The organism is Bradyrhizobium jicamae (assembly GCF_018130695.1).
Lineage (GTDB): Bacteria > Pseudomonadota > Alphaproteobacteria > Rhizobiales > Xanthobacteraceae > Bradyrhizobium > Bradyrhizobium jicamae_B.
The window spans coordinates 167980-224544 of the sequence record NZ_JAFCJX010000012.1 but is presented as its reverse complement, the minus strand read 5'-3'; the positions used below and the strand labels follow the sequence as shown (position 1 = coordinate 224544).

Here is a 56565-nt window from a genome sequence, read left to right as displayed (position 1 = left end):
CTTGTCGATCGGCCATCTATCCGAGGAGGGGCGACGACCTTGGGGCCTAATGAATTCGCGTTTCCATCGAACCATAATTCTAGCGACTGGCAACACTGCTTTGATTGATGCGACTGATCGGGTAACCAGGATACCCTTGGCATCGGCTCAGGTAGTGCACTGGTTTGATCGGAACGACACTGCGGGTTACGAGCGGTTGAAGTTGGTGCATCAGCAGCATCATGAAATTCTCGAAGCAATCCGCTCCGGCCACGCCTATCGTGCTGAAGCCAAGATGCGCGATCATATCTACGGGACTGGTGCCTTCATTCAGGAAAATTATAAGCGCAAGTGGATTGAACTCGATGCCCGCAAGCCCAAGACGAAAAAGAGTATAGAATAGAGCTGCGAAGACGAGTCAGCACCTGCTTGGGATGTTTCCTCGCCAGATCGGCTAACTGCCCTCTTCAGCATCGTAAGCATCCGGTGAAGACCGCACGCAGTCATTTTTGCTCTCCGTTCGGAAAGACTTGAGTGAAGCCACGCGGCTCGGTCGCGGTGCCGTGCGGGTTCGTAGGCGATGGCGCCGTGCGCGTTGCGGTCGCCTACGCCCATGTATCGGTTGCGGAGCAAGAGATCGATGCGCCAGTTGAGCGTCGTCATTGTCGGCAAGGGGCTTGAAGTCTCCGCACGCAGCTCGTTACTTCGATCGAATCACGTCTCCGAAGACGTTCCAGCGGCCGTTCTTGAATTCGGCCATGAAGCCATCGCGCAACGGCCGGTAGTCCGTCGGGCTGGTGTTGAGCGAAATGCCTGGAAGCAGGAGCGGAAGTTTCACGTCATGCATGCTCGCGGCAACACGCATGATGTTCTCTCGAGTGAGATCGTCTCCGGCCCGCTTGAGAAGGTCGATCGTGGCCTGCCCGAGGGAGTAGGCATAGACATTGAAGGTGTCATACGGATTGGCGCCCGGGACATATTTGCTCATGAATGTCTCGTATTCGCTGACCGCAGCATCGTCCGCTTCGCCGGCGACGGGGAACTTGAACGCCATGATGGTCATGATGCCATCCGCGGCATCGAGCCCTGCGGGCTTGAGAACTGCGTCCGGATTGGCACAGCTCGATGCAATGAAGCGGATCGGCTGCCAACTGATTTCGTGCAGCTTTCGCAGAGCCTGCGAACAGGCCTTGGGGGTTACCCCGTAGATCATGAGTGCGTCTGCGCCGGTTGCGCGCAATGTCAGGATCTGGGAGTCAACCGTGGGATCCAACACCTCGAATGACACTGCGCCCGCGATGACTTTGTCTGCGGCAGCACCGAGCGTTTCTTTTGTTGCCTTCAGATATTCTTTTCCGGCGTCATCGTTCTGGTAGAGGATGGCGATGCGTGCGTCGGGCTTTTTCGATCTCAGATAATCGAGGTAGATCTTGGCTTCGTCTCCGTATGGCGGTTGCCAGGGCAAGGCCATCGTCCATGGGAAATGCTCCGGGTCGTTCCATTTCGACGCCGAGCTGACGACGAAAAGGGTCGGGACTTTCTTGATCGTCAGGTATTTCTGCGTCGCGGAAATATTTGCCGTGGCGGTATTGGCGAGCATGAAAGACACTTCATCGCTTTCGACGAGCCTGCGTGTCTGCTCGACCGCCTTCGCCGGCGAATAGGCATCATCGAGGCTGATGAACTGGATCTTCCGACCGTTCACGCCGCCCCCTTCGTTGACCATCGCGAAATAGCCATCGAGGGCCTTCCCAATTGCACCTACGGCTGATGCGGGGCCGCTATATGGCACGGTGTTGCCGATCCGAATTTCAGTAGCCGATGTCCCGGGCCCGTATTTGGTCTGGCCCCATGCGGTTGAAAACAGCGCCAAACTGGCCAGGACGCCAGCAATCAAGCCGATCTTCTTCAAATTGCGCTCCCCTCACCTGCAGTGTCTTGCGACCAATCGAAACGGCGGGATCTATCAGTGGCTCGATTGGCATTCCGGAGATGGTCAAAGCAGGTTGGAGCTGGCAAACGAGTTTTTTTGTGGGCCCCTTGAGTGATACTCAAGCTCTATCTATTCCCCGAACAACAATTCTATGCAGTGGCTTGAGGCCGGCGAACACGCGCGTTGACTGCGCCAATTCAATAATCCCAATATCAACGCTCTCGCCTAATGCGACGGCGCTACTCGAAAGGATGTTTCGAAATGACCATAGTCGTGTCGGTCAAATATGTTCTCAAGCGCGGAAAGCGGGATGAGCTCCTGTCCTTTGTGATGGACAACGTCGAAAACACGAGGAGAGAGAAGGGAAATCTGGCCTACTCCCACTATCCCTCGTTGGAGAACGCAGATGAGATGTTCGTCTTCGAGACGTGGGAGACCTTGAAGGATCTGGAGAACCACATCAACATGCCGCACTATGTGGCATTCGACGACAGGAGAAGACCTCTGCTGGATTCCTATGAAGCCCAAGTCTATGAGGCGACCCTGTGCCGCTCAACGAATAGAACTCCAAGGGCCCGTTGACCCCCTTTGCGAGCGTGAGATCTTCCGACGCACCTCAGAACGATGGTCCGCAGCGCAATTTTTTGCCCGGATACCCATCATCTCGGGGCTTACTTGGCTACGGTAGCGTCCGGCAAATTGTCCGCCGGCGGCGAGAGGCCAACGATCAGCGCGGCCGCTCCTCCTCGCCATGCTGCCGAAGGAGATCGAGCAGGCGCCTCCGCATCATCATGCCGGGACGGTCCGACGGCATATGCATCTCGATCTTACGGCCCATATCGACGATAGCGTCCGGATCAGTCGATTCGAGCATGTCGCGATCTTCGGCAATGATCGCGGCGTCCCAATCGATCAGCTCCTGCGTCGAGCAGTCCGCCTCGCTGTCATTGCGGAACAACAGCTGAACGACCTGGATCTGACCGTCCGAGATCGGCGTCGCGCAGTTGAAGATGATGTGCCGGACGCCGGACGGATATTCCATGTCCAGACGACGGCAGAACGGCATGAACCATTTGTTGCGTTGATGCCGCCTGGTCATCGGCTCTTTGGTCCCGGTGATCCTGTAGGCATTGGGTGGATTGCGAACCGTGATGATGGTCTCGGCGTCGAAGCCGGTTTCGTTCTCGATGATTTCATACTTTTCCGGCTTCGGCTGATTGATGTCACCGAAGGTCCCCTTGTGCACGAACGCAAAGTGGGCGTTGTCGAAGGAATTTTCCATCAGCCGGAGCGCGGCTGTATTCCACTTGTCGTAGAACTGGTTGATGCGGCGATAGCCTGACATGCCATCCTCCGGGATGTCCGGGATGTCGCTCAGGGGCTCGTCGAGCGCAACCCAGACATAGCCGTAGCGGACCTTTGCGCGGAACGAGCGCGCCTTGGCATCGGGGACCGGCTGCTCGAACGGAAACTGCGGGATCATGACCAGCTTGCCGTCGCGATCGTACTCCCACCCGTGATAACCGCAGACGATGTTGCCGTTGTTGCACCAGCCCTTCGACAGCTTCGCCGTGCGATGGCAGCATCGATCCTCCAGGGCGGCGGGCTCGCCCCTGGCATCGAGGAACAGGACGATCGGCTCGCCGAGCAGCGTGAACGGCTTCGGTCCATCCTTGAGGTGATCGAGCGGCATCAGTGCGTACCAGAACCGGCGCAGCACGGGCTGCTTCGTGCTCAACATGATGATCCTCCACGATCAGGCGGCCAGGCGCGTAACCACACGCGCGGCATCCGATTTGAGCTTTTGCAGGTCGAGGCCTGGAATGGCGCCGTCTGCGACGACGATCCGGCCGCCAATCAAGAGATAGCGAAGCTTAGCCGATCCGCCGCAGGTGACCGGCGCGATCAGGGGATCGTGCATTCCGAAATGCCTGATGTCATCGAGCTTGAAGATCGCAATGTCGGCCTGTTGCCCCGGCGCCAGCGTGCCGACGTGAGGCATGCCGAGCACGCGCGCGCCGCCCGCGGTCGCCCAGTGCACGACGTCCTCGGCCGTCACGGCACCTGCCCCCTTTACGGCGCGATGCGTGTGCCAGGCGCTGTGCATTTCGCAGAGCATGTCGGCAGCCTCGTTGGAGGCTGCCCCGTCTACGCCGAGCGAGACCGCACCGCCGAGGCGCGCCATCGCATCGGCCGGCGCGACGCCGGAGCCGAGGCGGCAGTTGGATTGCGGGCAATGGGCCATGCCGGTGCCAGTGCTCGCGAGAATCCGCACCTCGTCGTCGTCAAGATGCACGAGGTGCGCGAACCAGACGTCCTCGCCGAGCCAGCCATGATCGGCCAGCCAATGCACCGGCCGCTTGCCGTGCACCGACAGGCAGAAATCGACGTAGTCGGCGGTTTCAGACAAATGGCTGTGGAGACGTACGCCCATGCGGCGCGCCGCGACAATGACCTCGCGCAGCTCGCCGGGATCGAGCGACCAGGTCGGCGTGGTTGGCGCCAGCGCGACGCGCGACAGACCGTTCGGGGACGCATCGTGGAAGCGCTGTGCGCAGGCCTCGACCGACTGCAGCATGCGGTCGAGCGTTTCGACCGGCATCGCTGCAAACCTGTCGGTATCGACGTGGCGCGCCGTGGTGCCGCCACCGCGGCAAAACACCAGGCGGATGCCAAGGCTGCGTGCCACTTCGAAGATCACCTGCGCAGGATCGAAGCCGAACGTGTCGCTGAAGAGGTAGTGATGGTCGGCGACCGTCGTCGTTCCCGATAGCAGCAGCTCCGCGAGCCCGATCCGGGCTGCAACGGCGAGTGCCTCCTCGTCGAATTTCGACCAGAACCTGTAGGGCACGGCGCGCAGCCAACCGGCCAACGGCAGGTCGATGCCGGAGCGTACGCCCTTCAACACACTCTGAAACAGGTGATGATGGGTCGAGACCAGGCCGGGATAAATCACCCCGCCTTCGGCATCGAGGCGTTGCTCGCCCGGCTCCGGCTCCAGTGAGCCGATCTCGACAATGACGCCGTCGCGAATGCGGATCTGGCCGGCGGCGCGCATGGCGGCCCCCGGCAGGCCGGTGAAGATGCCGGCGGCGTTGTCGATCAGCATGGCGGTCATGCCTCGGCCCTGGTCTCGCTGTCGTGCCAGTCCGACAAAACCCATTGCGACAAAGCGACCATGGCCGCGAACAACAGAACTCCGGTCAGCGTGATCAGGAACAGCGCTGCGAACATCCGGGGAATATCCAGCGTAAACCCCGCATCGAGAATTTCATAGGCAAGCCCCGACGAGCGGCCGCCGGTGCCCGCCACGAACTCCGCAACCACCGCGCCGATCAGGGCGAGGCCGCTCGAGATCCGCAAGCCGCCGAAGAAATATGGCAGCGCTCCCGGAACGCGCAGCTTCACCAGCGTCTTGAAGCGGCTGGCACGATTCATCCGAAAGAAGTTTGCAAGTCCCGGGTCGACGCTGCGCAGGCCAAGGGTCGTGTTCGAGATGATCGGAAACAGCGCCACCAGGGTTGCGCAGATGGTCAGCGACAGCTGCGTATTCTTCACCAGAATGATGATAAGAGGCGCAATTGCGACAACCGGCGTCACCTGGAGGAGCACCGCATAGGGAAACAGGCTGACCTCGATCGCCCGGCTCTGCACGAACATGAAGGCGATCAGCGTGCCCAGAATGACGGCTGCCACGAAGGCCTGCAAGGTGACGCGCAAGGTCACGAGGAGTGCGCGCAGGAGCGACGGCCCATTATGCAGGAGGCTTGCGAAGATGTCCGTCGGCTTTGGAAACAGGTAGACGGGAACGGAGGCCAGCCGAAAGCCGACCTCCCACATCGCGAACAGGACGATACCGACCGCCACCGGGGCGGCAATCCGCACGAAGGCTTCGGATTCGAACAACGGCTTCATGATACGCCTCCGCCGGCCGATTGCAGCGATGCCTCGGCAAGCCAGGTCGACAATTCGCGGCAATAGACTGCAAATTTCGGGCTGTCGCGGAAGCCCTGGTCGCGCGGCTGCGGTTGGTCGATGGTCATGGTGCGAAAGATGCGGCCGGGATTCGCGGCCATGACGATGATCCGGGTCGAGAGGAACACGGCCTCGTAGATCGAATGGGTCACGAAGACCGTCGTCAGCTTGCGTTCCCACGACAGGTTGACGAGGTCGTCGTCCAGCTTGTTGCGCGTGAACTCGTCGAGGGCGCCGAACGGCTCGTCCATCAGCAGAAGATTGGGATCGGTGACCAGGGCCCGCGCGATGGAGACGCGCATCTTCATGCCGCCGGATAGCTGCCGCGGGAAGTGCCGGTTGAATTTGGAGAGGCCGACGCGCGCGATGGCCTCGGCGACCTTCGGATCCGCCGTGGCCCGCGGCATGTTGCCGAACTCCAGGGGCAGGCGGACGTTGGCCTCGACCCGGGCCCAGGGCATCAAGGTGGGCTCCTGGAACACGAAGGCGAGGCGCCGCCCTTCTTGTCCCACTTGCGCGAAATCACCGCGCCACCACAGCAACCGGCCGTCGGATGGCTCGATGAGGTTGGCGATCAGCTTGAGCAGTGTGCTCTTGCCGCAGCCGGACGGACCGATCAGGGTCAGGAACTCGCCGTCGGCGATGGACAGATCAATCGGCGCCAATCCGCGCGCGCCGTTGGCAAACACCTTCTCGGCGGAGAGAACCTCCACGGCCGGCGCGCCGTCGGCCGTGGTTTGCCTCGTCGTCTGGTCGAGCGGTTCAAGGGGCAACAACACCCTCATGGCTCCTCAGTTGACGCCGATTTTCAGATTCTTGACGAAGCGGTCGTCGAAGGTCTTGTGCCAATCGACCTTTGGGCTGAGCAGGTCGTTCTTGACCAAGAAATCGTAGGTCTTCTGGTAGCGATCGGCCGTGATGATCCCGACGCCGAGCGTTGCCGCATCGCCACTGTCGATGGCCTTCATCGCTCTCAGCCTCTCGATCGCGAATGCGAGCTGCCCGTCCGTCATCTTTGCGTTGTCGGCCTTGATTAGGGCATTTCCCGGCGCGGGGTTCTTCACATAGTCGCGCCACCCCTCGAGCGACGCCTTGACGAAGCGCGATACGAGGTCGGGTTTGTCCGCGATCATCTTCTCGGTCGTGACGATGGTCGAGCCGTAGGGCGGATAGCCGCCGTCGGCGAGCGGGAAGAACTTCACCTTCACGTTCTGCTGCTCGGCCTGATACGGTTCCGACGACGGATAGGCCTGCTGCGCCACGGTGCTGTCGGCGAAGAAGGGTTGCAGGTTGAAGGTGTAGGGACGGATCTGATCGTCGGTAAAGCCGTATTTGGTGCGCAGCCACGGCCAGAATGTTGTGCGCGACGATCCCGCGATCAGGATCGGCCGGCCCTTGAGCGCCGCGAGGTCTGCCACATCGTCATGGGTCATGATGCCTTGGAGATCGAACTGAAACGACGAAGCGACCGTCACCAGCGGCAGTCCCTGTTCGCGACCTTTGAGGACCTGGATGTCATAGCCCATCATGAAGTCGGCATCGCCGGCCAGCAGAAGCTGCGAGCCATTCACCTGCGGGCCGCCCATCTTGATGGTGACGTCGAGGCTGGCCTTGTCATAGAGGCCGGTGGCTTTGGCCTGATAGAAGCCGCCGTGCTCGGCCTGCGCAAACCAGTTGGTCAGTAATGTCACCTTGTCGGCAGCCCGCGCCGCGGTGAGGGAGACGGCCAGTGCTGCGCTCGCCAACAGGCCGCCTGCGATCACTCGGCTCAGATTCTTCATAGCCATGCTGGGTGCCCTTCTTGCGGCTCGCCGGGGTCAGCCGGCGAGCGCTGCGCTGCGAGACTTCCGAGCGTGAGGATGCATGGGGAGGCTGTCACCTCAAAGCATTTAGATTCGAGCAATCCGTTGCCTTTCCGGCAACGCCGCTTTGCTGTGCAAGCGGGAGCCCGCCAGGGCGAGCCGATCATGGACTTGGCAACAAAGAAGCGACGGCTCCACGCTCTATCGCCCTTCGCAGCAATGCTGGTTTCGTGGGCAATCCGGCACGAAAAATGGGGCACGGCATCATTACGAAAAGGACGAGTTCGGGGTACCGGTGACCGAGTGGGCATGCGGCCGATCTTTCTTGGTGGTCGTCCGAAGAAGCAACAGCGCACGTGACGTCGCGCCGCGTCGCCAAGCGCGGCTAGAAGCGGCCCATATCCCGCCGCAGCTTTGCAAGAAAGCGCTTGCGCTTGATCGCAGTAGCGACATTCATGTGATAGAGCGCGTGATAGCTCACGCGTGCCTTTCCGCCGGTGAACCATGGCAAGTAGCGCTTGATGATCTTGCGCGGCGGATCGGCCATGCCGATCGCCTGCCAGCGCGGCCGACCGTAGGTCGCAATGCCCGCGATGCGTTCGATGTGTTGCAACATCGGCCTCGCATGGGCGGGATCGGACAGGTCGAGCGCGATGCCCGGACCGAGCATGCGGTCAAACCAGCCCTTGAGCATCGCGGGTGGCCCGAATGACCAGGTGGGAAACTGTACGATGAGCGCGTTCGCCGCCATCAGCCGCTCGGCGTAGGCCTCGTTGTTGCGCCGGTTCAGCACGGGATCGTGGTAGTCGCGGCGAAGTCCGGCGCTCAGGACGGGATCAAACCCCTCTGCGTAGAGATCGAGCAGATCGACCGTGTGGCCGGCCTCGGCCAGACCGGCCAGCGCTTCGCCGCGAAGGGCCGCGTGAAAGCTGTCGGCGAGCGGATGGCAATACACGTAGAGCACGTGCATCGCTCATCGCCTTGTGCTGACAAAGCTTCGCATCTTGCCGGGATTGAGCAGGCCATGCGGATCGGCTTCATGCTTGAAGCCGAGCTGGTCGGCGTCGGCGCGCTTGTACCGGCTGCCGTCCTCGACCGTGAAGACATGCGGGTTGGCAATGAAGACGCCGCGCTCTTCATGCAGCCGCATAATCTCGTTCAACCGGACTGCATCGGTGTAGCGGATCACCGGCAGGCTGCTGCAGGTGACGCGGCCGCCGAAGCGGATGAACTCGAGGTGCTGCAGCACTTCGTCCGGAAACAGCTCGCGCATCTCGGCGACCTTCTCCAGGACCCGATCATGCGGATAGAGACATTGCAGGTAGGTGACGGATCGATCGCTCTTCAGCACCTGGAGCGTCGTGTGATTCCAGCAATATTCGTAGAGCGGGACTCGGCCGGGACTTTCGTCCGTCGGCGTCTCGAGCGTGATCGTGCCGCGGCCGCCGAGCAGCGATTTGAAGCTATCGAGAGAGGGCTCGGCGATCATCGCCATCAGCACGCTCTTTCCGTCGGGACAGGAGGACTTCAGCGCCCCGAAATACGACGGCAACGGCCAGGTGACCGGCGATAGCACCTTCTTCACAATCCCGTCGGCCAGGGCCGCCTCATAGCCGAATGCTGCCGCCTCGATGAAATCGTCGAACGCCACCACGACGTCGATCCATTTCCATGCGGGCGCGAGCGGCATTTCGAGCGCGGTGATGATGCCGGTCGTGCCATAGGCGCGATTGACCTTCTGAGCCGCATCGCCGCGCAATTCGATGATCCGCGGCTCCTCCTCGACCGTGACGACGCGCGCGGCCAGGATGTTCCCGGGCTCTCGCAGGCCGCCAAAGGTGATGGAGCCGACACCACCGGACCCGCCCGCGACGAAGCCGCCGATCGTCGCCATTCGCTTCGTCGATGGATGCATCCGCAGCTCCCATCCCTGCGCCTGCGCGGCCGCATCGATCGTGTGCATCTTGGCGCCGGCGCCGACCCGCATCGCGCCCGGCCTGATCCATTCGATGCTCTCGAGCCCGGAGATATCCAGCAGCACCCCGCCATCGAGCGGCACGGCCTGTCCGTAATTTCCTGTCCCTCCGCCGCGCACGGTCACCGGCACGCGACGGCGCGCGCAGACGGATGCGATCCGGATCACATCCTGCTCGTCACGAGGCAACACGATCAGATCGGCCGACTTGCCGTCGAGCTGGGCATTGAGGATCGGACTGTACCAGAAGAAGTCGCGCGAGCGGCGGCGCACGACCTTCTGCTCGGTCACCACCGGAATGTCGCCGAGATCGGCGACCAGCCGGTCCAGCGCACCAGATGCGAGATCAGTCACGATTGGCCACCCTTCGATGCACGATGCACGAGCTCCGCCGCGATCGCTTCGGACCCGACGGCGAAGCCGAAGCACTGGTTGACGTTATAGATGGTCGCCGCCATGCAATAGTCGGGTGAGGTCGTGGCCGTGCAATCCTCCAGGAGCAGGCAGTCATAGCCGCGAAAGTTCGCGTCTTGGAGCGTGCAGAGCACGCATTGATCGGCGTTGACCCCCGCGAACATCAGAGTGTTCACGCCGAGATTGCGAAGAATGCTGTCGAGCTCGGTATCCTGAAAGCCCGACATCCGGTACTTGGCGACGTGGATATCCGTCAGCTCTGTCGGAAGCTCGTCGACAATGGCCGCCGACCAGCTGCCCCGCTCCAGCACTTTCGCACCCGAGCCCGGCAGTGCGTCACCGAGGCCGATGCCGGCACCAGTCGGATTGTACACATGCAGCAGCGCCGGACTGAGATTGAGGCGGTCGGGCCGGTTGCCCCAATTAAGCCAGATGATCGGCACGTCGCAGCCTCGCAGCAGCGGCAGCAACCGCCGCAACGGCGCGATCGGGCGCCGCGCCGGCGCGACGTCCACGCCGATATGTGCCAGCCAGCCCTGAGGGTGGCAAAAGTCGTTCTGCATGTCGACGATAACGAGCGCAGTGCGCGCCAGGTCGAAAGTGACCAGCTTGCCCTGGGCCTGGACAGTCGCCGGCCTCGGCAGGACCGACGGGCGCACCAGACTGGCGCGGCTCTCGGTGACCATCCAGCAATTCGCTCGGCTCGAGCCCAGCGGCAGCAGGCCTTCGTTCACGGCAGGATCGGATGATGCGACGCCCATCGCCTAGAGCCCTTGCAGGACGCGCATGTCCTCGGCGTCGAGCGCGACCGGCTCACCGCTGCGGATCAGCTCGGAAAAACCTTCGTTGGGCGTCATCACGGTGAGGGTGTAGAGCTTGCCTGGCCCCGTGTTCTCGACGACATGCTCCGACCCCGGGTGCAGCAGAAGCGAGTCGCCCTTCTTGATCGGCAGGGTCTTGCCGTCGCAGCGTGCAACACCGACGCCGTGCAGCACGTGAAAGAATTCATGTGCTGCGGCGTGCTCGTTGGGTGGGGTCGCCCCGCCAGGCTGGAAGATTTCGATGACGAAGATGTTGCCGATCCGATCCGTCACCTGATCGAACAGGACGGCGAAATAGTTGGTGTCCTTCGGCGCGATGCGGAAGACTTTCGCATGGGCAAGATCGGCGACGCTGAACGACATGGGATGATCTTCCTCGAACGGTGCGCACTCTCGTCTTGACGGATGTCGCATGCAAAGGCATCGCCTCAAAGCGCTTTAATTCGACAGACCCGTTGCCTTTTCGGCAACGAGCCAGCATCCTGCAGAAATTGATCGGGGTCAGGATTATGCTTCATAGCCGGCTGTTGAACTACATTGACGAGGTTGCCCGCACCGGCTCGATCCGCAAGGCCGCAGACCGTCTCAATGTCGCCGCATCGGCAATCAGCCGCCAGATTCTCGCGCTGGAAACGCAGTTGGGAACGCCGATCTTCCAGCGCCTTCCCAAGAAGCTGATCCTGACCGCCGCCGGGGAAGTCCTGATCGGGCATGTCCGCCAGACGCTCAAGGAGCTGAGCCGCACCCAGGTCAAGATCGAGGAGTTGAAGGGCCTGCGACGCGGCGAAATCACGTTGGCGATGATGAGCGGCCTCGCCTCCAACCTCGTTCCGAACAAGGTGAAAGAGTTTCGAACAGCCAATCCGCGCGTCAAGCTCAACCTGACGCTCTTCAACACGGGAGCGGAAATTCAGGTTGCGGTCGCCAGCGGCGAGGCCGATCTCGGTATAGGGTTCGATTTCGGCAAGGACAGCAATCTGAAGGTCCTCGCGCGCGCCGTCGGCCGGCTCGGCGCAGTCATGACCCCAAACCATCCGTTGGCCAAGCGAAGCAACGTCCGTCTCAGCGATTGCATCGACTACCCGCTCGTCATCGCCGACAGCACGAGCGCGATCCGGCCTTATCTGGAGGCTGCATTCGCACGGGTCGCGATCGACCTGCAGCCGGCGATCGAGACCAATTCGATCGAGATCATGCGGCACGCAGTCATCCTGAACGATGGCATCACCTTCCTCACTCCCTTCGACGTGGAATCCGAGCGGCGAGCCGGACGGCTCACCTATGTTCCCGCGCGCGAGCTTGCGCAGGATGCGCAGGCTCTGATGCTGATCGGCCATGTTCGGGGCACCAGCGCGATCGCGAGTGTGCTTGCGGAGATGCTGAAAGCGATGATCCGCGAGGTTGCCAGCTGAACCGCAGAGCGTGTTGCCAAAAGGGCAACACAACGGACGAAACTAAGCGCTTTTCATACTTCTGCGGATGTCCAACAATGATCGGCAGGCCGCGGAGCGACGAAGGCTCGGCGGCTCGTCTGCTAGTTCAAGCCAAGGCAACCGAGATGAAACTGAAGTCGCATTGGTGGTGGGACCTATCGGCCGAGGATTTCCGTCAACTCGATATGAGCAAAATCGTTGCTGTGCTGCCGGTCGGCGCCGTCGAGCAGCACGGGCCGCATCTGCCGGTTCGCGTCGATGCCGCCATCCTCGATGGCATCATCCAGCACGCAGTTGCGCAGATGCCCGACGATTTTCCGGTCCTGTTCCTCCCGACCATGCCTATCGGCAAGTCGAACGAGCATTCAGCGTTCCCCGGCACGCTGACGCTCTCGGCGGAAACCTTGGGCCGCGTCTGGTACGAGGTCTGCGAGAGCGTTCACCGGGCCGGCGTCCGCAAGGTCGTCTTCGTCAACTCGCATGGCGGTCAGCCGCAGGTCATGGAGATCGTCTGCCGCGAATTGCGTGTCAAGCTGGGCATGCTGGCGGTCTCCTCACAATGGTCGCGCTTCACGGATCTGTCGGACCTTTTCAGTGCGGCCGAGCGCAAGCATGGAATCCACGCCGGAGAGATCGAAACCAGCGTGATGCGCCATCTGCATCCCGGGCTCGTCGACATGGCGTTGGCAGAGGATTTCAGGGCGCTGTCCCAGACCTTGGAGACGGAATGCGAGATCCTCATGCCGGAAGGCCCGGTTGGATTCGGCTGGCAAATGCAGGACATCAACCCGAAGGGGGCCTGCGGCAACGCCGCGCTCGCAGATGCCGAGCGCGGCCGTATGGCTGTCGAACGCGCGGCCGGCCGCTTGATCAAGCTGATCACGGAGGTCGAGCAGTATCCGATGTCACGGATTAGATCGGCAACGAATGAGCCGACCCGGTAGTCGGGATTTTCGACACGCCGCGCCTTTAAGCGCACGAATTCACGATGAAGCTTCCGTAGATGTCAGCAAAATCACCCCGACTGCCCGTCCTGCCCCCGCAAATCGAGACCATGACGCTGAAGGACGGCACGCGGCTCGACGCCGACGTGTACCGACCGGCGGCGCCGGGCCCCCATCCGGTTCTGCTTCAGCGCCAGGCCTACAGCAGGCGGATCGCGTGCAGCATCTGCTACGCGCATCCGTCCTGGTACGCCTCACATGGCTATATCGTCGTGGTGCAGGACGTCAGAGGACGCGGCACATCGGAAGGGACATTCCGCCCCGGTGAAAACGAGATCGAGGACGGCGCGGAGGCGGTCGAATGGGCGGCGCGTCTCGACGGCTCCAATGGCGACGTCGGGATGTACGGCTTTTCCTATCAAGCCTACAACCAGTTGCTGGCAGCGGCGGGAGATTGCCCGTCGCTGAAGGCCCTGGCACCGACGATGGGGCCGTGGAATCCGGCGCATTGGGCCTACGAGAACGGGGCCCTGCAGATGAAGCACATGATCGGCTGGGGCATTCAGATCACGGCGGAGGCGGCGCGACGCGCGGGCGACGACGAGGCCTTCAGCGCCTTGCAAGCCGCCGGGACCAACCTGCCGTTCAGCGGCCCGATCGCGGCCATGCCACAATTGCTGCAGAAGTACCGACATTATTCGCACGTCATGGACTGGCTCGAAACGCCCCCCGATTCACCGTATTGGGACCGCATTTCGCCTGTGACGCATCTGGACGCCATTCGCGCCCGCCGATTGCCGATGTTGTTCGTCGGCGGCTGGTTCGACCCCTTCCTGCCGGCCACGATCGAATCCTTCCGGGCTGTCACAAGCAGCTGCGATGACACCAAGCTCATCGTCGGACCCTGGATCCATTTTCCGTGGACACGGAAGGTTGGTTCGGTCGACTTCGGGCCAGATGCGGAGCGCAATGTCGACATCGATCACATCCGGTTCTTTGACCATGTCCTCAAGGGGTCATCGAGCCGGGCCGAAGAGCAACGGGTAGAGTTGTTCGACATGGGTCTGAAAGCATGGCGGCAATATCAGGACATGCCTGCAAACACGCAGGCGCTGTTCCTTGGTGGCACCGGTCGGGCGTCGCTGGACGCTCAGGACGGCACTCTCGGTCTTCGGCCAAACCCGGAGGAGAATGTCGAGCACATCGTGCACGATCCCTGGCGACCCGCGCCTACTGTCGGCGGCTACTACGGCGCTCCGACGGGGCCAGTCGATCGCCGGGTCACCGATGAACGCGGCGACGTCTTGACCTTTACAACGAAGGCTCTTGAAGACGCGATCGAGGTGGTCGGTGAACCCGAGGTCGAACTCGAGCTGAGTTGCGACCGTCCGAGTTTCGATCTTTGCTGCATCCTTTCACTCGTCACTTCTGACGAAAGGGTTCTCCAGATCTCGAGCGGATATGCGCATTACCGCGCCGCGACGGCAGGCCGATACAAGCTGAGACTGGCTACCACGTGCGCGACACTCAAGAAGGGTGAGCGGCTCCGCCTCTCCATCGCGGGGGCCGATTATCCGGCTTATCCTGTCAATCCGGGCACGGGCGAAGATCCGGTAAGCACCCCAAAGACGCATGCCGTGGTGACCACAATTGCGGTCTGGCACGGTCCGTCCCGACCATCACTGCTCCGGTTGCCCGTCAGGCCCGGCTCCGAAATCGCTGTCGCGGGATCGTAGGCCTAGCCCTCGTTGCACCACAGCAACGCCCCGTGAACGAGTGTCTCAAATAAGTCCTTTCAACATTTTGCTCCTGGACCGCTTCCTCAGGTTTCGTATGCGGCAAAAGCCCCTCACTGTGTTGTCGCGCTTCGCTCGAAGGGCTTGTTTTCGGCGATGAACCTCGCCGCCAACACCAAGGCGCCCATCGAGAACTCTTTTCCGTGCGCGGCAATCATGCGCTCGGAGATCTCCGCCAGTTCCTTGAAGAACTGATCCTTGCTTGCGCCTTCGTTTGACGCTTCGGTGACCGTCATGAACTTCCTCCTGGAGCTCGCGGCAAGGCTCGTCGCCCAGCTCGCCGTTACTTGAAGATTTGCGGCGGAAACGTCACGATCGCCGCCTCGCCGCCACGTGTTCCGACGACAAGGTGCTGGCCCTCATCGGACCAGCGGACGACTTGGACCGCGCTCTGGCCCGGCGGTTTGACGACTAGCTCATCGGGGTCGCCAATCCTGGCGACTACGACTCTGCCGTCGCTGTACCCTGCTGCGACCAAAGGGCGTCCTGGATGCATGTCCACAACCTCGACAAGGACGAATCCGCTTCGGCCGGTGCCAAGGCTCGCCGGCTGTTCGCGACCGTCGTCGAGACTGGAAATGTCCCATGCGACTATACGGTAGGCCCCGCTCGTCACAAGAACGCGGGAGTCAGCACTCCAGGAGAGAGACCCAACGCTTGCAGGATAGCTCGGAATCCGAACGGCGCGCGCGTCGGAAAGGCGCAGCAACACGATGCCGGCTTCTGCGACGGACATTGCCAACCAGTTTCCATCGGGACTCCACGCCAAGCTGGAGATCGAGCCCAAGGCCAATGTAGCGGTGGGCTCAGGCCGCGGTCCGAAGGCACGCACAAGCAGACAACCGTCAGCCCCTATCGCAAAGCTCCGACCATCCGGCGAGACAGCCAACGCAGATGAAAGCCCTCCCGCACGCTCCTGAAGCCATCCGACCTCGCCGTTGGAATCGCAGTATATGACCGACCCGCCGGAGGCAGCCAGAATGCCGCCGGCGTGCACCGGGGCGACGAGGTCAATCGGGGCCCCGAGCTTCGCGGCTTGTCGGGTGACGCCGGATGCTGACACGTGCAGCAATTGACTGCCATCGCTTGCGACGAAACCTTCGGGCTCGATCGAGGCGAGATGAAGAGAGGCATCGCTGATGACGACTTTCGTCAACGGCGGGACCGGGTTCCGGCGCGGTGAGATCGTCGGCCGGCCGCCGTCCAAGGCCATACGATAGCGATCCTTCGGCGGCTCGCTGTCGGCCAGCGGAGCGATGGCCAGAGAGCCATCGGCAAGCGCGAACGCCACTGCCTGTCCCGCAGTGTCGAACGCCGCGTTCGTAACGGGTGCCCCCATGGTCCAATGCCGACCAAGCAAGTCATAGAGCGTAGCGGTATCAGCTTCCATCGTGTCCATCGGTCGTCTCACCTGCCGGTCGCAATACACCTGTCGAGTTCTTCGAGACTTCGTTCCAGCGCGGCGCATTGAGCATCGCAAGTCGCCATTCCAGCCCTTGCTTCTTCCAAGCGCTCGTGCGCTTCCTCGATAGCGTCGGTTAACGCATGCGAACCGCCTGTCGTCGCAATCTCCTGCTCAATCCTCTGAATCTCGAATTCTGCTCCACCAGCAAGCTGACGGTTCAGAAGATTCCAGGATTGAGCGGCCGACAACTGCTGAACGACGAGCAACCGCTCCCTCAGCATTTCGACAAGGGCCTCCGGATCGACACTCATGCGCTCGGCTCGATTTGATCCAGGATCCGTTGGAGACCCCGAGCATCGGATACGAAGTGTTGCTGCGCGTCGTTGACGTGAGATTGCAGCGAGTCCCACAGATCGACCCTCAGCAACCGCGCCGGATCGCCGGCCATCGTCTCGATGGTCTGGAGGCCGAACTGATGCCGCAAGCCGATACCCTGCAATACGAAATCCGACAGCTCCCGTGCATGCGTTTCGACGAAAGGTCGCAGTAGCGGATGTGCGCCGTAGCTCATGCCGCGCTTTGCGAGCTCCGTCTCGATGAACTTGATGAAATGTCGCACCAGCAAGCTTTGGCTTTCGCCAACCAAGTGAACCACGAAAGTGACGTCGCGGTCGGCGCGCGCAAGGATCTGCGAGGCCAGCGTCGCCGCGGGTACCGGACCTTCCCCGCCCTTTTGTTCATCCCAGACAGCCGCCATGCCAGCCCCCGATCGCTAGGTTCGGGAACGGTATTGGTGCAATTTGCGATACAGCGTCGCGCGCGAAAGCCCCAGCTTTTCCGCGGCAGCGGCAATATTGCCGCCGGCGTTTGCGACGGCCCTCTCGATGGCACGACGCTCCATCTCGTCAAAGCGCGCGATCTCGTCACCCTCCGATCCCGTAGCGCTATTCTCCGACTGCACGGAGATTGAGGGAGGTTGGGTCGGCGCCACCTCCACGAAATCCTCCGGCAAGTCCCTGGGAGTGACGATGCCTGTGATCGTCATCAGCACGAGATTTTCGATCAGATTGCGCAGCTCGCGAACGTTCCCGGGCCAGGAATAGCGGCGCAGCAATTCCATCGTGGCCGCCTCGAAGCGCAGCGGCTGGGTGCTGTAGATCGCCGCGAATTGTCTGTTGAAGTGATCGATCAGGATCTCGATATCGCCCAGCCGCTCGCGGAGCGGCGGGATGGTGAGCTTGACGACGCCGATCCGGAAATACAGATCCTTGCGGAAACGCCCTTCGGCCACTTCCTGCTTCAGATTCCGATTGGTCGACGCCACAAGCCGGACGTCCACCGGGCGCGCCTTGCTGTCACCGAGTCTGTAAACCGCGCGCTCTTCCAACACACGGAGCAAGTAAGGTTGCAGGTCCATCGGCATCTCGCCGATCTCGTCAAGACTGAGCACGCCGCCATTGGCAAATTCGAACCGCCCGGGCCTTCCCTCGCGCGTAGCGCCGGTATAAGCGCCCGGTGCATGCCCGAATAACTCACCGCCGAGCAACTCTTTCGAGACCGCACCGCAATTGAAGGCGACGAACGGCTCCTTGCCCGTCTTCAGACTGGCGGCATGAACCAGGCGGGCGAACAGTTCCTTGCCGACGCCCGTCTCGCCCTCGAGCAGAATCGCGGTCCGGCCGAGCGCCGCCCGCTCAACTTTCTGCACGACATCCAGCAGTGCCTCGCTGCATCCGACGATCGCTTCCTTTGCCGACATCAGGGCTGCGCGGGTTGTCGGCAACATTTCGGATGCAGCAGGATTTGTCCGCGGCTTCGAAGCAAGCACGAGCATTGCGCCCTTCACGACCCCGTCGACGACCAGTGGCTCGATCCGCTGCTCGCGCAACTCCTCGGGTAACCCCTCGGCCAAGTCTTTGCCCAGCAGGCCTTCGCGACTTGGAAGAATCTGCGACCCAATGTTCAATTCACGAGACTGCGCGATCCGCCGCCAGCGAGCCGACGCCATATCGTTGTGATGGATGACCCGACCAAAGCGATCCAGGATCACCACGCCGTCGGCACTGCCCATCCCTGGCATTCGAGAAATGCTTGCCTCGAGCAGGCGTATTCTTTCGAGCCGGAGCTTTTCCGAGAGTGCGAGTTCGATGTGGTTGGCGGCGATCACCGCCAATGCGACATTGTGCCGGTGAAAGATCGCCTGGGGTCCGGAAAAATCGATGATGCCTATGATGCTGCCGTCGATCGGGCTACGAATGGGGCTACCGACGCAGGTCCAGGCCTTGATGCCCTCGGAAAAGTGTTCCGCGGCGTGGACATGAACCGGTTTTCCCGTGACGAGCGCTGTACCAATGCCGTTGGTGCCGGTCACCGTCTCACCCCAGGCGGCGCCGACTTCGAGGCGAATATCGTGCCCGGCATCGATCGTCCGCTGATCGCCTCCTACGTCAAGAACGACGCCATTCCTGTCGGTGATGACCAACATGGTGGCCGCATCGCCAAGTACCTCCGCAACGCGGCGGAAAGTCTGGGCGCTGGAGCCAAGTAGATCATCATTCTTCAGACGCAGCTCATAGAGATCGTCCGGGGAAGCGATGAAACTGCTGCCCTTGCAGTGTGCATTGACTCCCGACTTGATGCTGCGCTGCCATGAATCTTCGATGACGCCTCGCACCAGAGCGTTCTCGCGCTTTGCGTCTCCGAACGTCAGGAAGTTTTCCCACGCCTTGTTGGTCTCCCGTTCATCGTACGGCCGTCCCTGCTCCGCATCCGCGGCATCTGGAATTTTGTAGCCTTCCAGGGAAAACGGCGGCTTAGCCATGAAGGTTTCCGTCAGCATTGGAGCACCAAACCTATATTGGCAAACAGCAGCTTGATCGGCAGAAACGACATGCGCCGGGCCATTGAGATCGTGCTCTCACCGGCTCGGCTTCCGCGGATCATTCGACCGTTCTGGCGATCGCGTCCAAACCGAGACGGCCCGAGATGATCTGCTCCAGGCGCGCTTCCGACGCCTCATCGGGCACGCTCACTCCCTCGAGGTCCATCAGGACCTTGTGCAATTCGTCATCGAGCGGCTCGAAGATGCCATTCTCTCGCGTCGCCAGAGCGAAGTGTCGCGATTGCCCGCCGCCGCGCAATTCACCAACAAAATGGAGTTGCCGCCCTGACGCGAGATCGGCGATCACGACGCGGCCATTATAGCTGATCCGCACATAGGGCTCGATCTCCTTCGGGCGAGCCCGAGGCGTGGACCAGAGCTTGCCCGACGGCTGAGGCTCAGGGGGAGGCGTCGGATTGCGCAACTCCTGCCAGCGCCCGAGCGTCAGATGATTGGCAAGCGAGTTAATCTTCGTGCGGTTCTTCTGAAGGAAGTCCTTCGCCGCCAGCTCTTCGCGGTGCGGACCATCACGCTTGGAGATGATGTAGGCCATGTCCCGTTTCCTCCTGCTCCGGCGGTCCAATGACCGCAAAGGCTTGTTGCATCGCCTCCTTCGGCCCACGCCGGAGCTTCTAAGATTGTAACTCGTTCCGGACCGTTGTCACCGTCCAATCAGTCCGCGATGGTCAGGGCGTCGCCACCATCTGGCGCTTTGTACCAACCGCGAAGACAGAACCGGAAATTGCGGCTCGGAAGCCCAGCGCCACAAAAAGGACCACCTGTGATAGTGCATCCCTCCCGGTGCCAGACCCTCGAGCTTCCCGCCGGAACGCCAATCGCATTCATGTGCTTCAGGCCCGGCCAAGCTTTTCCGCCCCGCCGCCCAGCGCAGGCCCCTGCGTGGGATCAACGTACTCCGGCACATCGGCAACCAGCGTGTTGGTCGTCAGCACCAGCGTGGCCACGGAAGCAGCGTTTCGGAGCGCGGTATACGTCACCCTGACCGGGTCGACGATCCCGGCAGATACCATGTCGATGAACGCGCCGTTTGCAGCGTCGAACCCGACCCCGGCCCGCGAACTTTGCAGCTCGGCCACAACCTTCGCTGCATCATGGCCGGCATTTCGGGCGATGAACGCGGCGGGACGCGACAGGGTTTCGCGTACTAGCTTGATGCCTTCACCGAGGTCTCCATTGATGTTGCCGAGGGTGCGCGCCACTACCGGCGCGCACTGCGCCAACGCCGTCCCGCCTCCCGGCACGATCCCTTCCTCGGCCGCGGCCCGCGCAGCGCTGAGCGCATCGTCGATCAACTGGATCGTACGCTTCTGCTCGACCGGCGTGACACCGCCCGCAAGGATCACCGCGGTCCCACCCGACAGTTTAGCCAGGCGTTCCTTGAGCTTGTCCTGCTCGATGTTCGGGGGCGCGAGGTCGTGCTGCTTGGCTACCTGCTGACGACGCGCGGCGATCGCCGCATCGTCCCCGCCGCCCCGGATGATCACCGTCTCGCGCGCACTGGCCCGAACCTGCCGCGCAGTACCGAGGTCGGCAAGGTTCGTCTCTTCCAGCTTGCCGCCGAGCTCGCGGGCGATGACCCGTCCCCCGGTGATGATGGCGAGGTCGTCCATCATGGCCTTGCGCCAGTGGCCGTAGTCGGGCGGATTGACCACCAGGATCTTGCCTCGGTTGCCTTCGCCAAGCAGCGTGACAACAACTTCCGGTGCGATCTCTTCGGCAACGATGACAAGCGGTTTCCCGGTCTCCGCGACCCTCGCACGGACCGCCGCCAGCTCGTCCGGCGCCTTGATTTTCAGGTCGGTGAGGAGGATGTAGGGTTGATCCAGCACAACCTCCATCCTCTCCACGTCCGTCACCATGTGATGGGAAATGTAACCACGATCGAACGACATGCCTTCGACCACCTCGAGCGTCGTGCTAGTCGTCAACCCGTATTCGGAACTGATGATGCCGTTCTTGCCAACGCGTTCGACCGCCTCGGCGATTAGACCGCCCAGATGGGAGTCGGTCGACGCGATCGTCGCCACGGCCTGTAGCGTGTTGCGGTCCGATACAGGAATTGCCCCACTCTTCAGGCTCTCGACGACGACTTCGACGGCCCGGTCGATCCCCTTGCAGAGATCGACCGCTTTGGCGCCGCGCTCAAGGGCCGCAACACCGCCTTGAATGAGACCGTTCGCGAGGACCATCGCCGTCGTCGTACCGTCGCCGGCGACTTCGTTGGTCTGCATCGAGACCTCGCGCACCACCTGGGCGCCCATGTTTTCGAAGCGATCCGGCAATTCGATCTCGGAGGCGATGGTGACACCATCGCGCGACACGATGGGCGTGCCGATCGGCCGGTCGACCATCGCGTTCATGCCCTTGGGACCGAGAGTCGATTCGACCGCGGCGGCCAGCTTCTGGACTCCACGCGCAAGAGCGCGGCGAGCTTCTATGTCATGCAGCAGAACTTTTGCCATTGCGTTTCACTCCCACGTGGTCGTTTCTTGGATGATCAGGCCGGGCGAACTTGATGTCCGCTCCGTTTTGTCGACACTTACAGGTCGCACGCGCATCCGCGCGACCTCACGCAAGCGCCGAGGAATGCTTGTCCATTGCAGGCGATCCGACAGACCGTACAGCGCAACCACTGCCGCAACCTCCACACGGAGCTGCTGCCTGTTGCGCGCGATCCCCGTCGAGCTCGCGATAGCGCACAGCAAGAAGGCCCCGGCATAACGAGCTGTTGAACTCCATATTGATGCGCACTCCCCGTAGCCGCTGCAAATACGAGACCATTTCGTGCCGCTTGATGGGGGCCCCATCGAAGGTGACAAAAGCGGGGTCGGCCGGGTGGTCGGCGAGCCGCCGCTCAACCAGAAGCTCGCGATAACGCGGCTTCTGGCGCGCAACGTCTTCCGAGCCGAAGGTGATCGCGTCAAATGTACCGAGATTCATTCGGCAGATCGCCGGATCCTCGTAACCCAGCCCTCGCAACGCCAGAATCATGACTTCCTGGCGCCGCTCGAACGCCTTGCGGCGGAATTTCTCCCGCAGCTCGTCGAGCGACCCGCCGGCCGCGAAGCCCTTGAGTGCATCACCAAACGACATGCCCTCGCGGACGCCCTTGTTGATCTCGTCAGCGACCATGTGATCCCGAAGCTGCGGACGGGCCTCGCGAACCCACGGCAGCGAGGACACCGCCCGGCGCATGTCGTCAGCCATCAGGAAGGCGAAGTTCGCCGAACACCAATAGGTCGGCAGACGGAAGACGATCTCGACGCGGTCATCGTGGTCGACGGAGACCTGCTCGACAAATCCGAGTTCGGTAACCGGCTCGTCGAGCTCGGGATCCGTCACCATCGCAAGGCGCTCCCACACCTCGCCGGTCTTGCGATCATGCTGATGTTGGAGCGCGCTCATGATGCCTACTCCGCCGCAGTCGCGCGAACCTGCTGCGCGAGCTTCGCCTTCTGCGCCTCGATGTCAACGCCGTAGAGGCGCGCCGCATTGAGGCCCAGGATCTTCCGCTTCGCTTCGGGCGTGAGATCGACACCGTGCTCCTGTTTCAGGTCTTCCGGCAGCTCGAAGTTCCAGAACTTCTCGACAAGCCAGCGAGGCGTCCAGATCGCGTAATCGCTGCCGAAGAGGATCTTGTCCTCGCCGACCCAGAACAGAAGCTCGCTAATCACCTCGGCGAAATAGCGCGGACGTCCGTGGATGAACGGTAGCGCCACCGCAAGGCCGCCGTAGACGTTGGTCTCCTGCACGGCGATCCAGCAGAAGTCGTCGAGTCGCGGCAGGCCGCAATGCTCGATGATGAAGTTCAATCCCTGGAAGTCGGTCGCGGCATGGTCGACGTCGTGAACATCGAACGCATCCTTGTCCAACGGAATGATCGTCGGGCCCTTGTGGACGTGGATGTTGATGATGCCGAGCTTCTGGCAGAGCTCGAGGCAGCGATAGGCATTGGGATCCGTGAGCTTCCACCCACGCGAGTCCCCCTTCCACTCGGCGGTATAGAGCTTGACGCCCTTGATGCCGAACGTCTCCCTCATGTAGTGGATGTACTCGAGCGCCTTCTCGCCATCCCGTGGATCGAAGGCGCCGTTGACGATGAAGCGGTCCTTGTACTTCTTCGCCATCTCGGCGTTGCGATCGATGGTGTTGAACCCGTTCTTGTAGAACTCCGTGAGGTAGGTCGACTGAACGACCGCCATGTCGTCGGGACCGTCGACGAACAGATCGTGGTACATCTGATCGGCGCTGTATTTTTCGAACTGCTCCTTCGGCCAGAGCCTGTCCTTCGGGCTGAGCGAGGTGTGGTAGGCGTAGAAGCAGTCGATGAACTGCTTGCCGTGGACGTTGAGCTGATTCGCCGGGCTGCCGTCCCAAAAATGGGTATGGCCGTCGATAACGAACACTTCCTCGCCACTGGGAGTTATGAACATGATGCTCTCCGGAAATTCCTGGTTGGCTCTAGTCGATCAAACGAAGCGCTGTGGTCGTGCGAGACCACTTCGAGAAGCGGCGGGGCCACAGCCGCCGGGGATGCGGCCCCACCCAGTCAGGGAGAAGGAAGCTCACTCGATGTATTCGAAGACCTCGTCCATATTGCCGAACAGCGTCACCGTATTGTCGTCGATACGCACCATCCGTCCATAGTGGGTCGAGGTGTTCACCTCGAAGATCTCGGCCGTCATTTCTTTGCCGAGGATCTCGCTGATCTCGTCCATCTTGAAGATCAACTTGCCCTCGCCGTCGATGCGGATCAGGGCCGGCTGGTAGGTCACGGTCACGCTCGGCTTCTTCCCCATGAATTCGGCGATAGCGCGCGCCTCGACGCTGTCATTCATGGTGACGCCGCACTGATGGGAAATCGTCTGTTCGAAGACGAGGTCGCCCATTTTCTGGAAGATGTTCTGGTTGGTCGCACTTCTTGAAGCAACGGACATTGCAATTTACTCCTTGGGAAGGGTGAGGCCGAGCTCGCCGAGAATCTTCTTGATGCGTTCGACCGACTGCGCACGCGCATCGGCGTACTGCACCGGCTTCGAGTGCGGCTGCGACCAGATCGGCTGCAGGCCGGCCGCCGCCTTGTTGGCGAGCGCGACATGCTTGTTCACCCACCCCTGGAACAGCTTCTTGTTGTGGGCACCATGCTGATTGTCGGTCACCAGAAGGTGCATCAGGTCGATCGTATTCGCGAGATTGCGCTCGTAGTCCGCTTCCGCGGACGAAATCACCGGCGGCGTGATGAAGTCGCCGTTCGACGAGGCCACCTGCATCAGGAAGCCGCTGCGAAACAGCTCGCCGACCAACGGCTCGAACACGATGTTGGTGGCGAAATACTGCTCGAGATAGTCGGCCGAGCCCATGATCGACTCGATCGCTTCCCGCGTTCCTTGCCAGCCCTTGTCTTCGAGCCAGACCCGCTTGCCGGCCGTGTCGTCGAAGCCCGGAATGTCCATTCCGATCTCGGCGAGATACAGCGTAATATCCTGTGAAAGCCGAAGCTTGTAGGACGAGTTCGTCAGCGTCGCATTGTTAATCATCTGGGTGTAGCCGTAACGCTGAGCCTGCATCAGCGACGTGCCGAGACCGAACTCGGCGTGCTTCCACGCACCGAGATGATTCTGCAGGATCTTGATCCAGGCCTTGTCGAAGCTCTTCGGCGCCCCGGACTTGCGACCGTTGGCGATCACGGCCTGGACCATGGCTTCGATTTTGGACTGGCGCTGGTAGTGCGTGCGCTCCCACTCCTGGTCGGGAGCACGGAACGCATGCCAATTCGAGCTGAGGGCCGCCGTGTTGTCCTTGGTGTATGCACCCTTGCCGTCGGGAAAGGAGATGATCCAGTCCTGCAACAGGTAACGTTCCGGATCCGGCTGCACGTCGACTGTTACGTCTTCGTAGTGCGTGGCTCGCTTGTTGCGCGGTTCGAAATAGCGGTATCTACGGCTATCCGAATCTGGAAACACCGCAGAACCTGCTGCACCGGATTTGGCTGATACGGTTTGAACGGCAGTCATGGTCGTCTTCCTCCTCCTGTTGTTGGGCTCTAGCTCGTTAGGCGGTCAAGGCGTCTTAGTTGTTCGCCGGCGTGAACTTGTCGAAGAAGATGCGGTCCGACTCGACATCGCTCATCTGCAACACTGGAGTCAGTGCCTCGATCATTGGCGATGGTCCGCAGGCATAGACGTCGACGTCTTCACCATAGTCCGCGCTGCGAAGGTGCTCTCCGACTGCCTCATGCACGAAGCCCTTTGCCCCGCCCCAGGCCGTGTCGTCGGCCGCATGGGAGAGAACCGGAACGAAGGTGAACTCCGGATGCTTGGCGGCGAGCTCCGCGAAATGGTCGAGATAGAAGAGATCGTTCTGCGTCCTGGCTCCGTAGAAGAAGCGCACCGGACGCATTTCCCCGGAGCTGATGTGATCATGCAGGATGGACCACAGTGGCGACATTCCGGATCCGCCGCCGACCAGGATCATGGCTCCAGTTTTGTTTTCTCGTCGGAAGCAGGTCCCGTAGGGTCCCTTGATTCCGACTTCGGTTCCGACGGCGAGATCTCCGTCGAGTCGTGAGGAGAAGCGTCCATTGGGATATTTCTTGATGATGAACGCGAGTTTTTGGCTTTCGCCCGGCGAATTTGCCATGGAAAACGAGCGCGTAATCGTCTCTGGTCCCGGGAGCGTGATGTCGACATATTGACCCGCCCAGAACTTCAGAGGTTGCTCCAGTGTGATTTCGAGGCGGCGGATGTCATGGGTCAGCGCGGAGACGCCGGTAACGGTGCCCATGAAATCCTTGACCGGGATCGATTTCGACAGCACTTCCTCGTCGTAGTTGAGGAGCTCCACTTCGAGATCGGAGTACGCCAAGGTCCGACAGAGCAGGATGTAGTCCTGGCCGCGCTCCATCTCGTTGAGGGCAAATGTCGAGTATTTCTTCAGCTCGACATCGCCTCCGGTAAGGACGCATTTGCACGCCGAGCACTGCCCTTCCTTGCAACCATGCGGCAGCGCGATCCCCTGACGAAACGCAGCGTCGAGAACAGTTTCGTTCTCCTCGACCTCGAACTCTATGCCTACCGGTTGCAGGCGAACGACATTGGCGGGCGCGCCCATAGGGGCCTCCTCAAACGAACGCTTTCATATCTTGGGGAGCGATCGGGAAGGAGCCGGCCGTAGCCGGCCCCTTCCGTCTCCTTAGTGGCAGGGATTGATGGTGAATCCCTTGCGATACTCGGCGAGATGCTTCTCGCGATCGGCCGGGCTCATCTCCCGCAGCGTCTGCAGCGGACTCTTGAGGATGTGGCCGCGGACATCGTCGAGCGTCCACATTTCCTTCTGGTCGAAGCGCAGGTGCGGCTGCGCGACCAGGGTCTTGCCGTCCGTACGCACGAAGCCGAGATCCTTGATGGCGTCGGCAATATCGACATTGTGGTAGACGCTTTCCCACTCACGACGGCCGCTGAACCGCCCCATCGCCGGGGTCGGACGCCCCTGGTACTCGCCGGCGAATGCTTCCACGGCCGTCCACCGATCGAGCTCGTGGGCGAAGGTGTGCAGCTTGCCGTCGATCTCGTCGGTGACCATGTCCTCACGGATGAGGCATGGAACCAGGCACGACCAGCAACGATGCGGATAGACGTAGCCGACGTCGCTGTTGAACAGGATGTTGGTTTGACCGCGATGCGACAGCTTCTCGTACCATTTCCAGAACTCGCCGAACTGCGCATACCAGCCCGGATACTTGTGCTCGAACCACTCGAAGTCCTTGTCGGTCTGGGCCTCGATGCGCCAGAAGTTCGCCGACCAGCCGACCGCGAAGAACTGCGCGACCTTGTGGACGTAGTGCTTCTCGGTCAGCCGCTTCCAGGCGGTCTGCACGTCGTCATGGTGGATCTTGATGCCGTACTTCTCGAGCGGCAGCATGTAGGTCCGGTAATAGTCCTCGAAGATCCAGCGGTGCCACATCTCCGCGTAGGACTCCTTGTTCTTGTCGCGGTTCGTGGTGCCGTATTCAATGAAGGTGCCGATCGCCGCGTCGACGATGGCGTGGTTCTGCCAGAAGGCGTACCGCATGTCGCGCTCGAGCAACAGGTGGTTCTCCGGCTCCTTCAGCATCGACATCAGCATCGAGTGACCGTTGCCGATATGGCGGCTCTCGTCCGACTGAACCGAGAGGAACACGGTCGGCAGCGCATAGTCGCCGTTGCGGGCCGCTTCCGACGGCATGGCGACGAACAGCGTGTTGGTGAACGCCGTTTCGGCGACGACGGTCAGGTAGACATTCGCCGACGTGATGGCGTCACCGGTGATGAAGCCTTCGCCGAACTGGCGACCGATCGTGGTGGCGTAGCACTTGCCGAACGCCTCCTCGGTGATATCGAACCCGGCCGGATCGATGTAATTCTCCATGTACCACTTCTTCAGGTTCATCTGGATCGTCGAGTGACGGAACTCGTCGACCATCTGCATCGTGAAACCGGTGCGAAGGTCCTCACCCGGGGCCAGGCGCCCGACCATTGCCATGGAACGTGCCGCCGAGATTTCCGGGAACGGGATGATCGCCAGGAACAGCTTCATCCATTCGACCCATCGCGGCTCGACGTTGCGGAACATGTCGCCGCGAAGCGCGGCATCGAGGGCGCCGTAGACGCGGTTGTCCTTTTCCTCCTGCATCGGGAAATAGGAGCGAAGGACCTGCTTCATCGGATCCTTCGGCGCCTTCGTGATCTTGTAGTCGGTGGGGAAGGTCATCGCTTCCTGGACGTAGGACGGATTCCATCCGAGATCTGCAATCTTCTTTGCAGCCTCACCGACGGAAATGCCGCGCTGGGCGGTGATCTTGTTGAGTGTTAGCGTTCCAGACATCTCGTCTTTCCTCCTGATCGGGTCAGAAACCACATCGATATTCCGCCTGCCTGGACCTCCGCGGACCGAGCAGTGCTTACCCGTACGTTACGGGCCACCTCGCGACCGTTTGCACGGCCGGACGTTTGATATCGGCAAGGGTCTCGGGATGACTGTGGAACGCCTCATGGATGATCAGGAGCGATCTTCGGACCAGCTGTCTTCCGATCACAATTGAGTCTCTCACCCAAGGCTCGCCCTCAGCTTGACATCCCCTTCCCTCGTTCTTTTCGCGGCTCGCCCCGAACGGAGCAGTCAGCGTTGTTGTGCTGAACAGCTTTGCAATGGGCGTGCCAGCGCGCTCTCGGCTCGCTAGATCGATTTCTGACTGCCGGAGGTGAGGATCAGCGCGGAGGGAGACGTCGCGGCTCGCTGTTGGCGACCTACGGAAATGCAAGCTGCGACAAGAGTTGCAAAATGAGAATCGGCACAACACGGAGACCGTCACTTTGCAGCGCAATGGTTGCGCTGCAGCAGCGCCGCAAATTGTCCCGGGGCAACGGTTTGCGCGCGTTCGGAATCGAGCGCGGTCCACTCGATGCGACAGGCCTCTTTCGCGCTGGGGGCGGCGCATGCCGAGACTGGTGCGTTGCCCGCCCACTCGGACTAGCGATAGTCCTCGAAACTGGCCGACCGTTTTGATTGACGAGCCTTTTCGATCCAGCGCTCGGTGTAGTGGGCGTAGCAGTCATGATCGCAGAAAGGGAGACCGGTACTGAATTCTCTCAGGTAGTGTTCGCGTATCGGCTCACAGCAAGACATGCAGAACGTCTTCAGCCACGGTGTTCTGCCATTGACGAGGACGAACCTCATGCGGCGTTCCCAAGCGATCTTATCGATATGAGATTGACAACGATGCAGATTGAGACGATGGCGCAGAATGAGACTCCGGAGATCAGACCGCTCCTCCGCCTTTGCGATGTTTGCACTGCGATATGAGCTTGTGTGAAACCGATCTGATTGAACTGCAGCAGCCCGTGACCAACAGACGATTGGGGCTCAGGTGACGGCGTCAGACGACACCACACTGGCTTGGCGATGGCCGCTCGCTCGATCCATCGCGAGGAAATGCATGCTCGCGATGGATGATGCAGCTATCCTTCAAGGGATTAACACGGCCCGTCCATGAATCTTGCCGGCATTGAGATCGTGCAAGGCCTTGTTGGCGTCAGCAAGGCGATACTCGGTCGTGGCAAGTTCAACCAGACCTCGGTCCGCAAGAGCCATCAACTCGGTTAGTTCGGCCCACGTGCCGACCAGATTGCCGATGATGTTTTTCTCGGTGATCACCATGTCGACTGTCGGCACCCGAATGTCCTCGCCGTAACCGACGACGTAGTAGCTGCCCATCGGACGGGTCATTGCCAGGCCCTTTGACGTCGTGCCCTTCTCGCCGACGAAGTCGATCACCGCCTCCGCACCGTTTCCACCGGTCAGGTCCAGAACGGCTGCCACTTCGTTGCCGTCAGCTTTCACGAGATGATCGGCGCCCGATTTTTCGGCCAGTTTCAGCGATGCTTCGGACTTGTCGACGACAATGATGTCGGCCGCACACATCGCTTTGAGGCACTGGATTCCAATGTGGCCCAACCCGCCCGCACCGATAACAACGCAAGATTCGCCCGGCAAAAGGTGACGCGTGGCCTTCTTGACGGCGCGATAGGCGGTGAGGCCTGCATCCGCGTACGGCGCGACATCCTTTGGCGCCAAAGTCCGTGGCAGCGGGACGATATTGCGTTCTGAGGTGCAAAGGAATTCTGCATAGCCGCCGTTGCAATCGAGGCCTGGAAACGTTCCGGGACCATGCATATCGAATCCTCGGCGACAGGCGAGGCATGTCCCGCCGCTGATCTTCGGATGGACGATGACAGGATCGCCCTTCTTCAGTCCCTCGACTTCCTTGCCGACTTCCTCGATCCAGCCTGCATTTTCGTGTCCCATGACGAGGGGAAGCAGCTTGTCACCGCTCGGATCCATGTGCGGCTTCCACACGCCCTCGACGATGTGAAGGTCGGTCCGGCATACGCCCGCACCACCTATGCGGACAATGACGTCGGTTGATTTCGTCAACTTCGGATCAGGCACCATCTCTTCCCCGACCCAAAGGTCGTTGGAAAGTTTCTCGTCATAGGCTCTCAATACTTGGGCTCTCATTTTCTCCTCCGTGCCCCCGGCGAGCTACGGCGCGCCATCGGGTCATTCGAGCCTCAGCATTTTTTGTGCCAGTAGATTTGTGTCGCGGCGCCCACGGCTCTTGTCCGAGACGCGCCAACGGCGTTTCTGCGTTGCAGCGCGGACGTCACTGTTCATCCACGATGAAACAGCCGGCTACTACCAAGCATGGATCAGCGTCGTCTAAAGTCCTTGATCATCGGGAAGGTCGATGATCAGGCTAAGCACGACAAGAAGGATAGCGGGTGGGCTTTGCTGCGCATTGCCTGCGACGCACTGTTGTCATGTTCAGAAGTATCGGGTCGACGTTCCATCGCTACCACCTTTTTTCGCGTTCGCGGAAAGTCGAACGGCATTGGCGCTCTCACTTCCTTAATTGACAAATAATCTTCTAACGCGCGAAATTTGCGCCTGTTGCCGCAGCGCGTTACGAAGTCTGTCTGGCGCCCAACTTCTCTCGCAAGTATCGAAGCGCTTTTGGTCCGATGCGAAGAAGTCGTCTAATATCTACGTCGCTTGCCTTGCGAACTTCGCCAACGGTCGAAAGACTTGCTCGGATTAGCGAGTTGACAATGATCGTTGGCATTTGAACCTTGGTAAGCTTTGTCGCGTCGGATAGTTCGGTTGTTGGGTCCAACCGGCCGGGAACGAAAACAATGGGCCAACGCCCTCTCTTTAACGGCTTCGACACTAAGTGGCTCCGACTGCGAAAGAAAGCTCCTCACCGATACTCTCCGTCGGCGACCCGCCGAACAAGCATTGGGCGAACGCATTCATCAGAACTGATATTGCAGTCCGGCATTTGTCGAATTGGCGAGCTCGCAGATTGAGCGACAGCCTATGACACGGTGAAAGAGGTCTAACGGCTTCAAACAGGATTGGATCTTTCGTGAACAACATTCCGGAGGTGGATCACGACGCGTTTGGCAGACCGCAAGGCCGGGGCGATCGTCCCGTGTGCACAGCCGGGGCGATCGCTTTCGGAAAATCTTAGGCTCGGAAGAACGCTAGTAGGTCTGCGTTGATGATATCATCGTGGGTGGAAGCCATTCCATGGGGCAGGCCGGGATAGGTCTTCAACGTGCCGTGCTTAACCAGCTTGATCGCCAACTTGGCGCTGTCGCCGATCGGAACGATCTGATCGTCCTCGCCGTGCATAATCAGAACGGGAACATCAATCTTCTTCAAGTCGTCGGTGAAATCGGTCTCAGAGAAGGCCTTGATGCAGTCGTAGTGGGCTTTGGCGCCGCCCATCATGCCTTGACGCCACCAGTTGTCGATGAGGCCTTGACTGACTTTGGCACCCGACCGGTTGAACCCGTAGAACGGCCCCGATGGGACGTCCTTGAAGAACTGCGCACGGTTCGCAACTAGCGCGGAGCGGAAGCCGTCGAACACTTCAAGCGAAAGGCCACCAGGATTGGCGGCCGTCTTCAACATGATCGGCGGCACGGCGCCGACAAGTACCGCCTTCGCGACGCGACCCGGCTTGGCGCGAGCGACATAATGCGCAACTTCGCCGCCGCCCGTGGAGTGACCTACGTGAATGGCATTCTTCAAATCGAGGTGGTCAGTTAGAGCGATGACGTCGGCGGCGTATGTATCCATTTCGTTGCCGCTATCGGTCTGCGTCGAACGACCATGCCCGCGGCGATCGTGGGCGATAACGCGATAGCCCTTTAACAGGAAGAACATCATTTGGGCGTCCCAGTCGTCAGCGCTAAGCGGCCAGCCGTGATGGAAAACGACGGGCTGCGCATCGTTGGCGCCCCAATCCTTATAGAAGATCTGGACTCCGTCTCGAGCGGTCACGAAGCCGCTCTCTGCGCGGCCCGCGGCACGAGATGCTGCAGAGGTCTTCTTCGCGGCCTCGGAAGCTGTGGTGGGGCCCAGAGATGCTGCTGCAACAGCGGCGAGGCCTATGCCTGCGGTCATTGCGCCGCGGCGTGTGGTTTCGTTCGACCGGCTCATGCTTCCTCCCTATTTAAGTATCGCAATAATTGTTATTGCGATAACTAAATGATTAATGCCTGGGGGCCGCCGTGTCCACAAAATTCGTTATCGCGATATTATTTCTTGTGCTATGGAGAACTGTGACGACAAATGTAAAAACGCGCCCGTTAAACCGGCAGATCTGCTTCACTCTCTACACGACCAGCATGGCCATCACACGGGCCTACAAGCCTTTGCTCGACGACTTGGGATTGACCTATCCGCAATATTTGGTGCTTTGCACTCTCGGCGAGGACGGTCCTATGACAGTTGGCGCCATCGCCATTCGGCTAGATCTGGAATCCAGCACGGTGACCCCGCTGGTCAAGAGGTTGGAAGCCGCCGAACTTGTCGAGCGGCGGCGAGATCCCGAGGATGAACGCAAGGTGGAGGTCACGATGACCTCAGCCGGCTATGCGTTGCTTGAACGGGCCCGATGCCTCGGCGACCTTTTGCTAGAGCGCTCAGGCATGGACGAGAACGCGCTAGAGGCGCTGAACAAGCGTGTGCAGGCTATGCGCGCGGAAATCGTGAAAGGCTAAGCTATAGGTCGGGCAGTTCGTCGCGGTACGTCAAAATGGATGCGCGGGCGGAACCTTCGCCCTTTGCGAAATGTCAGAAAGACCGACATGCCGACCTTCTTAGGCGGAGGCCTCCCACTCGCTCGTTCCACTACTTTCGCCTAAAACGTGATGGCATTAAGTTCGATAGCCTGAATTTTTGAGGTAGTTGGCGCGTTCCTCGGAGGTGAAGGCATCGAGGGGTGGCCCTTCCCGCTGCACAGAATCGTGCAGACGTCGGGGCCATCACGACGGCCATGTTGTTGTGGGATCTTCGCCGCGCTACTCCTTGGCGAATTTGGCGATGGCCTTGACGATGGGCGAGCGCCATGTCGCTCCGGTAGTCAGCATCCAGCATTCATACCGAAAATCCGAGATCAGTCCCACCTCGACCAGATCTCCGCGCTCGAGCTCCCGTTCGAACACAAAGCGTGGGCCGCGCGCTATATGATCCGTCTCGACCGCCATTCGCTTAATGAGATCGTAGTCATCGGAAAGAAAAGCTTCGAGGTTGCGCGTCTGCGCATCGGCGATCTCGCCGAGCCAGGCCCGGAAGTCCGGCGTAAGGCCGGCGCTCGCCAGTGGCAGGCGCGCGAGCTCGGCGGCCGACAACGGCGCGGCCTTCAGCGCAGCGTGGCCTGGGCGCGCGACGACGATGTAGCGATCCTCGAACACCTTGACGCGGATGAAGCCGTCCTGCGGCGTCGCAAGCTGGTGATTGCAGAACACGAGGTCGAACGTGCCGGCCCGCAGCGCCCGCATCATCAGGTTCGGCCCGGCGTAGCGGGTGACGAACTGCAGGCGGGGAAAGGCCTGCGCGGCCCTCTGCATGACCTTGGGCAGCGGATGCAGGCGGGTGGCGGGACCGACGCCGATCTTCAGCATGCCGGCTTCGCCTCTGGCCATCTGCTCGAGCTCGTGGCCGAGCGTGCCGACACTCTGCAACAGCGTCGAGGCATGATCGGCGACGAACTGGCCATAGGAGGTCGGGCGGGCGCTGGTGTTGGTCCGCTCGAACAGCTGAATGCCGAGCTTGGCTTCGAGGCGGCCGATGCTCTTGCTCAGCGTGGGCTGGGCGATGCCCAGCGCCTTGGCCGCGCCGCTGAAGCTGCCTGCGCGGCAGATCGCGACGATCTGTTCGAGGTGACGCAAATCCATGGCGCGACCATAGCAGATGCGTGCGGTCGCAACGAGATGGCGTTATTTGCGCGCCTCCGGCACCCTGATCAGGACCGCGATCGCCGCGCTCAGCAGCAGGGAGACGCCGCCGGCGGCCAGCGCCAGCGAGAAGCTGCCGGTCTGGGTTTTCGCAACGCCGAAGAACCATGGACCCACGGTGCCACCGAGATTGCCGAGGCCATTGATCAGGCCGATACCGACGCCGGCCACGCTCGCCGGCAGCACTTCGCCGGGCAGTGTCCAGAACGGTCCGAAGCGGCCAAGGAACGCGCCGATGCCGATCGACAGGCAGATCACGGTCGCCCAGGTGCCGCCACCCGTGAACTGGAGAACGATCAGCGGCACGCCCGCGACCGCGGTCGCCGCTATCATGTGCCATTTGCGCTCGCGCAGCCGGTCTGAGCTGCTGGCGACCGCCAGCATCGTGATGATCCCGAGGACAGAAGGCGCTGAGGCGAGCAGCCCGACCAGACCGATCGACAATCCGGTCTCCTTCAGCACCGTGGGGAACCAGAAGTTCACGCCCCATTCGGCCATCAGGGCCAGGAAATTATATAGCGCGAGCAGCAGCACGCTCGGATGCCAGAGTGTCGAGACCCAGTGGCCGGAAATCGTTTCGGTTGCCTGCTCGGCCTCGGTCGCCAGCGCAGCGGTCAGCTCGACGCGCTCGCGCAGCGGCAGCCATTTCGCGTCGCTCGGGCGATCCTCGATCGCCCACCACCAGACCAGCGCCCAGACCAGGCCGGGAATGGCTTCGATCGCGAACATCCAGCGCCAGTGTGAATAGGTCAGGATCAGCCCGGAGATCGGGCCCGCGATCATCGGTGCGATCGGGAAGGTGAGCAGGAACAGCGCGTTGGCGCGGGCCCGCTCCGCCTTCGTGAACCAGTTCTTGATCAGCACCAGCGTGCAGGTCAGCACCCCCCCTTCGGCCAGCCCCAGCGCGAAGCGGTTGAGCGCAAGCTCGAACGGCGTCTGCACGAGCGCCGTCGTGAGCGAGATGAAGCTCCAGAGCAGCATCTGACACAGCAGCACCCGCTTGGGACTCCAGGTCGAGGCCAGCCGTCCGGCCGGGATTTGCAGGAGGATGTAACCCCAGAAGAACAGGCCGTTGGCGAAGCCGAGGCCGGCAGGCGTGAGACCGAGGTCGTCCCTGACGAAAGGCGCAGCCATCGACAGATTGGTGCGATCGACGAAGGCGAGCAGATACATCGTGAAGGCGACGCCAAGGATACGCGCCCAGCGGTTTTTCGCGAGGCGGATGGCAAAGAATGCAGTGTCCTGCGAAGGCCGGGATGAAGCGATCGTTGGGGTCTGTCGATCGATGCTGGAGGCTGGGGTTTCGCTCATGAGATCAGCCCGGCCGGCACGGGCGTGTAGAGCTTCTTGGTCGGCAGGTTCGCCATGACCTGCTCCGGTCCGCCCTTGCTCTCGATCAGCAGGCGCTGCGCCTCGTTGGCGCGGCGGTCTTCTTCCTCGGGGTTCACGATCGCGCGCAATTGCGCATCGAGCGTTTTCACCGTCGCGGCATATTCCGGCCGCGCGGCGAGATTGGTGCTTTCCTCCGGGTCGTTTTCCAGATCGAACAGCTCGGGCTCGAAGCGGACGTAGTAGATGTATTTGAACCGGCCTTTGCGCAGCATGTAGGACGCCGACGGCGAACCCGCGGCGTGATATTCGCTGAAGGCGACGCGGTCGCGATCATCGCCTTCGTTGGCGAGGCCGAACAGCGAGTGGCCGGGAACGTCGTCGCCGTCAGCGGAAAGGCCGACGCCGTCGAGCACCGTGGGATAGGCATCGACCAGCGACACCGGCGTCGACGAGAGCTTGCCCGCCGGTATACCTTCGCCGGCGACGATCATGGGGATCGCGACCGCTTCCTGATAGTGGTTGGATTTGCCCCAGAAGCCACGCTTGCCGGCGTTCTCGCCGTGGTCCGACGTGTAGAGGATGCGCGTGGCTTCGCGCAGTCCCGCCGCATCGAGTGCGCCGAGCACGCGGCCAACCTGCGCGTCCATGAAGCTGACGAGACCGAGATAGGCCGCGAGCGCGCGCCGCTGGTCCTGCGGATTGGGCGCGCCGCCCGACAGCAGATCCGCGAGCCAGGGATGCGGCTGATAGCCGGAACTCGGGCCGTAGGTCGGATCCGGCATGTCTTCGATCGGGTACAGGTCGAAGAATTCCTTCGGTGCCACCAGCGGATAGTGCGGTGTCACGAAGGAGACGAACAGCGCCCAGGGCTGTCGCGATCCAGCAGCCTCGTGCAGCCACTGCGTGGCGATGTCGGCGACGCGGCGGTCATACTGGGTGTACTCGCTCTCGCCGACGCTGGCCGCTTCGGCGATCGCCGAGCGCTTGCGCGGTGGCGGCACGAAATCGGGGAATTGCTTGCGGATCGACAGCTGGATCATGCCGACGCCGCCGGTGATGTGCATCGGGATATGCTGCTTGTCGAAGCCGGTCGGATCCTCCTCAAGCCGGTAGTGCAGCTTGCCGACGGATTCGACGCGCACCCCGGCCGCCTGGAGCTTGTGGCCCCAGCTCGGCACCCGTCCGTCATAGGCGATCGAGTTGTCCCAATATTCGATGTCGTGGATGTAACGGCCGGTGGCGAAGCTCGCGCGGGCCGGCACGCAGATTGGGCAGCTGGTATAGGCATCGACGAAACGCGTGCCGCGCGCTGCCAGCGCATCGAGATTCGGCGTCTTGGCGAGCGGATGTCCGGCACAGCCCAGCATGCTGGCGTTGTGCTCGTCGGACATCAGAATGAGCAGATTCTGGGCCTTCAAGTCCGTCCTCCCTGTTTTTTCTGCCGCGCGCTTTGACAGGCTCGAAAGCAGTTGTTGCGTCGAGAGTGCCAGAGCAGGCCGAAGGGAGGTACCGACAAAACTTCACAAGGGTCATAGCCGCCGTCTATGACGAATTCAATGTAGCATGTGGCGGCTGACGGCAACGAGCGGAGCAAACGCGCCGGGCACCCGCGGCAGCACTTTCGCATCCGACGCCGCCGAACGCGACGCGCTCGACCAGAAGAGACGCCAGCGGCGGACCCAATGGCGGGCTAAACGCGCCTAAGGCGAATTTTGGAGCTGCGCATGACGAGCCTCACTGTAGCACTTCACGAGTTGGAAGATGACGGCTGGAGGAATTCGCGGACCTCTGGCAACCGAAAATCATCCGAGATGGGGCGCCCGACGAAGTTGGTCCGCCGCACAACAGTCCTAATTGCTTTCAGAGCTCTGCAGTTCTCTTGCGAAACAACTAGCGATCCAAATGTTAGCAGCACGATCCGCGGCGGAACGCATCCGTTTAGAACGGTCCACAAAATGAGAACCCTGCTCATAGCACTCATCCTCTGCCTAGCGGCGAATAGTCCAGCCCGTGTGGCCGCTCAGGCTTTTACGAGCTCAATTTCGCCCGTCGCTCAAGCCGCTGATCCGCTTGCGGGCGGCGTACTATACGACGATGTGAAGCGCTACGAAGCGTTCGGCCCCCATCGGTTCGGTACGGTCGGCGCAAACGCGGCGCTGGATTGGATGGCCGACCGATTGCGCGCTGCCGGTCTCGACGTCGAAATGCAGCAATTTTCGATGGAGCGGCAATACATCCTCGAGTCCGCAACCATGATGGTGGATGGGAAAACAACTTCCATTCTGCCGCAGTGGTGGATACCGGAGGACAAATCCAGTTTCGAACTCTCGGCACCAATCGCGGGAGATGGAGACGCCGAGGGCAAGTTTGTCCGGCTGACAATTCCTTACGACCAAGGCGCCTACCTGAACAAGAAGCATCGTGAGAGAATTGCCGCTGCCCTGAGCAGGAAGCCAGCGGCGATCTTGCTGACGATGGATCATCCCAGCGGAGAGATCTTCACATATAACGTCAGCCAGACCGACGCAGCGTGGACCGTCCCGGTGCTCCTCGTCGCGCCAAAGGACGAACATCTGCTCGAGGAGGCAGAGCGAGCCGGCAGCACGGTCACCGTGGCGGTGAGAGGGCGCTACGAAAGGAACGTTCCAGGGCGAAATGTAATCGGACGGCTAGATCGCGGCAAAGATGTCACCATCGTTGTGTCTACGCCCGTAACGAGCTGGTTCACCAGCACTTGCGAGCGCGGGCCCGGCATCGCCGCGTTTCTGGCAACCGCAAGCTTCGCGGCGAGATCGCTGCCGGATGCCAATTTCGTCTTTGTTGCCACCGCTGGACACGAAATCGGCCACGGCGGCATGGAATTCTTCCTAAGTCAAAAAGCGCCGAGACCCAATGCCAAGATCACGTGGGTGCACTATGGGGCATCTCTCGCGTGCTACCGACGGTCGCGCGACGGCGACCACTGGAAAATTGCGCCCGAGGTTGACGCGCAGTCGCGATTTTTTGGCGTTAGCGATGCCTTAGCAGCGACGGCACAGAATCACTTCCATAACGTGCAGGCTACGTGGCTGGTTGGTGATCGTGCAGCGGCGGGCGAGCTACGAGATATCAAGGGCATGGGATACTCAAATTTCCTGGGAATGTTCGGCCTGCATCCGCTGTTTCACACCCCTTTGGATAATTCGGAAATGACCGGACCAGCGGTTCTGGAACCCGTGGTGCGCGGATTCGCGGCAGCGTTGCAAGACATCATCGACAAGCAAAAGGCGTTGAGAGCTGACTAACGCCCGATAGTATTTGGCCTGGCCGTCTGAATGCTCACCCTCCCCCTGTCGTCTTTCGCGGGATTGCCGCTTGATGGCCCCGGCCTCGGCGTCGACCTTCTGCCTGCCGTCTTCGACCGCAGCGATCTCACCGTGCGCCGCTCCAATACCTAGGCTTCGATGACAGGACTTATATCGTCCTTGAAGAGCTTGCTTCGCTCCACGGCCACTGAGCCTGCTCTTTGAAGGGGCGCCCCCGCACAAGCGCGGTGGCGCCGGTCTGCGCTGCCTCCCAACAGCCTCACCGCCCCTGGAAGACTGCAGGTCGTCGTTCGACGAACGACTGAATGCCCTCGCGCGCATCGGCGCTCTTGAGCACGCGGTCCCGGATCGCGGGGATGCAGGCAATCGCAGCCGCCTCGCCCTGCTCGGCATATTTCGCGGCCGCCTCCTTGGTCACCTGGATGCCGAGCGGCGCGTTGCGGGCGATAATCGCCGCGATCTCCATGGCACGGGCGACCTGCTGCCCTGCCGGCACGACCTCCTGGACGAGACCGATCTCACGGGCACGTTGCGCGGTGAATTCATCGCAGATGAAGAGGTGGTACATGGCATTGCCCCAGCCTGCGCGGGACAAGTAGCGGAAGTGCGCGCCACCCAAGGGCGCAATGCCGCGCTTTGCCTCCATCTGGCAGAACCGGCTGTCGTCAGCGGCGACGACGATGTCGCCCGCCAGCATCAGCTCGATTCCGACGGTGTAGACGATGCCTTGCGTCGCCGTCACGATCGGCTTCTTGCAACGTTTGGTCAGGCCGAAGACGTCGACATTGCCTTCCCTAGTGTTCCGCTTCTCCGCGTTCGGCCCGAAGAATTTCGGCATGTCGAGGCCCGCGGTGAAGTCCTTGCCTTCGGCGCAGATCACGCCGACCCAATAGCTGTCGTTGTTATGCAATTCAGTCAGGGCATCCGAAAGCTGGTCCATCATCGCCGGCGAGAAGGAATTCTTCTTCGTAGGATTGTCGATGACGATCTTCAGGATGTGATCGTGTGCCTCGGTGCGGATCGTACCCTCGGTGGTCATGCGAGCGTCTCCTGTCTATCTGTCGTTCTTGATGGCAAGTGCGGTCCGAATGGCAGCGGCCCGCTCCGGCGGGAACGCCGCTGCGCCCTCCTGGAGAATGTCGAGGAACGACAACACGCCACCGCGTGAACCCCAGTTGCCCTCTTCGATGATGCGGAAATTGACCCACCAGCCCGGCGGAGGTTCCTTCAACTCACACGCATCCGCGAGGGCTCTGAGAACGTTACGAATCACCGTGGCCCGGTCGCCGCGGGTCCAGCAGCAGTCCATCACGACGACATCCACCACCATGACGTCGCTCGGCTGGTCCGAGAGCAACTCTCCGCCGTGGGCGATCATGTCGAGCGGCCGCTCGAGGAAGTGCACCTGATAGCCGCGTCGCGCCTGAGGAACGAGCTGTCCGACCTCTGGCACCAGCACGGCATCGGTCAACGTCTTGGCAAGCACCCGACGCTGCTGGCCGGTCAATCGTCCTTGCGGGGTCATTACATGGATAAAGGTCATCGCGATCTCCCTGGGGCGGCGCTGAATATGTCACATGACATACCTTCATAAGGCGCTGGCTATGTCAACCGTCATATTGTAGTTTCCGAGGAACGAGGTGCCTGATGACGTCCAACACGAGAGCGAAAATGGTGGCCGGGGCCGCCGACCTGATGAGCCGCCGCGGCGTGAATGCGACGAGCATGCGGGAAGTCGTGCGTCACACCGGCACCCCGCGCGGATCGATCAGCCATCATTTCCCCGGGGGCAAACGGCAGCTCATCGAGGATGCCATCGTGTTTGCAGGCGCCCAGGTCAGCGGTCCCCTGAGGCATCTCACCACCGAACGGGGGGCCATGGCCGGCCTCCGCGCCTTCATCACCCTTTGGAAGAGGACGCTGGAGCAGACAAATTATCAGGCTGGATGTCCGATCCTGGCAGTCGCCGTCGAGGAATATGTGAGCGACCCCTCCGACAAGGACACCGGTGGCGGACAGGCCGTTCAGCGCCATCTGCTCGATCTCGCTCAAGGCATCTTTGCGGACTGGCAACAGATCTTGTCGGCCGCGCTGAAACAGGAAGGTCTCGCTGCATCGCGCGCAAGACGGCTTGCTACGCTTGTCGTCGCATCGGTGGAAGGCACGGTCGCGATGTGCAGGGCAGCACGCAGCGCACAGCCCCTGGAGGAGGTCAGCCACGAGCTCGAACTCCTGCTGAAAAGCGTGATCGAAGGGCGATAGCGTCGAGAGGCGAGAACCCCAGACTTCAACTTCAAGCTCCCTCGTCGAGCGCCACCAGTTCGCGCTTTCTGCGCAGTGACGGCAACAGCGGACCGATCAGCAGGACGAGGGCAAGCGCGAGGCACACCGCCGAGATCGGCCGCGTGACGAAGATGCCGAGGTCGCCCTGCGAGAGGATCAGTGACTTGCGCAGATTGTTCTCCAGCATCGGTCCGAGCACGAAGGCCAGCACCAGCGGCGCCGGCTCATAGCCGAGCTTGCGCATGAAGTAGCCGATCACGCCGAAGGCAATCATGACGTAGACGTCGAACACGTTGTTGCCGGAGCAGTAGACGCCGATGATGGTGAAGAGGATGATGAGGGGGAAAAGGATGTTGTACGGCAGTTTCAGAAGCTGCACCCACATGCCGATCATCGGCAAATTGAGCACCAGCAGCATCAGATTCCCGATATACATGCTGGCGACGATGCCCCAGAACAACCCGGGGTTCTGCGCGATCATCAGTGGTCCCGGTTGCAGCCCATGAACCACGAAGGCGCCGAGCAGCAGCGCCATCACCACGTTCGGCGGAATGCCGAGCGTCATCAGCGGAATGAACGCGCCACCGGCCGCTGCGTTGTTGGCCGATTCCGGACCTGCGACGCCTTCGATGGCGCCATGGCCGAAACGTTCGGGCGTCCCGGAGAGGCGCTTCTCGAGCGCGTAGGAAGCAAAGGACGCCACGACGGCGCCGCCGCCCGGCAGGATGCCGAGGAAGAAGCCGAGAACAGTGCCGCGGCCGACCGGGCCGGCACTTGCCTTCCAGTCCTCCTTGTTCGGGAGGAGCCGGGTGATCTTGGCATTGATGATGTCGCGCCGGATCACCTGTTCGGTGTTGAGCAGGACCTCGGCGACGCCGAATAGGCCCATCACGACCGGAACGAGTCCGATGCCGTCCATCAGCTCCATGCGGCCGAAGGTCAGGCGCGGCTGCGCGGTAATGCTGTCGAGCCCGATCAGACCGAGCACGACGCCGATGCAAGCCATCAACAGCGCCTTCACCATCGAGCCCTGGGTGAGGAAGGTCAGCACCACGAGCCCGAGCGCCATCAGGCTGAAATACTCGGCGGGACCAAAAACGATGGCAACGCTGGCGAGCCTCGGCGCGACCAGCATCAGCGCGACCAGCGCGAAGGTGCCCGCAATGAAAGAGCCGAAGGCGGCGATGCCGAGCGCGGGTCCCGCGCGGCCCTGCTTCGCCATCTGGTGGCCGTCGATGCACGTGACGACGGATGCCGCCTCGCCGGGAATGTTGACCAGGATCGAGGTAGTGGAGCCACCATACATCGAGCCGTAATAGATGCCGGCCATCATGATGATGCCGGATTCCGGCGTGCCCGAGAGCGTCACGGGCAAGAGCAGCGACATCGCCGAGATCGGGCCGATGCCCGGCAACACGCCAACCAGCGTACCGATGAAGACGCCGAGGAAACAATAAAGCAGGTTGATCGGCGCCAGTGCGACCCCGAACCCGTGCGCGACATTGACGAGTGTATCCATGGCGGGCGCTCAGCCGATACCAAACGAGCCGGACGGCAGCTGGATGCCAAGCGCGTGCTTGAGCAGCCACCAAATGCCGGTGGGAACGAGGATGGAGATTGGAACAGCCAGCGACCAACGCACCGGGTCGATCTGCCGCATCAGCAGCAGCGTCAGCGGAATTGCGGCGAGCAGGAAGCCGAGCGGATCGAGCGCGAAGGCGAACGCGGTGAGGCATGCGATGACGATGACCGGCTTTGCCCAGCGCGCATCTTTCCAGCGCGAGCCGAAAGTCGGCCCGCCCTCGGTAAGCGCGGCAACGACGATCGTTGCCGCAAACGCGCATATCAGGATTCCGGCATAGAACAGTACGAAGCCCGGGCCTGGCTCGTGGATGGTGCCGAGCTTCAGCTTCAGGCCGGACTGGACCACGAAGATTCCGAGTCCGAGCCCGATCAGCCCACCCCATAGCTCGGAATTGTTGAGGCGCACTTTGACGTTGCTATCGGCACTCATGGGTCAGTTCTTCTTTCCGAGCCCGAGCGCATCGATCACATTGCGTTCGGATTCGGTGACCTCGACGACGAACTTCTTGTAGTCCTCGCTGTTCTTGTAGTTCGGCACCATGTCGTACTTGGACAGCGTCGCGATCACTGCCGGATCATCCAGCGCCTTCTTGAAGGCGTCGTGCAATTTGGCGACGATCTTCGGATCCATGCCCTTCGGACCGGCTATGCCGAACGGCGAGTCATAGACGACGGGATAGCCAAGCTCCTTCAAGGTCGGCACGTCCGGAAAGTTCGGCGAACGGCTCGCGGTCCACACCATCAGCAGGCGCAGCTTGCCGGCATCGACAAGCGGTCGCCAGCCGGTGGCATCGGCCTGCAGCATGGTGTGCTGGCCGAGCACCGCGGCATTGGTTTCCGCACCGCCCTTGAACGGGACAGCCGTGAGCTTGATGCCCGCGAGCATGGCGATCTGCTCCATGCCGACATGCGGTGAAGTGCCCACGCCAGGCGTTGCATAAGTGACCTTGCCCGGATTGGCCTTGGCGTAGTCGACCACGTCCTGCCATGACTTGAACGGCCCATCCGCACTGGTGGTGACGCCGAAGGTGTAGCCCGAGAGGTGGATGATGTAGGTGAAATCCTTCGACGGATCCCATGGGACCTCCTGCATTAGCGGCAGGCGGAACACGCCCATTGGAAGCTGCGCGATGGTATAACCGTCGGGTTTTGCGGTTGCAGCCATTGTGGCCGGGCCGACCGTGCCACTGCCTCCGGCCTTGTTGTCGATCGCGATCGGTTGTCCCAGCACCTTCGAGGCGCTCTCGGCGATCGCGCGCATGGTGAGGTCGGTCGATCCGCCCGCCGGCCAGGGCACGATCAGGGTGATCGGCTTTGTCGGGTATTGTTGCGCATCGGCACGAACCGACACGAGCATGGCGAGCGCCACGAGCGCGATGGCTAAACAGCTGCGTTGAAACATAATGTCCCCTTTCTCTTAAGGTCCGTTCGAAGCCAAGTCCGCTTTGTCATGTAACTCGTCGGCGGACCGTAATCGGCGCCATGATCCGCTCATGGCGGCCCAGGCTCGCCGACGACCTGCTGGCCTGCCTCATTCAATTCGCAATCCGATCGAGTTGATGACATCCCGCCACTTGGGAATTTCCTGTGCCATGAACGTCCCGAGATATGCCGGACCATTCGACGGCGCCGGGATGATCCCTTGTGCATCCAGAATCGGCTTGATCGAGCTGTCATTCATGGCAACCACGAAGGCCGCATTGAGCTTCTCGATGATCGGCTCAGGTACGCCCTTCGGCGCAACGACGCCAAAGAAGACGCTGACGTCGAAACCCTTTAGACCTTGCTCATCGAAGGTCGGCACATCGGGCAGAACCGGCGTCCGCTCGATCGTCGTGACGCCGAGCGCGCGAAGGATTCCCGCCTTGATGTGAGGCGCGGAGACGAAGATGTCGGCGAAGCTCATCTGAACCTGGCCGCCGATGAGATCGTTTATCGCGGGCGCGCCGCCCCGGTAAGGCACATGCAGGATGTCGGTGCCGGTGACGGCGTTGAACATGACGCCGGCGAGGTGAGTGGAGGCACCGTTGCCGGACGATGAGAAGCTCAATTTTCCCGGATTCGCCTTCGCATAGGCGATCAGCTCCTGCACATTTTGCGCCGGCACGGAGGGATGAACCGAGAGTACGTTGGGCATCTTGCCGATCATGATGATCGGATCGAAGCTTTTGATCGGATCATAGCTGAGCTTTGCGTACAGGCTCACATTGATGGCAAGCGGGCCCGATGTCCCGAACAGGAGGGTGTAACCATCGGCCGGCGCGTTTGCGACGAAGTCGGCTCCGACATTGGCGCCGGCGCCCGCCCGATTTTCGACAATCACAGGCTGGCCGAGCTTGACTCTGACACCCTCGGCCAGAGACCGCGCCAATGCGTCCGTCGGACCGCCGGCTGCGAACGGCACGATGAACTTTATCGGCCGCTCGGGAAATTCCGCCCACGCCACGGTGGGCATGGACAAGGTAATCGTCGCGAGAAGTAGTTTGCGGCAAAAACCGATGAATTCCATAGGCTTCTTTCCTCCCCCCAATGCAAGGCTGACGCCGTGCCGTTTCCAACTCCCTGCCGGTTCGGTGCGGCGATGATGTCATGCAGCACGTCCGACTATTGTTCTGTGGAATTGTTCGTTCGATCAGATCACGCGTAGGTCACCGTCACGCTGCCGAAAGGCCCGAAATCGGCGACGAACGTCTCGCCGGCCTTCGGTCTCAACATTCCCGTCACCGTGCCGGTGCTGATCATCTGCCCCGCCTTCAGGCCGATGCCGGTCCGCGAGAGCTCGTTGGCGAGCCATGTCACCGGCACGATCGGATGATCCAGCGCGACCGCCGCACTGCCTTTCCGCCTCAATGTCCCGTTGCAGGTCAGCACGACCTCCTGGCCGGCAATGTCGCGCTCCCGCCAATTCTCGATCGGCGGACCGTAGGCGATGGTCCCGCTGCCGGCTCCGTCTGCAAGGATAGCTGGCAAAGGAGGAAAGGCCGCGTCGTGGACGAAGCGACATTCGGCCAGCTCCACGCCAGGATGGAGCGAAACGACGGCTTCCTCGACTTCGGCCATGCTGTACGGCGCTTGACGCGGCGGAAGATCAGCGCCGAGCACTGCCTGGTATTCGACTTCAGGAATCGGGCTGCACTGGCGTGCATGCTCGACCGTAACCGGCGATGGCTCGATCAGCGGAGCGTAGACCCGGCCATAGATCGGCGAGTCCGTACGCAAGTCCCGCTGCAGCCCTTCCTTCATGGCCGCAATTTTCCAGCCCGCGACATCCCAGCCGAGCTCCTCCTCGACCATGCGCGCGATTCGATAGGCGGTCGCCTTGTCGGGCGGCACGAGACGCTGATCGAGACCGCTCTGCTGGCGCCCTTCGCGCCGCAGGGTTGCGAGCAGGCGCGCGAGTTCGCGTTGGGTCGACTGATCCATCGTGACTACCTCACCAGCAGCGCAGCCGCGCGCGACAGTGGCACCGGCGCCTCACCCAGCAGCAGGTCGATCGCCTCGTCCTCCCAGCGTTGACCGTCGAGGTTCAAGTGGTTCGGCTCCTGCAGGCGATGCTCGAGCACAAAGCGCGCCAACAGCAGGCGACGGGCATCACCGCCGGATGTCCCCAGACGCAGGCCCTCCTCGATGAACAGCGCGGCTGTGACGGCGTGATAGAGCTTGCCCGCAGCAAGCCGGCAGAAGCGCTCGTTCTCCTCACGTGAGGCGACCTCTTCGGCAAAGCGCAGTGCGCCGTTGATCGCACCGTCGAGCCGCGTGCGGAATTGGCCGGGAACTCCCTGCGTGTCGCCGAGCCGGGTCGCGAGATCGTCGCGCAAGGCGGCATGCGCGCCGACCTTTCCAACCGCGCGCTGCACGGCGTCGAGCGCGTTGATATTGCTGGTGCCCTCCCAGATCAGGCCGAGATGGGCGTCGCGCACCAGCCGTGCATTCGGCCAGTCTTCGATGTAGCCGTTGCCGCCGCGCGCCTCCATCGCACCGGTCGCCACCGTGACGTTGTCGCGGCAGGCCCGGTACTTGACGATCGGCGTCAGCAACCGCAGCACCTTCTCCGGCGCAGTCGCCGAATAGAGGAGCGCCGACAATGCCTGCTCGGTCGGTACCATCAGCTTGACGAGCTGCCGGCGCATGAGGGGATGATCGACCACGGCGCGGCCGAAGGCGTTGCGGTGACGGGAGGCCTGAAGCGCCTCGTTGAGGCAGCGGCGCATCATGCCGGCGGCGCGTGCCAGATGCGAGACGCGGCTGGAATTCACCATTACCAGCATGTGCTTCAGGCCCTGGTCGAGCTCACCGAGCTGATAGGCAACGGCGCCATCGAACACGATCTCGCCGCTCGCCATGGTGCGGCTGCCGAGCTTCTCCTTGAGCCGCATGATGCGATACGCGTTGCGGCTGCCGTCCGGCAGCGTCTTCGGCATCAGGAACAGGCCGAGGCCCCGCCCGCCGCCGACTGCACCCTCCGGCCGAGCCAACAACACGGCAAGCTCCGCGTCGGCATTGGAGCAGAACCATTTTTCACCGTAGAGCTTCCAGTGCTCGCCATCGCGCACCGCGGTCAGCTCGGCCGCACCGACATCGGAGCCGCCGGCCTTCTCGGTCATGAACTGCGCGCATTTGAGCAGCGTGGCCGGATCCTGGCTCCACATCCCCGGAAGATAGCGCTCATGCAGCTCGGCACTGCCGAAGCGTCGCACCAGCTCCGAGGAGCTGTCGGTGAGGTTCACCGGACACAGCAGGCCGAACTCGGCCTGGGAAAACAGGTAGTGAAACACGTATTTCGCGATCGGCGGCATCGCCGAGGGCCAGCCCAGCACGCCAGCGCGGTTGCACATCGCGTGCATACCGAACTGTCCGAATGCGAACCGCTCCATCTCCCGATAGGCCGGGTGATATTCGACCCACTCCTCGTCGCGGCCATAGCCGTCGCGGGAGTGCAGAACGGGCTGGTGGCGCTCGGCTTGATCGGAAAGGTCGTGCAGCTTGCTGCCGGCGAGCGCGCCGAGCTCGGTGAGATGCGGATCGAGGTGCGCCAGCAACGGCGCGTCCATGTAGAGAGGAAGCAGATCCCGAACGCTTTGGTCGATGGTATAGTAGTTCAGCCCGCGGCAGGTGGGCGCTAACGCCATCGAGCGCCGGGACGACGCTTCGCGACGGGCCAAACCGGCATGAACGGTCATAAGTTTCCTCTCCGAACGACGTATCTTGGGCGGGATGGACCCCGCCAAGGTTCGGGTATGGCTTGACAGCGGTCCACGCAAACGACTTCTTGGGTGGGGGCCTTGAGCTAAACTCAAGGTTCGCTCATCCTGCGGGGCGCACGATCATGGCTTCACGACGACTTCCTCCGCTTCACGCCGTGCGGGCATTCGAGGCGGCTGCCCGACATCTGTCGATCACGCGCGCCGCGGACGAGTTGAACGTGACGGTCGGTGCCGTCAGCCGGCATGTCCGTGCGCTCGAGGTGCGCATGGGCACGGCGTTGTTCCTGCGTGGATCGCGCGGCCTCATCTTGACCTCGGCGGGTAAAGCCTTCGCCGATTCCGCGCGCGAAGCGCTGGACCGCATTGCGGATGCGGCCGAAGGCCTGCACCTGCGGCAATTCAGGCGGCTATCGGTCGGCGTCTACGGGTTCTTCCTGTCACGCTTTCTCCTGCCGATGTGGCCGGCGCTCAAGGCGGCACATCCCGAACTGGAGATTGATCTGCATACCAGCGCGAACCCCGTGGACCTTCTTGCCAGCCGCTACGATGCCGTCATCGCGGTATCGGACGGGGAGCCGAGGGCGGGTCTCGTCACCCGGCCTTTGCTCCCGATCGCCACCGTGCCGGTCTGCTCGCCAGCCTTCCTGAAGAACGGCACGCTGGATTTCACGTCCGTTCCGCTGCTGCACAACAGGCCGCGACCGGATGACTGGCGGCGCTGGCTCGACCATGCGCAGCTCACCAAGGTGCCTGTTCGCGGGGGGAGCAGTTTCGAAAACCTCGGTCTTGCCATCGAGGCAGCCGCCGCCGGTCTCGGCGCCGCCATTGCGATCGAGAGCCTGCTCGATACAGATCTCGCGCAGCTCGATCTCGTCAGGGCGCATCCTCTCGTCCGGCCGACGCGGCGTCACTTCGTGCTCGAATACGAGCAGCGTATGGCAGACGACCCGGCCGTCGCCGCATTTTCCACGTGGCTGTGTAACGCCTGCAAGCAGCAGGGCAGCAAGAAAGCAGCTGCCAAGAAGTCCACGCGAAAGGGTTCGCCCGGCTGAGTGTTGAGTTTCACTCAAGAGGCACCGAAAAAACCTCGTTTGCCAGCCGGAGCCCGCTCTGACACAGACCCCACCATAACACACCGATGATGGGGGAACGCCTGATGAGACTCGTATTCGGGATGCTCGTCGCAGCGCTGGCTATCGAGGCAAGCGTGCCTGCTCGCGCACAAATCTCCGGCGATGTCGTGAAGATCGGCGTGCTGACCGACATGTCGGGCATCGTCTCCGATGCCACGGGTGAAGGCTCCGTCGTCGCAGCTCAACTGGCTGCGGAGGAGTTCGGCAACCGCGTGGCAGGCAAGCCGATCCAGATCGTCTTCGCGGACCATCAGCTCAAGCCGGACGTTGGCGCCAGCATCGCCCGCAAATGGTTCGAGCAGGATGGCGTTGATGCCATCGCCGACGTTCCGAACTCCGCCGTCGCACTCGCGGTTCAGGAGGTCGCCCGCACCCGCTCCCGCGTCATGCTGTTCTCGTCGCCCGGGACGACGGCGCTCACCAATCAGTTCTGCTCACCAACCAGTGTCGCCTGGACCTTCGATACCTATGCCCTCGCCCGCGGAACGGCCAAGGCAGTGGTCGAAGGCGGCGGAAAAACCTGGTACTTCGTGACGGCCGACTATGCGTTTGGCCATCAGCTTCAGAAGGACGCCAGTGCCGTCGTTCAGGCCAATGGCGGCAAGGTGCTGGGAGCTTCCGCACACCCGCAAGGCACCACAGATTTCGCCTCCTTCCTGCTCCAGGCGCAGGCTTCGAAAGCCAACATCGTCGGCCTCGCAAATGCCGCCGGGGACACGGTCGCAACCATCAAGCAGGCCGAAGAGTTCGGCCTGACGGCGGGCGGGCAGAAGATGGCCGCGATGCTCCTGCTGCTCACCGACGTCCACTCGCTCGGCCTTCCTGCGACGCAAGGAACGTTCCTCACGACTCCCTTCTATTGGGATCTCAACGAACAGACCCGCGCCTGGTCGGACAAGTTCGCGGCCCGGCGCAAGGGGCAGCGACCGACCTTCATGCAGATCGGCGTCTACGAGGCCGTCCGTCACTATCTGCAGGCCATCGAAGCAACCGGCTCGGACGACGCAAACACTGTAACCGCGAAGATGCGCGCAACACCAATCGAGAGCGCCTTCACGCACGGCGCCACGATCCGCGAGGACGGCCGCGTCGTTCGCGACATGTATCTCGCCGAGGTCAAGGCTCCCAAGGAGTCCAAGGGCGAGTGGGACCTCTACAAGATCCTGCGCACGATCCCGGCGCAAGACGTCACCCTTCCGCTGACCGAAAGCACCTGCCCGCTCGTCAAGCGCTGACGCGGCATTCGATACCCGACTTCAATAAGAGAGGACGACCATGACGATACCCGAGAACGAGTGGCAGTATCCCTACGGCACCAAACAGCGCTATCACCTGCAACATGTGCATCTGTTTGCATCCAACGTCGATGCCACCATCGACTTCTACAAAACTTGGTTCGATGCCGAGGTGATGTGGGACGGCGACGTCGCGGGCGCGCGTAACGTCTTCATCAAGGTGGGCATCGGCGCGCTGCACCTCTACGATCAGCTTCCGCGCGGCGAAGGCAAGAATGCCGTCCATCATCTGGGCATGCAGGTCGTCGGCATCGACGAGCTCTACGATCGCATGAAGGCCGCGGGCCTAAATATTCCCAATCCCATCCGCCGGCTCGGCGGTGGCGGCGGCTATTTCATGCTCGGCGCGCCCGACGGCGTCGTCATCGAGATCTTCGAGCCCGGCAAGCTTCGCGAGCCGGTGGTCCGCAGCTACTACGGCTTCGGGGGTTGAGGCCCGTGGAAACCACTCCTCCGCTCGATACGGTCTACGACCTCGTCGCCGCCCAGGCTTCGGGGACGCCTGACAAGACGGCCCTGACATTCGTGGACGTGGCGGCCGACGGCACCTATCGGACGGAGGAGCGCTCCTACGCCCAGTTGGAACGAAACGGCGCGGCGCTCGCGCGGCGTCTAGCAGCACTCGGTCTTCGGCGCGGTGACACGTTCGCGCTGATGATGGCCAATCACCCGGAATTCGTCGAAGCCATGCTGGCCGCCGCAATGCTGGGCGCGGTCTTCGTGCCGATCGATCCCAGAACGATCGGCGAGAAGCTGAGCTTCATGCTGTCGCATGCCGAGTGCCGCGGCGTCATCTGCTCGGCCGAATGTGCAGCCGCCATTGCCGACCTCGGAGGCAACGACCTCCCCTGGGCCGTGATCCTGACCGAGCAAAGCGCTTGGCCTGCCTCGATTGCGCGGGTGAACCTGGCTTACCGGGACGTGTTGAAGGAAGGCGGATCCAGCGACCGCATCGGCGTTTCACCGACCGATCCCATGATGCTGATGTTCACGTCGGGCACGACGGGCAACCCCAAAGCCGTCGTGATATCCCACGGCGCCTATATGAGCCGGGCACGCGGCATGCACGGCATCGAGCTCAATGCCGATGATGTGCTCTACACCGGCCTGTCGCTGACGCATATAAACGCACAGGGCACGCTTCGCATCGGCCTGACGGCAGGCTTGCCGGTCGTCATCAGCCGCAAGTTCAGCAAGCGCCATCTCTGGCCGATCTGCAGGAAGTTCGGTTGCACCATGTTCAACATTCTGGGAGGCATGATTCCCGAGATCTACAGCATCCCGGAGGCGCCGGACGATGCCGACAATCCCGTTCGCCTCATCATCAGCGCAGGGATGCCGCCTGATCTCTGGAAGGAATATGAGCGCCGCTATGGCCTCAGGATCTGCGAGATCTACGGCTCGACCGAAGGCGGCGGCGCCCTCACCAACCCGCCCGGATCCGGACCGATCGGCAGCCTGGGTAAGCCGCCGCCCGAACTCGAAGCCGTCGTGTTCGATGATGAGGGACGGCGCTGCCCGCCGATGCAGTCCGGAGAGCTGCGCTTTCGGCGCAAGGATGGCGTGGCGATCAAGACCACCTACTTCAGAAATCCCGAGGCGAGCGACGCCAAGGTTGTGGATGGCTGGTTCCGCACCGGCGACGTCGTGCACGAAGATGAAGCTGGCTGGTTCTTCTTCCATTACCGGATTGGTGGCGGCATCCGGCGCAATGGCGACTTCATCAACACCGCTCTGGTCGAGGCGACTCTGATCAAGTCAGGCCTCGTCTCCGACGTCTTCGTCTATGGCGTCGCGACGCCCCGGAACGTCGCGGGAGAGAAGACGCTGGTTGCCGCTGTCGTGCCGTGCGCCGCCAATTTCAGAGAAGCTGATCTCCTGGCATATTGCGGCAAGTCGCTGCAGAAGCGAGATATCCCCGAGATATTTCAGGTGCTGGACGCCATTCCGAAAACCATCTCCGAGAAGCCGATCGAGCGAGCCTGCATCGAGCGGCTGCGGGAGCATGGCAAGCTGAGCTAATCGGCGTCTGAGCACTAATGCCCCCGACTAAGACGCCCTAGGTCCTCCCAGGGCATACTTGCGGCGCCACGCTCGAAACCGTGGCGCCGTTCTTTTCGTTAGACTAGCGGGGCTCGGAATTCTTAGCGTTTGGGTGCCGATTATCAAATGCCGCGCGCCAGCGCTGTCTGCTGTGGCGCACGTTCGATGATGACGCCGCGTTTCCGTCGTGCCTCTGACAGCCGACGAACCAGATAGATGCACAACCGTTGAGAGCGCCCACAACTGCATTCTCTGCGATTGCTAGAACTCATCGTCCCGTGCGGGAAACGTTGTCGTCCTCTCAGCCGTCAGCCACAACTTCCGACGCATCCTCGCCTGGCTCAAGCAACTCCTGGCCCTGCTCCTACGGCGGCTATGGCCATCGCTGGCCTCCCCGACCAGCTCAATCCGGCTTCTCAACGGCCGACTAACTCACCTCGGCTTGGCGGCCTGACGACCAAGTCGTCGGACCGTCCGATCTTCACGACCGCGACCATACCGTCTGCGTAGCCTGGCGCGACCAGCTGACGCTCTGGAAGGATATTTACCCTCTCAAGAAGGACGAACCGCGCGCGGCACGTAGTTAGATTCGTCGGTCGCTCATTGTCGTCGTCAAGACTGGAGAGGTCCGGCCCCCTCCACCAAGTGCGCTCATTTGCGCGGTCGAAGCATCTTGACCACTCCAGAGAAATTCAAAACCGGGTCACCATCGGCGGTGACGAGTCCTCTTATGAAATGCAAGTCGCGTCCTGCCTTCAGGACGTCACCGCAACTGATCAAACGAGCACCGCCTGGCGCAGGTGACAGGAATTCACTCGAGAAGGAGATGGTCACCCCACCTAAGGTGGTCAGATGATCATGGGCGATCAGATACAGGGAATGCTCGGCGAAGGTCATCAGGAAGCCTCCATGTGCCGTGCCGCTGTCGTTCAAGTTCTTCGGTTCTGCGCGACAACCGCAGCTCATTTGGCCGGTGTCCTGACGTTTGGCGTAAAATGGTCCCACCAGGTCTTCGAATGGTTTGGGTCCTGTCCATCTCGACCAGCCGGCCCAATCGCCATTGCCAAGCGGCTGGCCAAGGCCAAGGGAATTGACCGTCTCGTTGCTCAAGTTGCGCTCCTCACTCAGACTAAACCGCGCCGGTATTGCCGGACGCCAGTTGGTTTACGTTTGTGCGGTCGTCGCTTGGTGACCCGACAGCCCTCTCGGTGGACTTCAATGGGCAAGTATCACTTACGCCCAAAACAGAGCCGTCAGAATGATCGATGAAGCGAAGGACGCGATCGCGGTGCGACGTGCGGTTTCGAGGTTGAAGCCGTACCCAAGGTCAAACGCGAGATGCCTGAGACCTGAGGCAAGGTGCTGAAATAGTGACCAGGAGATTCCGACGAGAACGAACTTGCCGAACCAGCTCGACGCGAAGACTACGAACTTGGCGTATTCTTTCGGGCCGGATGCGACGGCCATCAAGTACCAGGCGAGGACCACACTCCCCGCCATAGTAAGCGCCATCCCGGTCAGACGGTGAGTGAAGGAAGCGGCCATTGCCCAGGCCAAACGGTAGATCGTAGCATGTGGAGAAATGGGTCGATTTCGTCGGTTTGACATTTAGCACCAACCTGCTGCGTCTCGACGACCCGCGTCCTAGAGTTCAGCTTCCAAAGCCGAAAACGTCTGCTTGATGAAGCTCGCGAGCGGCTTCTGACCTGCTTCGTCGGCCCATGCGTCAACCGAAAGACGCATTGCCCCGACAGAGGCCATCGCAACGACCTGAAGCGCCTTGCGCCGGCGCGCCTGCGGCCAGTGCTCGGATAGAGCATCGAACGTCGCCTTCTCCATCGACAAGAACTTCGCCTGGTTACTTGCCCGTAGCTGCTCGGTCGAACGCAAAATGCGATCGATTGCCGCGGCCTGCTCGGAGCTGAACTGCGCCGCCAACTTCAAGAAAGCGTTACGCACGAGGTGAAGGGGTCGCTGGTCCGGCGGCTCTGCAAGAATCGCAGCCCGGACGGCATCCGGCAATCCCTGCTGCCAGGCGAGCAGAATGTCTTCCTTCGACTTGAAGTAATAGAAGAATGTGCGCGCAGATATGCCGGACGCCGCAGCGATCGCTTCCAGCGTCGTCGCCTCGTATCCATTGGCGATGAAGAGATTAAGCCCGGTTTCGGCAATGCGCTGCCGCGTCTCACGACGCTTCTGTTCGCGCCATCCCTCCGGAGCCGACGATTCGTTGTCCATGGCATTTCGCATACCAAAAACCGCACCTCTTGTAAATTCGCAGTCACTGTAATATTTGAAATTGCACAGACTGTAAATTTCTCTTGCCCGCGTGCGAACGACATCCCTGGTCGGAAGCTTCACGGCGGGACCATATGACAGGACGAACGATGAAACTTCTGCACGTTGACGCCAGCATCCTCGGCGACCAGTCGGCCAGCCGACGTCTCTCTGACGCCATCGTAAGGCGACTGACCGGCCTCAATCCCGGTACCGACGTCATCCGCTACGATCCTGCCGCCGAACCAATCGGGCATTTGACCGGACCGGAGCTGCTGGCCCAGAGAGGCTCGGCTCCCGAGGACGGCGTTTCGAAAGAGACGGCGGCGCGCAACGCGAAAACGCTCGAAGACTTCATTGACGCCGATGTCATCGTCGTCGGTGCGCCGATGTACAATTTCTCCCTGCCTTCGCAGCTCAGGGCCTGGCTCGATCGCGTGGCGGTCGCGGGCAAGACCTTCCGCTACACCGCCAACGGCGTCGAAGGGCTTGCACAGGGCAAGCGCGTGATCATCGCGTCCTCACGCGGCAACTTCTATCGTGAAGGTCAGCCTGCCGCAGCGTTCGACCATCAGGAGACGTATCTCAAAGGGTTCTTCACATTTCTCGGCGTCAGCGACGTTACCGCGATCCGTGCGGAAGGTCTCGGAATCAGCCCGGAAAGGCGCACTGCCGCCATGGCGGCGGCGTCTGCCGAGATCGAAGGCCTCGTGGCCTCACACTGATGCAGAACCGAGAGCCAAGCATGAAGAGAGTTCAGTATGACCGCTTCGGCGGTCCCGAGCAGATGTATTTCGGCGACTATGTTCCGCCGCCGCTCGAACACAACCAGGTGCGCGTCAAGGTCAAGGCGGTTGCTATCAACCCCCTCGACTGGAAGCTCCGTCAGGGCGCCATGAAACTGATCATCGGCAGATCGTTTCCGAAAGGGGTCGGGTCCGACTACGCCGGGACTGTTGAGGCGGTCGGCGAGGACGTGACGAACGTCAAATTTGGGGACGACGTCTTCGGCACGATGGACTTCAAGAACGCCGGCGCCTTTGCGGAGACGATCGTCGTCGATTCCGGATATCTGACACGAAAGCCCCCGCAGCTCTCTTTCGGCGAAGCTGCTTGCCTTCCGATCCCGGCGACGACGGCCTGGGCTGCAATCATCGACAAGGCGCAAGCCCGCAGCGGATCGCGCATATTCGTCAATGGCTGCAGCGGAGCCGTCGGAGCGTTCGCAGTACAACTGGCGCTGACGCGAGGCGCGACGGTGTCTGGCTCCTGTGGCAAGGCCGCCATGGCAAAGGCCAAGGCCGCTGGCGTCGACCCCGTATTCAACTACGCTGATAGCTCCCCCTACCGAAGCGCCGGGAAGTTCGATGCGATCTTCGATACGGCGGGAACTATGTCCGTGAGCGAAGGGCTTTCCATGCTCAACCGTGGAGGCGTGTTCATCGATATCAATCCCACTCCAGGAAGAATCGTCCGTGGAATGCTGTCGGGCCGTTACAAGATGGCCTTCGCAACCATGGGAACAGAGCATCTCCCGGAGATTGCGCAGTTTGCGCATGTCGGCGTGTTGCGGCCGACGATCGGTCTCGAGAAGCCGTTCAGCGAGGCCTTGACCGCGATAGCAAATGTCGAATCCGGCTCCCTCGGTCCCGGCCGGATTGTTCTTGCACTATGAGGGATGGGAGAGCGAGGCGAAGCGCGTTCGGGGCGCTTTTGCTGGCATCAAGCCTAACAATACAGGTATTGCCATCGGACGCGGCAACGCTTCGCGCCAAATATTCCTTGTCGTATCTCGGCGTCCCGGTTGGCGAGCTCACGACGACAACCAACATCGGTCCCACGAGCTATGACGCGCAGCTCAACGCGCATCTGAGCGGCGTTGCGGCG

The 56565-nt window shown here is 61.6% G+C and carries 55 protein-coding genes and 1 pseudogene (2 of these 56 cut by a window edge); 17 read left to right on the top strand and 39 right to left on the bottom strand.

What is annotated here, in order from left to right; all coding sequences use genetic code 11:
- Positions 1-382, top strand: the 3' portion of a protein-coding gene (locus tag JQ604_RS19685; protein ID WP_212359911.1) for a GntR family transcriptional regulator. Its footprint begins 347 nt before the window's first position; 382 of the gene's 729 nt are visible here — the last part of the coding sequence; the start codon falls outside the window, past its left edge; the stop codon is at positions 380-382.
- A gap of 297 nt (positions 383-679) precedes the next feature.
- Here JQ604_RS19685 and JQ604_RS19680 read toward each other — a convergent pair whose 3' ends face one another.
- Complete coding sequence (locus JQ604_RS19680) at positions 680-1891, bottom strand: ABC transporter substrate-binding protein (protein WP_212359906.1); 1212 nt, start codon at positions 1889-1891, stop codon at positions 680-682.
- A gap of 282 nt (positions 1892-2173) precedes the next feature.
- Between JQ604_RS19680 and JQ604_RS19675 the strand changes: the two genes are divergently transcribed.
- Positions 2174-2494, top strand: coding sequence for a putative quinol monooxygenase (locus tag JQ604_RS19675; protein WP_212359902.1), 321 nt, complete (start codon positions 2174-2176; stop codon positions 2492-2494).
- Positions 2495-2639: 145 nt separating this feature from the next.
- On the opposite strand, the gene JQ604_RS19670 is transcribed toward JQ604_RS19675, so the two are convergent.
- The 9 genes from JQ604_RS19670 to JQ604_RS19630 form a co-directional block, all read right to left on the bottom strand.
- A complete protein-coding gene (locus JQ604_RS19670; protein WP_212359899.1) occupies positions 2640-3653 on the bottom strand; it encodes an aromatic ring-hydroxylating oxygenase subunit alpha in 1014 nt (337 codons plus the stop codon).
- Positions 3654-3668: 15 nt separating this feature from the next.
- Positions 3669-5030 (bottom strand): amidohydrolase family protein, encoded by a 1362-nt coding sequence (locus JQ604_RS19665; RefSeq protein WP_212359895.1) that lies wholly within the window; start codon positions 5028-5030, stop codon positions 3669-3671.
- The gene (locus JQ604_RS19660) at positions 5027-5827 is read right to left on the bottom strand and encodes an ABC transporter permease (RefSeq protein ID WP_212359891.1); all 801 of its coding nucleotides are present in this window, start codon (positions 5825-5827) and stop codon (positions 5027-5029) included. The genes JQ604_RS19665 and JQ604_RS19660 overlap by 4 nt, the downstream gene beginning before the upstream one ends.
- A complete protein-coding gene (locus tag JQ604_RS19655; RefSeq protein ID WP_212359887.1) occupies positions 5824-6672 on the bottom strand; it encodes an ABC transporter ATP-binding protein in 849 nt (282 codons plus the stop codon). Before JQ604_RS19655 ends, JQ604_RS19660 begins: the two co-directional genes overlap by 4 nt.
- A 6-nt stretch (positions 6673-6678) precedes the next feature.
- The gene (locus JQ604_RS19650; protein WP_212359883.1) at positions 6679-7674 is read right to left on the bottom strand and encodes an ABC transporter substrate-binding protein; all 996 of its coding nucleotides are present in this window, start codon (positions 7672-7674) and stop codon (positions 6679-6681) included.
- Positions 7675-8074: 400 nt separating this feature from the next.
- Entirely contained in the window at positions 8075-8659 is a 585-nt protein-coding gene (locus tag JQ604_RS19645; protein WP_212359879.1) for an NAD(P)H-dependent oxidoreductase, read from the bottom strand.
- A gap of 3 nt (positions 8660-8662) precedes the next feature.
- Positions 8663-10021 carry an FAD-binding oxidoreductase gene (locus tag JQ604_RS19640; RefSeq protein WP_433996266.1) on the bottom strand — a complete coding sequence of 453 codons (1359 nt, stop codon included), beginning with the start codon at positions 10019-10021 and terminating at the stop codon, positions 8663-8665.
- The gene (locus JQ604_RS19635; RefSeq protein WP_349631118.1) at positions 10015-10812 is read right to left on the bottom strand and encodes a cysteine hydrolase family protein; all 798 of its coding nucleotides are present in this window, start codon (positions 10810-10812) and stop codon (positions 10015-10017) included. The genes JQ604_RS19640 and JQ604_RS19635 overlap by 7 nt, the downstream gene beginning before the upstream one ends.
- Before the next feature lie 30 nt (positions 10813-10842).
- Positions 10843-11262, bottom strand: a complete 420-nt coding sequence (locus JQ604_RS19630; RefSeq protein ID WP_212359870.1) for a cupin domain-containing protein — start codon at positions 11260-11262, stop codon at positions 10843-10845.
- A gap of 146 nt (positions 11263-11408) precedes the next feature.
- Between JQ604_RS19630 and JQ604_RS19625 the strand changes: the two genes are divergently transcribed.
- From JQ604_RS19625 to JQ604_RS19615, 3 genes are all read left to right on the top strand, one after another.
- Complete coding sequence (locus JQ604_RS19625; RefSeq protein WP_212359867.1) at positions 11409-12311, top strand: LysR family transcriptional regulator; 903 nt, start codon at positions 11409-11411, stop codon at positions 12309-12311.
- 146 nt (positions 12312-12457) lie between these two features.
- Positions 12458-13276 (top strand): creatininase family protein, encoded by an 819-nt coding sequence (locus JQ604_RS19620; RefSeq protein WP_212359864.1) that lies wholly within the window; start codon positions 12458-12460, stop codon positions 13274-13276.
- A gap of 110 nt (positions 13277-13386) precedes the next feature.
- Complete coding sequence (locus JQ604_RS19615; protein WP_212359860.1) at positions 13387-15012, top strand: CocE/NonD family hydrolase; 1626 nt, start codon at positions 13387-13389, stop codon at positions 15010-15012.
- Positions 15013-15125: 113 nt separating this feature from the next.
- On the opposite strand, the gene JQ604_RS19610 is transcribed toward JQ604_RS19615, so the two are convergent.
- The 15 genes from JQ604_RS19610 to JQ604_RS19540 all read right to left on the bottom strand — a co-directional run bounded on the left by JQ604_RS19610 (position 15126) and on the right by JQ604_RS19540 (position 32423).
- The gene (locus JQ604_RS19610) at positions 15126-15308 is read right to left on the bottom strand and encodes a hypothetical protein (protein ID WP_212359857.1); all 183 of its coding nucleotides are present in this window, start codon (positions 15306-15308) and stop codon (positions 15126-15128) included.
- Between the two features lie 47 nt (positions 15309-15355).
- On the bottom strand, positions 15356-16471 hold the full coding sequence (locus JQ604_RS19605) for a WD40 repeat domain-containing protein (RefSeq protein WP_212359854.1): 1116 nt from the start codon (positions 16469-16471) through the stop codon (positions 15356-15358).
- An 8-nt stretch (positions 16472-16479) separates the two neighbouring features.
- Positions 16480-16788, bottom strand: a complete 309-nt coding sequence (locus JQ604_RS19600; protein WP_212359850.1) for a hypothetical protein — start codon at positions 16786-16788, stop codon at positions 16480-16482.
- Positions 16785-17234: a hypothetical protein gene (locus JQ604_RS19595; RefSeq protein ID WP_212359846.1), complete on the bottom strand. Its 450-nt coding sequence runs from the start codon at positions 17232-17234 to the stop codon at positions 16785-16787. The genes JQ604_RS19600 and JQ604_RS19595 overlap by 4 nt, the downstream gene beginning before the upstream one ends.
- A gap of 15 nt (positions 17235-17249) precedes the next feature.
- On the bottom strand, positions 17250-19316 hold the full coding sequence (locus JQ604_RS19590; RefSeq protein WP_212359843.1) for a sigma-54-dependent Fis family transcriptional regulator: 2067 nt from the start codon (positions 19314-19316) through the stop codon (positions 17250-17252).
- Between the two features lie 100 nt (positions 19317-19416).
- On the bottom strand, positions 19417-19911 hold the full coding sequence (locus tag JQ604_RS19585; RefSeq protein WP_212359839.1) for a hypothetical protein: 495 nt from the start codon (positions 19909-19911) through the stop codon (positions 19417-19419).
- A gap of 298 nt (positions 19912-20209) precedes the next feature.
- Positions 20210-21841 (bottom strand): molecular chaperone GroEL, encoded by a 1632-nt coding sequence (locus JQ604_RS19580; RefSeq protein WP_212359836.1) that lies wholly within the window; start codon positions 21839-21841, stop codon positions 20210-20212.
- A 106-nt stretch (positions 21842-21947) separates the two neighbouring features.
- Positions 21948-22784, bottom strand: a complete 837-nt coding sequence (locus JQ604_RS19575; protein ID WP_212359833.1) for a metal-sulfur cluster assembly factor — start codon at positions 22782-22784, stop codon at positions 21948-21950.
- 5 nt (positions 22785-22789) lie between these two features.
- Positions 22790-23812, bottom strand: coding sequence for an amidohydrolase family protein (locus tag JQ604_RS19570; protein ID WP_212359829.1), 1023 nt, complete (start codon positions 23810-23812; stop codon positions 22790-22792).
- 132 nt (positions 23813-23944) lie between these two features.
- Positions 23945-24316: an MmoB/DmpM family protein gene (locus JQ604_RS19565; RefSeq protein ID WP_212359825.1), complete on the bottom strand. Its 372-nt coding sequence runs from the start codon at positions 24314-24316 to the stop codon at positions 23945-23947.
- 6 nt (positions 24317-24322) lie between these two features.
- Entirely contained in the window at positions 24323-25393 is a 1071-nt protein-coding gene (locus JQ604_RS19560) for an aromatic/alkene monooxygenase hydroxylase subunit beta (RefSeq protein ID WP_212359822.1), read from the bottom strand.
- A gap of 55 nt (positions 25394-25448) precedes the next feature.
- Positions 25449-26489: a 2Fe-2S iron-sulfur cluster-binding protein gene (locus tag JQ604_RS19555; RefSeq protein WP_212359818.1), complete on the bottom strand. Its 1041-nt coding sequence runs from the start codon at positions 26487-26489 to the stop codon at positions 25449-25451.
- An 81-nt stretch (positions 26490-26570) separates the two neighbouring features.
- A complete protein-coding gene (locus JQ604_RS19550; protein WP_212359814.1) occupies positions 26571-28241 on the bottom strand; it encodes an aromatic/alkene/methane monooxygenase hydroxylase/oxygenase subunit alpha in 1671 nt (556 codons plus the stop codon).
- A gap of 1140 nt (positions 28242-29381) precedes the next feature.
- Positions 29382-30434, bottom strand: a complete 1053-nt coding sequence (locus JQ604_RS19545) for an NAD(P)-dependent alcohol dehydrogenase (RefSeq protein ID WP_212359809.1) — start codon at positions 30432-30434, stop codon at positions 29382-29384.
- A 1008-nt stretch (positions 30435-31442) separates the two neighbouring features.
- A complete protein-coding gene (locus JQ604_RS19540; RefSeq protein WP_212359805.1) occupies positions 31443-32423 on the bottom strand; it encodes an alpha/beta fold hydrolase in 981 nt (326 codons plus the stop codon).
- A gap of 188 nt (positions 32424-32611) precedes the next feature.
- On the opposite strand from JQ604_RS19540, the gene JQ604_RS19535 reads away from it, so the two are divergent.
- On the top strand, positions 32612-32986 hold the full coding sequence (locus JQ604_RS19535) for a MarR family winged helix-turn-helix transcriptional regulator (RefSeq protein ID WP_212360026.1): 375 nt from the start codon (positions 32612-32614) through the stop codon (positions 32984-32986).
- A 300-nt stretch (positions 32987-33286) separates the two neighbouring features.
- Here the strand turns inward: JQ604_RS19535 and JQ604_RS19530 are convergent, their stop codons facing one another.
- The 3 genes from JQ604_RS19530 to JQ604_RS19520 are packed head-to-tail and all read right to left on the bottom strand — an operon-like array spanning position 33287 to position 36972.
- Complete coding sequence (locus JQ604_RS19530; protein ID WP_212359801.1) at positions 33287-34162, bottom strand: LysR family transcriptional regulator; 876 nt, start codon at positions 34160-34162, stop codon at positions 33287-33289.
- 42 nt (positions 34163-34204) lie between these two features.
- Positions 34205-35533: an MFS transporter gene (locus tag JQ604_RS19525; RefSeq protein ID WP_212359796.1), complete on the bottom strand. Its 1329-nt coding sequence runs from the start codon at positions 35531-35533 to the stop codon at positions 34205-34207.
- Positions 35530-36972, bottom strand: coding sequence for a sulfatase-like hydrolase/transferase (locus tag JQ604_RS19520; RefSeq protein ID WP_212359792.1), 1443 nt, complete (start codon positions 36970-36972; stop codon positions 35530-35532). The genes JQ604_RS19525 and JQ604_RS19520 overlap by 4 nt, the downstream gene beginning before the upstream one ends.
- Before the next feature lie 306 nt (positions 36973-37278).
- Between JQ604_RS19520 and JQ604_RS19515 the strand changes: the two genes are divergently transcribed.
- Entirely contained in the window at positions 37279-38838 is a 1560-nt protein-coding gene (locus JQ604_RS19515) for a hypothetical protein (protein ID WP_212359790.1), read from the top strand.
- 30 nt (positions 38839-38868) lie between these two features.
- Entirely contained in the window at positions 38869-38991 is a 123-nt protein-coding gene (locus JQ604_RS41905; protein ID WP_283818017.1) for a hypothetical protein, read from the top strand.
- Positions 38992-39118: 127 nt separating this feature from the next.
- Here the strand turns inward: JQ604_RS41905 and JQ604_RS19510 are convergent, their stop codons facing one another.
- Positions 39119-39898 (bottom strand): crotonase/enoyl-CoA hydratase family protein, encoded by a 780-nt coding sequence (locus JQ604_RS19510; protein ID WP_212359785.1) that lies wholly within the window; start codon positions 39896-39898, stop codon positions 39119-39121.
- 15 nt (positions 39899-39913) lie between these two features.
- Complete coding sequence (locus JQ604_RS19505) at positions 39914-40402, bottom strand: tautomerase family protein (protein ID WP_212359781.1); 489 nt, start codon at positions 40400-40402, stop codon at positions 39914-39916.
- A gap of 104 nt (positions 40403-40506) precedes the next feature.
- On the opposite strand from JQ604_RS19505, the gene JQ604_RS19500 reads away from it, so the two are divergent.
- Entirely contained in the window at positions 40507-41121 is a 615-nt protein-coding gene (locus tag JQ604_RS19500; protein ID WP_212359778.1) for a TetR/AcrR family transcriptional regulator, read from the top strand.
- A 31-nt stretch (positions 41122-41152) separates the two neighbouring features.
- Here the strand turns inward: JQ604_RS19500 and JQ604_RS19495 are convergent, their stop codons facing one another.
- The 6 genes from JQ604_RS19495 to JQ604_RS19470 form a co-directional block, all read right to left on the bottom strand.
- Positions 41153-42661, bottom strand: a complete 1509-nt coding sequence (locus JQ604_RS19495) for a tripartite tricarboxylate transporter permease (protein ID WP_212359773.1) — start codon at positions 42659-42661, stop codon at positions 41153-41155.
- 9 nt (positions 42662-42670) lie between these two features.
- The gene (locus tag JQ604_RS19490) at positions 42671-43156 is read right to left on the bottom strand and encodes a tripartite tricarboxylate transporter TctB family protein (protein WP_212359769.1); all 486 of its coding nucleotides are present in this window, start codon (positions 43154-43156) and stop codon (positions 42671-42673) included.
- Between the two features lie 3 nt (positions 43157-43159).
- The gene (locus JQ604_RS19485) at positions 43160-44083 is read right to left on the bottom strand and encodes a tripartite tricarboxylate transporter substrate binding protein (RefSeq protein ID WP_433996265.1); all 924 of its coding nucleotides are present in this window, start codon (positions 44081-44083) and stop codon (positions 43160-43162) included.
- 174 nt (positions 44084-44257) lie between these two features.
- Complete coding sequence (locus JQ604_RS19480; protein WP_212359761.1) at positions 44258-45235, bottom strand: Bug family tripartite tricarboxylate transporter substrate binding protein; 978 nt, start codon at positions 45233-45235, stop codon at positions 44258-44260.
- Positions 45236-45363: 128 nt separating this feature from the next.
- Positions 45364-46149 carry a 2-keto-4-pentenoate hydratase gene (locus JQ604_RS19475; protein ID WP_212359758.1) on the bottom strand — a complete coding sequence of 262 codons (786 nt, stop codon included), beginning with the start codon at positions 46147-46149 and terminating at the stop codon, positions 45364-45366.
- Between the two features lie 5 nt (positions 46150-46154).
- A complete protein-coding gene (locus tag JQ604_RS19470; protein WP_212360021.1) occupies positions 46155-47855 on the bottom strand; it encodes an acyl-CoA dehydrogenase family protein in 1701 nt (566 codons plus the stop codon).
- A gap of 197 nt (positions 47856-48052) precedes the next feature.
- Between JQ604_RS19470 and JQ604_RS19465 the strand changes: the two genes are divergently transcribed.
- The 5 genes and pseudogenes from JQ604_RS19465 to JQ604_RS42165 form a co-directional block, all read left to right on the top strand.
- Positions 48053-48982: a LysR substrate-binding domain-containing protein gene (locus JQ604_RS19465; protein ID WP_212359754.1), complete on the top strand. Its 930-nt coding sequence runs from the start codon at positions 48053-48055 to the stop codon at positions 48980-48982.
- Between the two features lie 104 nt (positions 48983-49086).
- Entirely contained in the window at positions 49087-50298 is a 1212-nt protein-coding gene (locus tag JQ604_RS19460; RefSeq protein ID WP_212359749.1) for an ABC transporter substrate-binding protein, read from the top strand.
- 40 nt (positions 50299-50338) lie between these two features.
- Positions 50339-50791 carry a VOC family protein gene (locus JQ604_RS19455; protein ID WP_212359746.1) on the top strand — a complete coding sequence of 151 codons (453 nt, stop codon included), beginning with the start codon at positions 50339-50341 and terminating at the stop codon, positions 50789-50791.
- Positions 50792-50796: 5 nt separating this feature from the next.
- Positions 50797-52380, top strand: a complete 1584-nt coding sequence (locus tag JQ604_RS19450) for an AMP-binding protein (protein ID WP_212359742.1) — start codon at positions 50797-50799, stop codon at positions 52378-52380.
- Positions 52381-52678: 298 nt separating this feature from the next.
- Positions 52679-52818 (top strand): annotated as a pseudogene (locus tag JQ604_RS42165) (IS5/IS1182 family transposase); the annotation flags it as partial.
- 234 nt (positions 52819-53052) lie between these two features.
- On the opposite strand, the gene JQ604_RS19445 reads toward JQ604_RS42165, so the two are convergent.
- The 3 genes from JQ604_RS19445 to JQ604_RS19435 all read right to left on the bottom strand — a co-directional run bounded on the left by JQ604_RS19445 (position 53053) and on the right by JQ604_RS19435 (position 54639).
- Positions 53053-53511: a PaaI family thioesterase gene (locus tag JQ604_RS19445; protein WP_212359738.1), complete on the bottom strand. Its 459-nt coding sequence runs from the start codon at positions 53509-53511 to the stop codon at positions 53053-53055.
- A 123-nt stretch (positions 53512-53634) separates the two neighbouring features.
- Positions 53635-54009 carry a succinate dehydrogenase, cytochrome b556 subunit gene (gene sdhC / locus JQ604_RS19440; RefSeq protein ID WP_283818013.1) on the bottom strand — a complete coding sequence of 125 codons (375 nt, stop codon included), beginning with the start codon at positions 54007-54009 and terminating at the stop codon, positions 53635-53637.
- Between the two features lie 36 nt (positions 54010-54045).
- On the bottom strand, positions 54046-54639 hold the full coding sequence (locus tag JQ604_RS19435) for a TetR/AcrR family transcriptional regulator (RefSeq protein WP_212359732.1): 594 nt from the start codon (positions 54637-54639) through the stop codon (positions 54046-54048).
- Between the two features lie 149 nt (positions 54640-54788).
- Here JQ604_RS19435 and JQ604_RS19430 point away from each other — a divergent pair, with 149 nt between their 5' ends.
- The 3 genes in view from JQ604_RS19430 to JQ604_RS19420 are tightly spaced (at most 20 nt apart) and all read left to right on the top strand, a layout consistent with a single transcriptional unit that may run on beyond the window.
- Entirely contained in the window at positions 54789-55403 is a 615-nt protein-coding gene (locus JQ604_RS19430) for an FMN-dependent NADH-azoreductase (RefSeq protein WP_212359729.1), read from the top strand.
- 20 nt (positions 55404-55423) lie between these two features.
- A complete protein-coding gene (locus JQ604_RS19425) occupies positions 55424-56353 on the top strand; it encodes an NAD(P)-dependent alcohol dehydrogenase (RefSeq protein WP_212359726.1) in 930 nt (309 codons plus the stop codon).
- Positions 56350-56565: the beginning of a DUF3108 domain-containing protein gene (locus JQ604_RS19420; RefSeq protein WP_283818012.1), read on the top strand. It continues 594 nt past the right edge of the window; the window shows 216 of its 810 coding nt (coding positions 1-216); the start codon lies at positions 56350-56352; the stop codon falls past the right edge of the window. The genes JQ604_RS19425 and JQ604_RS19420 overlap by 4 nt, the downstream gene beginning before the upstream one ends.

Coding starts and splice junctions, on each gene's coding strand:
- JQ604_RS19505 (WP_212359781.1), bottom strand. CDS start 40,402: ATGACCTTTATCCATGTAATGACCCCGCAAGGACGATTGACCGGCCAG.
- JQ604_RS19555 (WP_212359818.1), bottom strand. CDS start 26,489: ATGGGCGCGCCCGCCAATGTCGTTCGCCTGCAACCGGTAGGCATAGAG.
- JQ604_RS19665 (WP_212359895.1), bottom strand. CDS start 5,030: ATGACCGCCATGCTGATCGACAACGCCGCCGGCATCTTCACCGGCCTG.
- JQ604_RS19490 (WP_212359769.1), bottom strand. CDS start 43,156: ATGAGTGCCGATAGCAACGTCAAAGTGCGCCTCAACAATTCCGAGCTA.
- sdhC (WP_283818013.1), bottom strand. CDS start 54,009: ATGTCAAACCGACGAAATCGACCCATTTCTCCACATGCTACGATCTAC.
- JQ604_RS19605 (WP_212359854.1), bottom strand. CDS start 16,471: ATGGACACGATGGAAGCTGATACCGCTACGCTCTATGACTTGCTTGGT.
- JQ604_RS19425 (WP_212359726.1), top strand. CDS start 55,424: ATGAAGAGAGTTCAGTATGACCGCTTCGGCGGTCCCGAGCAGATGTAT.
- JQ604_RS19535 (WP_212360026.1), top strand. CDS start 32,612: ATGGCCATCACACGGGCCTACAAGCCTTTGCTCGACGACTTGGGATTG.
- JQ604_RS19435 (WP_212359732.1), bottom strand. CDS start 54,639: ATGGACAACGAATCGTCGGCTCCGGAGGGATGGCGCGAACAGAAGCGT.
- JQ604_RS19540 (WP_212359805.1), bottom strand. CDS start 32,423: ATGAGCCGGTCGAACGAAACCACACGCCGCGGCGCAATGACCGCAGGC.
- JQ604_RS19650 (WP_212359883.1), bottom strand. CDS start 7,674: ATGGCTATGAAGAATCTGAGCCGAGTGATCGCAGGCGGCCTGTTGGCG.
- JQ604_RS19675 (WP_212359902.1), top strand. CDS start 2,174: ATGACCATAGTCGTGTCGGTCAAATATGTTCTCAAGCGCGGAAAGCGG.
- JQ604_RS19465 (WP_212359754.1), top strand. CDS start 48,053: ATGGCTTCACGACGACTTCCTCCGCTTCACGCCGTGCGGGCATTCGAG.
- JQ604_RS19660 (WP_212359891.1), bottom strand. CDS start 5,827: ATGAAGCCGTTGTTCGAATCCGAAGCCTTCGTGCGGATTGCCGCCCCG.
- JQ604_RS19560 (WP_212359822.1), bottom strand. CDS start 25,393: ATGACTGCCGTTCAAACCGTATCAGCCAAATCCGGTGCAGCAGGTTCT.
- JQ604_RS19610 (WP_212359857.1), bottom strand. CDS start 15,308: ATGACGGTCACCGAAGCGTCAAACGAAGGCGCAAGCAAGGATCAGTTC.
- JQ604_RS19495 (WP_212359773.1), bottom strand. CDS start 42,661: ATGGATACACTCGTCAATGTCGCGCACGGGTTCGGGGTCGCACTGGCG.
- JQ604_RS19530 (WP_212359801.1), bottom strand. CDS start 34,162: ATGGATTTGCGTCACCTCGAACAGATCGTCGCGATCTGCCGCGCAGGC.
- JQ604_RS19570 (WP_212359829.1), bottom strand. CDS start 23,812: ATGTTCATAACTCCCAGTGGCGAGGAAGTGTTCGTTATCGACGGCCAT.
- JQ604_RS19655 (WP_212359887.1), bottom strand. CDS start 6,672: ATGAGGGTGTTGTTGCCCCTTGAACCGCTCGACCAGACGACGAGGCAA.
- JQ604_RS19615 (WP_212359860.1), top strand. CDS start 13,387: ATGACGCTGAAGGACGGCACGCGGCTCGACGCCGACGTGTACCGACCG.
- JQ604_RS19620 (WP_212359864.1), top strand. CDS start 12,458: ATGAAACTGAAGTCGCATTGGTGGTGGGACCTATCGGCCGAGGATTTC.
- JQ604_RS19630 (WP_212359870.1), bottom strand. CDS start 11,262: ATGTCGTTCAGCGTCGCCGATCTTGCCCATGCGAAAGTCTTCCGCATC.
- JQ604_RS19475 (WP_212359758.1), bottom strand. CDS start 46,149: ATGGATCAGTCGACCCAACGCGAACTCGCGCGCCTGCTCGCAACCCTG.
- JQ604_RS19515 (WP_212359790.1), top strand. CDS start 37,279: ATGACGAGCCTCACTGTAGCACTTCACGAGTTGGAAGATGACGGCTGG.
- JQ604_RS19510 (WP_212359785.1), bottom strand. CDS start 39,898: ATGACCACCGAGGGTACGATCCGCACCGAGGCACACGATCACATCCTG.
- JQ604_RS19500 (WP_212359778.1), top strand. CDS start 40,507: ATGACGTCCAACACGAGAGCGAAAATGGTGGCCGGGGCCGCCGACCTG.
- JQ604_RS19580 (WP_212359836.1), bottom strand. CDS start 21,841: ATGGCAAAAGTTCTGCTGCATGACATAGAAGCTCGCCGCGCTCTTGCG.
- JQ604_RS19645 (WP_212359879.1), bottom strand. CDS start 8,659: ATGCACGTGCTCTACGTGTATTGCCATCCGCTCGCCGACAGCTTTCAC.
- JQ604_RS19525 (WP_212359796.1), bottom strand. CDS start 35,533: ATGAGCGAAACCCCAGCCTCCAGCATCGATCGACAGACCCCAACGATC.
- JQ604_RS19455 (WP_212359746.1), top strand. CDS start 50,339: ATGACGATACCCGAGAACGAGTGGCAGTATCCCTACGGCACCAAACAG.
- JQ604_RS19550 (WP_212359814.1), bottom strand. CDS start 28,241: ATGTCTGGAACGCTAACACTCAACAAGATCACCGCCCAGCGCGGCATT.
- JQ604_RS19485 (WP_433996265.1), bottom strand. CDS start 44,083: ATGCTCGTGTCGGTTCGTGCCGATGCGCAACAATACCCGACAAAGCCG.
- JQ604_RS19480 (WP_212359761.1), bottom strand. CDS start 45,235: ATGGAATTCATCGGTTTTTGCCGCAAACTACTTCTCGCGACGATTACC.
- JQ604_RS19575 (WP_212359833.1), bottom strand. CDS start 22,784: ATGAGCGCGCTCCAACATCAGCATGATCGCAAGACCGGCGAGGTGTGG.
- JQ604_RS19565 (WP_212359825.1), bottom strand. CDS start 24,316: ATGTCCGTTGCTTCAAGAAGTGCGACCAACCAGAACATCTTCCAGAAA.
- JQ604_RS19460 (WP_212359749.1), top strand. CDS start 49,087: ATGAGACTCGTATTCGGGATGCTCGTCGCAGCGCTGGCTATCGAGGCA.
- JQ604_RS19545 (WP_212359809.1), bottom strand. CDS start 30,434: ATGAGAGCCCAAGTATTGAGAGCCTATGACGAGAAACTTTCCAACGAC.
- JQ604_RS19670 (WP_212359899.1), bottom strand. CDS start 3,653: ATGTTGAGCACGAAGCAGCCCGTGCTGCGCCGGTTCTGGTACGCACTG.
- JQ604_RS19595 (WP_212359846.1), bottom strand. CDS start 17,234: ATGGCGGCTGTCTGGGATGAACAAAAGGGCGGGGAAGGTCCGGTACCC.
- JQ604_RS19470 (WP_212360021.1), bottom strand. CDS start 47,855: ATGGCGTTAGCGCCCACCTGCCGCGGGCTGAACTACTATACCATCGAC.
- JQ604_RS19585 (WP_212359839.1), bottom strand. CDS start 19,911: ATGGCCTACATCATCTCCAAGCGTGATGGTCCGCACCGCGAAGAGCTG.
- JQ604_RS19590 (WP_212359843.1), bottom strand. CDS start 19,316: ATGCTGACGGAAACCTTCATGGCTAAGCCGCCGTTTTCCCTGGAAGGC.
- JQ604_RS41905 (WP_283818017.1), top strand. CDS start 38,869: ATGCTCACCCTCCCCCTGTCGTCTTTCGCGGGATTGCCGCTTGATGGC.
- JQ604_RS19430 (WP_212359729.1), top strand. CDS start 54,789: ATGAAACTTCTGCACGTTGACGCCAGCATCCTCGGCGACCAGTCGGCC.
- JQ604_RS19625 (WP_212359867.1), top strand. CDS start 11,409: ATGCTTCATAGCCGGCTGTTGAACTACATTGACGAGGTTGCCCGCACC.
- JQ604_RS19600 (WP_212359850.1), bottom strand. CDS start 16,788: ATGAGTGTCGATCCGGAGGCCCTTGTCGAAATGCTGAGGGAGCGGTTG.